The sequence below is a fragment of the Azospirillum sp. genome, from assembly GCF_035628975.1.
Classification (GTDB): domain Bacteria; phylum Pseudomonadota; class Alphaproteobacteria; order Azospirillales; family Azospirillaceae; genus Azospirillum.
On sequence record NZ_DASPIS010000002.1, the window covers coordinates 1 to 57,671 of the forward strand.

A 57,671-nucleotide genomic window follows, 5' to 3' on the forward strand; every position below is an offset into this window, starting at 1 on the left:
AAACTGTCGCTCCAGTAATGGAGCGGGCGAAGGGATTCGAACCCTCGACCCCAACCTTGGCAAGGTTGTGCTCTACCCCTGAGCTACGCCCGCAAAGTGGCGCGAGTGACGGGACTTGAACCCGCGGCCTCCGGCGTGACAGGCCGGCGCTCTAACCAACTGAGCTACACCCGCGCTGAGGAGCGGCGCCTTTTACAAGACATCACCCCGATAGACAAGACCTAAACTCTACCCAAACCTTCAGAAGTGGTGGAGCCAAGGAGGATCGAACTCCTGACCTCTACAATGCCATTGTAGCGCTCTCCCAGCTGAGCTATGGCCCCACTATACTTCTGCTACCCCTCACCAACACTTGGAGTGTTGGTGCGCTTGGAGGGAGTCGAACCCCCACGGCCTTTCAGCCACTAGGACCTGAACCTAGCGCGTCTACCAGTTCCGCCACAAGCGCTTTCCCCGCACCGCGTTGTGCGCCGCGGGGAGCGCCTATGTAGCGGGATGGACCGCGGCCCGCAAGCACAGAATTCACTCTCCGCGAAAATTTTTCCCAAGCCCTTTCCGAACCCCTTTTCGGCCGGCCCAGACGGCAAGCCCGATCCCGATCGCGGCACCCGCGGCAACCCCGGCGGCGATGCGCAGCGTGGTGCGGTTCACGTCGCCGAACACCGTCGCGCCGCGCAGGATGATCTTCGCCATCGGCTCCGGCCGATCGGGATCGAGCAGCCGCTCGTCGACCAGGGCCACCTCCGCCTCGCTCAGCGGTTCGGGCTCCAGCGGCCGGAGCGACCGGCCGGCGGGGTGCATCAGCCGGTCGACGGTGGCGACCAGCGAGCCGCACCCCTCCTCCGTCCGCTCGACCTCCTCCACCGCCACGCCCAGATGCTCCGCCATCAGCCGCGTGCGGACGGAGCGAATGGCGCGGCAGTTCTCCGACTCCTCCTGCCCATCGCCGGGCGGGCATTCGATGGCGAGGTCGCATTCGGTGTCCAGCCCCTGGGACCGGTTGTTGATGTTGGACGATCCCACCCGCAGGAAGCGGTCGTCCACCACCAGAACCTTGGCATGGACATAGATGCCCTGCCCGCCCTCCGTCACCGGGGCCAGGATGCGGAAGCGGCCGTGGGGATCGGCCTCCCGCAGCCGCCGGACCAGCAGCGAGCGGGCGCTGCCCATCGCCTCCTCCTCCACCCAGCCGGGGGCGCGTTCCGGGTTGACGACCACCACCTCCGGCCCATCCGGCTCCGACAGACGGGCGGCGATGGCGCCGACGATCCGTTGCGAGGCGAAATACTGGCTTTCCAGATAGATGAACCGCCGTGCCGCGGCGATGGCGGCCAGATACAGCGCCTCGATCTCGCGCACGCCGCGCTTGCCGGTCTTCCCGCGGTCCTCGTCATCGGCCATCGGGTCGGTGCGGGCGATGGCGACGGGGATGTCGCGGAAGTCGGGCTCCAGGTCCTCCGGCCAATGGGCCTCGGTCGGCGGCGGCGGGAGCAGCGCATCGCCGGTGGCACGGCGCCAGCGCTCCCGCGCCAGCTCGCCCAGCGCCCGCGCCGCCTCGCCGTCGACGGCGGTGGTCACGTCGTGGAAGGGACCATAGGCTATGCCGCTGGGCCGTACGCGGCGGGGATCGTCGTCGCGATGCTCGGGGGTGTCCCAGCGGTCGGTGGTCATGTCGATGCCGCCGCAGAAGGCCAGCGCATCGTCGATGATGGCGATCTTCTGGTGATGGCAGGCGCCGGGCGGATGGGCGGAATCCAGGCGGAAGCGCAGGCGCCGGCTGCTCAGCCAGTCCAGCAGGACCAGAGGCGTCCGGCCGCGGAACGGCATCTTCAGGACCGCCAGATCCCATTTCAGCACGTTGATGGTCAGTTCCGGCCGCACCCGGACGATCCAGGACAGGAAGTCGCCCAGTTCGTTCGGCACGTCCGGGATCGGGTCTTCCGGCTCCAGCTTGATCCGGGTGTCGAAATCCCAGCCGATCAGCATCACCGTGTGGCGGGCGCCGAGGATCGCCGCCTTCAGCCGGGCGAAATAGGCGGCGGCGTCGATGATGACGGCCATCCGGTCCGCTTTCGCCACGCGCCAGCAGGTCCGGCCGGGCACCAGGATCGGTCCAGCCGGGATTTGGTCGGTCCGATAAACGGGACTGGGGCGGGCGGCGTCCGGCGTCGCGGCCATGTCGACCTTTCCTTCCGGCATGGTGGGGTTTCGCAATGGCAGCAGCGGAACCGCTGCCGTGCCTTCGATGAACCCCGCAAACCGGTGGACGGTTCCCCGCTTTCCGCTCAGCCCGCCCGGAATCGCAGCTGCATGCGGTGCCGGTATGTCCCGCCGGGGTCCAGCCGCGCCGACGGGAAATGGCCGATGTTGGGGCTGCCGGGAAAACGCTGGCTTTCCAGCGCCAGCCCGGCGAAGCGGCAATAACGCTGTCCGCCCTTTCCCATCACCTGCTCGCTGAGATAGCCGCCGGTGTAGACCTGCAGTCCCGGCTGGTCGGTCGCCAGTTCCATCCGCCGGCCCGATGCCGGATGCTCCAGCACCGCCACAGGGCGCAGTTCCCCCGCCGGCCCCTCCAGGCACCAGTTGTGGTCGAAGCCGAAGCCGCCGACCGCGTCCAGGGCCTCGCCTAGCGCCACCCCACCGCGCAGGTCGAAGGGGGTGCCGTCCACCGGCCGCACCTCCCCCGTCGGGATCAGGTCGTCGCCGACCGGCGTGGTGAAGCCGCCGCGCACCGCCAGCCGGTGGTCGCGCAGGTCGCCGGAAGCATGCCCTCCAAGGTTCCAATAGCTATGATGGACGAGGTTGACGATGGTCGGCCGGTCGGTGGTCGCGGTCATTCGGATGTCCAGCACGCCGTCGTCGGTCAGCCGGTAGCGCGTCGTCGCCGTCAGCGTGCCGGGATAGCCCTGGTCGCCGTCCGGCGAGACAAGCGTGAAGGTGACGGCGTTCTCCGCCTCCTCCACCTCGGCGTCCCAGATGCGCCGGTCGAAGCCGTCCGGCCCGCCATGCAGCTGGTTCGGCGGCTCGTTGGCGCTCAATTCATGGCGCACGCCGTCCAGCGTGAAGGCCGCCCCGCCGATGCGGTTGCCGTAGCGCCCGCAGGTGGCGCCGAAATAGGCGTCGCTCGCCAAATAGTCGGCCACCCGGTCGAAGCCCAGCACCACGTCGGTCGTGTTTTCATCACGGCCGGGCACCGACATCCGCACCAGCCGGGCGCCATGGGCGATCACGGTCGCCTCCAGCCCGCCGGCGGAGAGGGTGAAGCCCTCCACCGGACGGCCTTCGACGGTATCGAACAGGAAACTCCCGATGGGCATCATGCCTCCGCCGGTTCGCCGCCGCGGCCGGCCCAGACCGTCAGCAGGCCCTTCTGCAACAGGATGAAGACGAACAGCAGCACGCCGATGGCGATCTTGGTCCACCAGCTGCTGAGCGTGCCGTCGAAGGTGATGTAGGTCTGGATCAGCCCCTGGATCAGCACGCCGACGAAGGTGCCGACGACATAGCCGTAGCCGCCGGTCAGCTGGGTGCCGCCGATCACCACGGCGGTGATGGTGTCCAGCTCCACCCCCGTCGCCGCCAGCGAATAGCCGGCACCGGTGTAGAGCGAGAAGACGATCCCCGCCAGCCCGGCCAGCAGCCCGGACAGGGCATAGACCGCCACCGTCGTCCGCCCCACCGGCACGCCCATCAGCTCCGCCGACTGCCGGTTGCCGCCCAGCGCATAGAGGTTGGCGCCGAAGCGGGTCCAGTGCGCCAGCACCACCGCGGCGACCACCACCCCCAGCATCAGCAGCGCCGGCAGGCTCAGCTTCAGCCCGAAGTCGAAGCGCAGCGCCATGTCGTTCAGCTCGCCATAGAGCGGGTGGTTGATCGGCACCGAATCGGTGGTCAGGACGAAACCCAGGCCGCGGGCGATGAACATGCCGGCCAGCGTGACGATGAAGGGCGGCATTTGGAAGACATGGATCACCCCGCCCATCGCCGCGCCGAAGCCGCCGGCGGCGATCAGCGCCACGGCGAAGGCGGGAATGGGGTGCCAGCCGCCATGTTCGATCAGCACGGCCAGCAGCACGGTGGTGAAGCCGATCACCGCTCCCACCGACAGGTCGATCCCGCCCGACAGGATGACGAAGGTCATGCCGACCGCGGTAATGCCCAGAAAAGCGTTGTCGGTCAGCAGGTTTGCCACCACCCGCCAGGAGGCGAAATTGGGGAACTGCGCCGCGCAGATCAGGAATCCGACCACCAGCACCGCAGTGGTGACGATCAGGGGAAGGAAGCGCTGGATCGCTGCGTTGGTCATGGTTTTGCACCCCCGCTCGACGGCGCCACCGGCGGCTTGACCGTGCCCATCGGCCGCGCCCCCTTCGGGCGCGGCAGGAACAGGGTCAGCGTCGGCGATTGCAGCAGCAGGACGACCATCAGGACGCCCGCCTTGACGATCAGGTTGAATTCCGGCTTGAAGCCGCTCAGCAGAATGCCGGTGTTCATCGCCTGGATGATCAGCGCCCCCACCACCGACAGCACCAGCCCGAAGCGCCCGCCGAGCAGCGAGGTGCCGCCGACCACCACCGCCAGGATGGCGTCCAGCTCCAGCCACAGCCCGGCATTGTTGGCGTCGGCGCCGCGGATGTCGGCGGTGACGATCAGCCCGGCCACCGCCGCGCACAGCCCGCACCAGACATAGACGGCGACCAGAACCACCGGCGTGTTGACGCCGGCCCCGGCGCTGGACAGCCGGTTGATGCCGACCGCCTCGATCATCAGCCCCAGCGCCGTCGCCCGCACCAGCAGGGCCGTGACCGCCAGCAGCGCGATGGTGATGACCACCGGCATCGGCACGGTCAGGAAGGACCCGCCGCCGATGAAGGCCAGCGCCGGGCTGGTGAAGGTGACGATCTGCCCCTCGGTGATCAGCTGGGCGATGCCGCGGCCGGCGACCATCAGGATCAGCGTGGCGATGATCGGCTGGATGCGCAGAACCGCCACCAGCAGCCCGTTCCACAGCCCGCACAGCAGCCCGGCGGCCAGCGACGCCGCCAGCACCGCCGGCAGGCTCCACCCCGCCCCGGTCATGGTGGCGGCGACCGCGCCGGAAATCGCCATCACCGCACCGACCGACAGGTCGACGCCGCGGGTGGCGATGACCATCGTCATGCCGATGGCGAGCAGCGCCACCGGGGCGCCGCGGTTCAGAACGTCGATCAGGCTGCCGAACAGCCGGCCGTCCTGCAGGCGGATGGCGAAGAAATCGGGAAACAGCAGCCAGTTGGCCAGCAGGACGGCGATCAGCGCGCCATATTGCGGCAGGTTGCGCGCCGGACCGGGAGCGGACAGCGTCATTGCCGCACCTCTCCAACTGGCGTCTCGGACGCGATGGCGGCGACGATGCGCTCCACGCTGACCTCTCCTCCCCTCAGTTCCGCCACATGGCGGCGGTCGCGCAGCACGACGACGCGGCGGCTGTAGGCGACGATCTCCTCCAGTTCCGACGACACCACCAGCAGCGCCATGCCGTCGGCGCACAGCCGCTCGATCAGGCGGATGATCTCTGCGTGCGCCCCGACGTCGATGCCGCGCGTCGGCTCGTCGAGGATCAGCAGCCGCGGCTCGGTCGCCAGCCAGCGCGCCAGCAGCGCCTTCTGCTGGTTGCCGCCGGACAGAAGCTGGATCGGCCGTTCGGCGTCCGGCGTGCGGATGTCGAGCAGGCGGATGAAGCGGTCGGCGATCTCCTCCTGCCGGCGGCGCGGGATCGGCTTCAGCCAGCCCTGGCGCGCCTGGAGCGCCAGGATGATGTTCTCCCGCACCGACAGCTCGCCGACGATGCCCTCCTTCTTGCGGTCCTCCGGACAGAAGCCGAAGCCGAGCCGCACGGCGTCGCGTGGCCCCTTCAGCCGCACCGCACGGTCGTCCACCGTCGCCTCGCCCCGGTCGGCGCGGTCCATGCCGAAGACCAGCCGGACCGTCTCCGTCCGGCCGGAGCCCAGCAATCCCGCCAGCGCCACCACCTCGCCCGGACGGATGTCGAGGTCGAAGGGCTCCACGCTGCGCGACTTGCCGAATCCCTTGAAACTGGCCAGCGGCGGACGGGTGTCGATCTCCTCCGGGCCGAGGTCGATGCGGTGGGCCGCCGCCTCCAGTTCCCGCCCCAGCATCATGGCGACGAGATCGAGGCGCGGCAGGTCGGCCGTGCGCCGCTCGCCCACCAGCCGGCCGTTGCGCAGCACGGTGATGCTGTCGCAGACCTCATAGACCTGATCGAGGAAATGGGTGACGAAGACGATGCCGATCCCGCGCGACCGCAGGGTCCGCATCACCTTGAACAGCACCGCCACCTCCTGCGCGTCCAGGCTGGCGGTGGGCTCATCCAGGATCAGCACCTTGGCCGACATGTCCACCGCGCGGGCGATGGCGATGATCTGCTGCGTCGCCACCGAGAAGCGCCCGAGCGGGGCCGTCACGTCGATCGACAGGCCGTAGGGCATCAGAATGGCACGCGCCCGCCGCCGCATGGCGCCGCGGTCGACCAGCCCCCAGCGCATCGGCTGTCGTCCCAGGAACAGGTTTTCCGCCACCGACAGGTTGGGCAGCAGGTTCACCTCCTGATAGACGGTGCCGATGTGCAGACGCTGCGCCTCCTCCACGCCGCGCGGTGCGATCTCCCGCCCCTCCAGCGCCACGGTGCCGCCGTCCCGCTGATAGACGCCGGTCAGCGTCTTGATGAGGGTCGATTTGCCGGCGCCGTTCTCGCCCAGCAGGGCATGGATCTCGCCATGGCGCAGGGTGAAATCGACGCCGTCGAGCGCCTGGACACCGAGAAAGGCCTTCGACAGCCCGCGGATCGCCAGCAACGGCGCGGAGGGGGGAGCGGTGGACGCCGTCATGACGGACCTCGCCGGATGCGCGGAAAAACAAGTGGATAATCCCCTCTCCCCCCGGGGAGAGGGTTAGGGTGAGGGGGTGGCGCGGCGAGGATTCTCGAGAATCCAACCTTGTGCATCCCCCTCACCCCGGCCCTCTCCCCAGGGGGGAGAGGGGGATTTCTGCAAACCTTACCCCAAGTCAGTAGGCGTCCTTGCGGCGCTCGTACTCGGCCTTGGCGGTCTCGGGCGTGAACAGGGCCGATTCCGTCTGGATCCACTTCGGCGGCGCCTTGCCGTCCTTCTTGAAGGCGATCAATGCGTCATAAGCAGGACCCGCCATGTTCGGCGTCAGCTCCACCGTGGCGTTCGCCTCGCCTTCGGCCATCGCCTTGAAGATGTCCGGCACGCCGTCGATGGAGACGACCAGGATGTCCTTGCCCGGCTTCAGCCCGGCTTCCTTGATCGCCTGGATGGCCCCGACCGCCATGTCGTCGTTGTGGGCGTAGACGGCGCAGATGCCCTTGCCGCCGTTCTCCGCCTTGATGAAGCTCTCCATCACCTCCTTGCCCTTGGCGCGGGTGAAGTCGCCGGACTGGGTGCGGACGATCTTCATCCCCGGATTCTTGGCGACGATCTCGTCGAAGCCCTTCTTGCGGTTGATGGCGGGGGAGGAGCCGACGGTGCCCTGCAGTTCCACCACCGCGCATTTGCCGCCGGTCTGCTTGGCCAGCCATTCGCCGGCCACCCGGCCCTCATGCACGGTGTCGGAGGTGACGGCGGTCATGTAGAGGCTGGAGTCCTTGGTCTCGATCTGGCGGTCGAGCAGCACCACCGGGATCTTCGCCTCCTTGGCTTCCTTCAGCACCGAATCCCAGCCGGTCGCCACCACCGGCGCGATGAAGATCGCGTCCACGCCCTGGGCGACGAAGGAGCGCACGGCCTTGATCTGGTTCTCCTGCTTCTGCTGGGCGTCGGAGATCTTCAGGTCGATGCCGCGCTTCTCGGCTTCCGCCTTGGCGGTCTTGGTCTCGGCCGCGCGCCAGCCCGATTCCGATCCGATCTGCGAGAAGCCGACCACCAGCTTCTTGTCGGCGGCCTGCACCGCGCCAAGCCCGATAAAGAGCGCCGCAGCGGCGGTGGCGGCGGAGATCACCCATTTCCTGGACATCTGTTTCACTCCCTGAGGTTTTATTGCCGTGCTTTCGGATGGGGGCAGGCGGCGGAATGGCGCGCTGAAAGTTCGTGATCCCAGCCCGGTCAAATTTGTTCGCCATGCCCACTTTAAGTACGCAGAACCATAACTGTCCAATACGATTCTTGACCGATGCGATGCTGAAAAGGATATGTCCGGTCAAAAGAACGGCCGGGCAGCGCAAGGCCGCCCGGCCGCAAGGTGACACCGGTCCATGAAAAACAACTTCATGAGAAACCGGGGCCGACGCACCCGAGGGAGAGCGCGCATATCGTCGGACGGTCGGCTCGCCTATCCCCGTCCCAATTCGCCATCCACCCGCCGCCACAGTCCCAGCGGGTTGCCGTCGCGCACAGCCTCCGGCAGCAGGTCGGCCGGCAGATCCTGATAGCAGACCGGGCGCAGGAAACGGCGGATCGCCAGCGTGCCGACCGAGGTGCTGCGGGCGTCCGAGGTCGCCGGGAAGGGGCCGCCATGCACCATCGCGTGGCAGACCTCCACCCCCGTCGGCCAGCCGTTCGCCAGGATGCGGCCGGCCTTGCGCTCCAGCGTCGGGATCAGCGCCGCCACGGCGGCCTTGTCCTCCGCATCCATCTGCACCGTCGCGGTCAGCTGCCCTTCCAGCTTTTCCGCCACCGCCTTCATCGCAGCGACGTCGGGGCAGCGGATCAGCAGCGACGCGGCGCCGAACACCTCCTCCTGCAACTCAGTGTCGGCCAGGAAGGCGTCCGCCGTCGTTGTGAAGAAGGCCGCCTGCGCCTGGTTCGGCCCGCTGCAGGCCATGCCGCGCGCCAGAATCGTCACCTCGCCGCTGCCGGCCAGCTTGGCGACACCGGAATCATAGGCGGCATGGATGCCCGGCGTCAGCATGGTGGACGCCGCACTGCCGCCGATGGCCTCCACCGCCGCCGCGACGAAGCGGTCGAGATCCGGGCCCTCGACGCCCAGCAGGATGCCGGGGTTGGTGCAGAACTGCCCCGCCCCCATGGTCAGCGAGGCGACGAAGCCCTTGCCCAGCGCCTCGGCGCGCGAGGCCAGCGCCGCCGGCATCAGGAAGACCGGGTTGATGCTGCTCATCTCGGCATAGACCGGGATCGGCTCCGGCCGCCTGGACGCCACCTCCATCAGCGCCAGCCCGCCGCGGCGCGAACCGGTGAAGCCCACCGCCTTGATGCGCGGATCGGCGACCAGCGCCGTGCCGATCTCGTTGCCGGTGCCGAACAGCAGGGAGAACACCCCCTCCGGCAGCCCGCAGGAGGCGACCGCCGCCCGGATGGCGCGGCCGACCAGTTCCGACGTGCCGGGGTGGGCGCCATGGCCCTTCACCACCACCGGACAGCCGGCGGCGAAGGCCGACGCGGTGTCGCCGCCGGCCACCGAGAAGGCGAGCGGGAAGTTCGAGGCGCCGAACACCGCGACCGGCCCCAGCGGGATGTGGCGCTGGCGGATGTCGGGGCGGGGCAGCGGCGTGCGCGCGGGCATGGCCGGGTCGATGCGCGCCTCGATCCAGCTTCCTTCGCGCACCACCTGGGCGAACAGGCGCAGTTGCCCGACGGTGCGGCCGCGCTCGCCCTCCAACCGCGCACGCGGCAGACCGCTTTCCGCCATGGCGCGGGCGATCAGGTCGTCGCCGATATCGAGGATGTTCTGGGCGACCGCCTCCAGGAAGGTGGCGCGCTGCTCCAGGCCGGTTTCGCGGAAGGCGTCTAAGGCGGCCCAGGCCAGCGCGCAGGCGCGCTCCACCTCCGCCGTCCCGCCGCCGCCGAAGGCGGGCTCCAGCGCCTCGCCGGTTGCGGGGTCGACGGCGCGGAACTCGCCCTCGCTGCCGCGGTGGGTCTCGGCGCCGATCAGCATCTCGCCGGTGATGGTCATGATGGGTCTCCTTGTTGGGAGCGTTTTGCCCCCTCCCTAACCCTCCCCCTCTTCGAGGGAGAGGGGACTGCCGCCGGTTCTGCATTTAAGCCACGCTGCCAAGCATCTCACCCCCTCTCCCGCGATCGGACCGGCCTTCGCCCGGCCGAGGGCGGGGGAGGGATGGGGAGGGGGCACCACCGGGACCACTCACCGCCCCCAGCGCAGCACCAGCGGATCGAGCCGCCGCGCGGCATCCAGCAACCCCTCGCGGCTGATCGGGTGCGGGCTGGACATCGGGTGACGCATCGCGTCGGACCTGATGACACCGCCCTCCTTCATCAGGATCTTCGCGGTGGCGATGCCGCACTGGCGGTTCTCGTGGTTGATCAGCGGCAGCCAGCGCCCATAGGCCGCCACCGCCGCCTCGCGGTCGCCGGCCAGATAGGGATCGATGATCTGCCGGATGCCGTCGGGATAGCCGCCGCCGGTCATCGCCCCGGTCGCCCCGGCGTCGAGGTCGGCCAGCAGCGTGATCGCCTCCTCGCCGTCCCACGGTCCTTCGATGGCGTCGCCGCCCAGTTCGATCAGCGTGCGCAGCTTGGCCGCCGCCTGCGGCACCTCGATCTTGAAGTAGGAGACCTGCGCGATCTCCCGCGCCATCCGCGCCAGCAGCGGAGCCGGCAGCGGGGTGCCGCTCACCGGCGCGTCCTGGATCATGATCGGGATGTCGATGGCGTCGGACACGCGCTGGAAGAACTCGACGATGCCGGCCTCCGGCACGCGGATGGTGGCGCCGTGGTAGGGCGGCATCACCATTACCATCGCGGCCCCCATATCCTGGGCGCGGCGGCTGCGCTCGGCGCAGGCGCGGGTGCTGAAATGGGTGGTGGTGACGATCACCGGCACCCGGCCGGCGACATGGGCCAGCATCGTCTCCATCAGCACCGCGCGCTCGTCGTCGGTCAGCACGAACTGTTCGGAGAAGTTGGCGAGGATGCACAGGCCGGTGGAGCCGGCGTCGATCATGAAGTCGACGCAGCGCTTCTGGCCGTCGAGATCCAACTCCCCCGTTTCGGTGAAGATGGTGGGGACGACGGGGAAGACTCCGCGGTAAGGGCGGGCGCTGGACGGCATGGCGGTGGGGTCCTTCATCGAAATCGGATCGGCAGTCAGTGCGACGGGGAACCGAAGCGGCCGGGCGGCAGGCCGCGGACGCCAGGGTCGCACTCGAACAGCGCTCCGGCCAGCGGCTCCTCGGGCCGGCCGTGCGCCGCGGTGGTGACGAACAGCCGGTCGAGGTTCGGACCGGCGAAGACGCAGGAGGTGACGCGGGAGACCGGCAGGGTGATGGCGCGGTCCAGCCTGCCGTCGGGACGGAAGCGGCTGACGCGCGCACCATCCCAATGGGCGATCCACAGCCCGCCCTCGGCATCGCAGGTCATGCCGTCGGGATAGCCGTCGGCCTCGGTGAAGCGGATGTGGACCCGCTTGCCGGACAGGCTGCCGTCGGCGCCGATGTCGAAGGCATAAACCGTCCGCGCCGCACTGTCGGTGTGATAGATCGTCCGCCCGTCCGGCGACAGCGCCGGCCCGTTGGCGACGGTGTAGCCCTCGTCGACCCTGGTGACGGCGCCGTCGGGATCGATGCGATAGAAGCTGCCGGCCGGCGCCTCCTCCGCATCGTCCATGCTGCCGACCCACAGCCGGCCCTGCGCATCGGCCTTGCCGTCGTTCAGCCGGTTGCCCGGCCGGTCCGGCTCGATCCGCGCCAACTCCTCGGCGATCATCGCCTCGCCCGGCTCCAGCAGCAGGCGGACAACGCTGCGGGAGCGCAGCCCGGCTATGAAGCCGTTGCCGTCGGCGCGCTCCACCAGCCAGCAGGCGGCGTCGTCAAGCTCCCACCCCGCCTGCGCCCCGTCGGACAGGCCGTGGCGCAGGATGCGGGAGCCGCGGATGTCGACGAAGTAAACGGCATCCTGCCGTGGGGACCAGAGCGGGCCCTCCCCCAGCAGCGCCCCGGCCTGCCAGACGCAACGCACTTCCTGCGCCATGCCGCTTCACTCCCCCTCGCACCCTGAGGCTGTCGTTGCCGCCAGCCATTTGAAAAATTGTTGACGACCCGAACGATAAGAGGCCTCTTGATAATCGTCCAATACGAAGATGGGCATCTGCGATATCAATTGTCGTATACCGGCATTCCGCAACCCGGTGCCGGCGCCCGACCGGAGGCAACCACCCGTGACCCCCCAGCGCTTCCCCCCGAACTGGTTCCAGAAGGCCCGGCTGAAGCTGCGCCATCTCCAGCTGTTCGCAGCGCTCGACGAACACCGCAACCTGCACCGGGCCGCCGCCAGCCTGAACATGTCGCAGCCGGCGGCCTCCAAATTGTTGGGCGACCTGGAGGAAACGCTGGGGATCGAGCTGTTCGACCGCCATGGCCGCGGGATCGAGCCGAACTGGTACGGCAGCCTGATGATCCGCCACGCCAGGATGATCCTCAGCGAGTTGCAGGAAACGGGGGAGGAACTGAACGCGCTGCTGGCCGGGCACAGCGGCCGGGTGTCGGTCGGCACGGTGATGGCCCCGGCGGTGGAACTGGTGGTTCCCGTCATCAGCAGCCTGACCCGCGAGCATCCCAACCTGAAGATCGCCGTGGCGGTGGAGACCAGCGACGTGCTGGCCGAGCGGGTGCATCAGGGGGTGATGGATTTCGCCATCGGCCGCCTGCCGGGCCATTTCGACCCCACCGCCTTCGAGTATCAGGAGATCAGCAGCGAGGAACTCTGCTTCATCTGCCGCGCGGGCAACCCGCTGCTGCGGCTCGGCCGCCCGCTGACCGCCGCCGACCTGTCTGATGCCACCTGGATCCTGCAGCCGGTCGGCACGCTGCTGCGCGACCGGGTGGAGGCGCTGTTCCGCGCCGAGGGCGCCCGGCTGCCGCACAAGGTGATCGAAAGCGCGTCGCCGGTCATCTCGATGGCGATGGTGGCGGAGACGGAGTCGATCACCGTCTTCGCCCGCGCGCTCGCCCAGGTGTTCACGCCCGGCGGCTGCTACACCATCATGCCTTTCCACAAGCGCTTCAGCGTGGAGCCCTACGGCATCTTCTGGCTGAAGGACCGGCCGCTGTCGCCGGGGGCCCGCACCGTTCTGTCGGCGGTGCGCGCGGCGTCGGAACGCAAGATGCGCCAGTTGGCGGAACCGTCATCCGATATCGAAATGCATATCGGATTGCCGAATAATCATATTTGACAGTTATGGGGAAACGGAGGATTGCTAGGGGTACAAACCATCGCGTCCCATGCCGTCCGCGACACCGAACGTGGGGGCTGCGAAGCGCGTGCCGTAGAAACGGGGAGGATTCCGGTCCATGTCGTCTCCTATGCGTTCTTCCTTCGGTTCAAAACTGGCTGGCAAACTTGGCGGCCTCACCATCGGCCTGCTGATCGCCACCGGCACCGCAGCCGCCCCGGCGATGGCGCAGGACAAGCCGACCATCGGTATCGCCATGCCGACCAAGTCGTCGGCGCGCTGGATCGACGACGGCAACAACATGGTCAAGTATTTCCAGGAAAAGGGATACAAGACCGACCTGCAATATGCCGAGGACGACATCCCCAACCAGCTCGCCCAGATCGAGAACATGGTCACCAAGAACGACAAGGTTCTGGTGATCGCCGCCATCGACGGGACGACGCTGACCGACGTGCTGCAGAAGGCGGCGGAACAGGGCGTGAAGGTCATCGCCTACGACCGGCTGATCCGCGGTTCCGCCAACGTCGATTACTACGCCACCTTCGACAACTTCCAGGTCGGCGTGCTCCAGGCCGCCTACATCGAGAAGGCTCTCGGCTTGAAGGAGGGCAAGGGTCCGTTCAACATCGAGCTGTTCGGCGGCTCCCCCGACGACAACAACGCCTATTTCTTCTACAACGGCGCCATGTCGGTGCTGCAGCCCTACATCGACGGCGGCAAGCTGAAGGTGCAGAGCGGGCAGATCGGCATGGACAAGGTGTCCACCCTGCGCTGGGACGGCGCCGCCGCCCAATCCCGCATGGACAATCTGCTGAGCGCCTATTACGGCAACAAGACGCTGGACGCCGTGCTGTCGCCCTATGACGGCATCAGCATCGGCATCATCTCCTCGCTGAAGGGTGTCGGTTACGGCTCGGCCTCGCAGCCGATGCCGGTCGTCACCGGCCAGGACGCCGAAGTGCCGTCGGTGAAGTCGATCCTGGCGGGCGAGCAGCGCTCCACCGTCTTCAAGGACACCCGCGAACTGGCGAAGGTCACGGTGGGCATGGTCGACGACCTGCTGGCCGGCCGCACCCCGCAGGTCAACGACACCAAGACCTACGACAACGGCAAGAAGGTCGTCCCCTCCTATCTGCTGAAGCCGGTCAGCGTCGACTCCATGAACTGGAAGCAGGTCCTGGTCGACGGCGGCTACTACAAGGAATCGCAGATCAAGTGAGTGAGCGGCGTTGGAGCGGATGCCGCCCGGCATTCCGCTCCAGCGCTCCGCCGGACCATGCAGGCGGACGACCGGGGGTCATCCATGGACAGCATTCTTGAGATGCGCGGCATCACCAAGACGTTTCCGGGCGTCAAGGCGCTCGACGACGTCAACCTCTCGGTCCGCGAGGGGGAGATCCACGCGCTGATCGGCGAGAACGGCGCCGGCAAATCGACGCTGATGAAGGTGCTGAGCGGCGTCTATCCGCATGGGACCTATGACGGCGAGATCCGATTCCGCGGCCAGCCCGTCGCCTTCCGCGGCATCGCCGACAGCGAGAAGCTGGGCATCATCATCATCCACCAGGAACTGGCGCTGGTCCCGCTGCTGTCGATCACCGAGAACCTGTTCCTCGGCAACGAGCAGGCGAAACGGGGCGTCATCGACTGGATGGCCGCCACTGCGCGGGCGCGCGAACTCCTGCGCATGGTCGGGCTGACGGATTCGCCGGAGACGCTGATCACCGACATCGGCGTCGGCAAGCAGCAGTTGGTGGAGATCGCCAAGGCCCTGTCCAAGCAGGTCAAGCTGCTGATCCTGGACGAGCCGACGGCCAGCCTGAACGAAAGCGACAGCGACGCGCTTCTTGCCCTGCTGCTGCGCTTCAAGGAACAGGGCATCTCCTCTATCCTGATCTCGCACAAGCTGAACGAGATCGCCAAGGTCGCCGACCGCGTCACCATCCTGCGCGACGGCACCACGGTGGAGACGCTGGACTGCCACCACGGCCCGATCAGCCAGGACCGCATCATCAAGGGCATGGTCGGCCGCGACCTTGCCGACCGCTATCCCCGCCGCGCCGGCAACCCCGGCGACATCCTCTTCCAGGTGAAGGGCTGGAGCGCCGACCATCCCATCCATCCCGGCCGCCGCGTCGTCAAGGACATCGACCTGCATGTCCGCCGGGGCGAGGTGGTCGGCATCGCCGGCCTGATGGGCGCCGGCCGCACCGAATTCGCCATGAGCCTGTTCGGCCGGTCCTATGGCCGCAACATCCGTGGCCAGGCCTTCCTCGGCGGGCGCGAGATCGACGTGTCCACCATCAGCAAAGCCATGGGCAACGGGCTGGCCTATGCCACCGAGGACCGCAAGCATTACGGCCTCGTGCTGGACAACGACATCCGCCACAACGTGACGCTGGCCAATCTGGACGGGGTCGCCAGGCGCGGCGTCATCCATCACGAGCGCGAGATCGAGGTCGCCAACGACTTCCGCCGCCGCCTGCGCATCCGCTGTTCCGACGTGTTCCAGCAGACGGTCAACCTGTCCGGCGGCAACCAGCAGAAGGTCGTGCTCAGCAAATGGCTGTTCGCCGACCCGCAGGTGCTGATCCTGGACGAGCCGACCCGCGGCATCGACGTCGGCGCCAAATATGAAATCTACACCATCGTCAACCAGCTGGTGGCCGAAGGCCGCGGCGTCATCCTGATCTCGTCGGAACTGCCCGAATTGCTGGGTGTCGCCGACCGCATCTACGTGATGAACGAAGGGGCGCTGGTCGCCGAGATGCCGGCGGCCGAGGCCAGCCAGGAAAAGATCATGCACGCCATCATGTCCTCGTCCGTGAAGGCTCCGGCGGTCACGCAGAGCATGGTTGCCCGGGAGTCCCTGCAATGAGCGCCGAACTGAATCTTCCGGCCGCCCCGCCGCGCCAGGCCTCCATGGCCAGGTTCCTGAAGAGCCACATGCGCGATTACGGCATGCTGATCTCGCTGCTGGCGATCGTGGCCTTCTTCCAGTACATGACCAACGGCACGCTGCTGCAGCCGTTGAACCTCACCAACCTCGTCCTGCAGAACAGCTACATCGTCATCATGGCGCTGGGCATGCTGCTGGTGATCGTCGCCGGGCACATCGATCTGTCGGTGGGCTCCATCGTCGGCTTCATCGGCGCGCTGGCCGCCATCCTGATGGTGCAGTTCCAGCTGCATTTCATCCCGACCGCCATCCTCTGCCTGCTGGCCGGCGCCGCCATCGGCGCTGCACAGGGATATTGGGTCGCCTATTTCCGTATCCCCTCCTTCATCGTGACGCTGGCGGGCATGCTGGTCTTCCGCGGCCTGAGCCTCGCGCTGCTGGCCGGCCAATCCGTCGGTCCCTTCCCGGTGGAGTTCCAGCGCCTCAGTTCCGGCTTCATCCCCGACGTCTTCGGCACGGCCGGCTTCCACACCACCACGCTTCTGCTGTGCCTGGTGACGCCGGCGATCATCATCGGCCTCAGCGTCGCCGCCCGCATCCGCCGCCACCGCTTCGCCATCGAACAGGAGCCGCTGCCGCTGTTCCTGCTGAAGAGCGCCGGGCTGTTCGCGGTGGTCGCCTATATCGGCATGCTGCTGGCCTCGTACAAAGGGCTGCCGAACGTCCTGATCATCATGGCGCTGCTGATCGGCATCTACGCCTTCGTCACCCGCGACACCACCATCGGCCGGCGCATCTACGCGCTGGGCGGCAACGAGAAGGCCGCCAAGCTGTCGGGCATCGACACCCGCCGCCTGTCCTTCTACACCTTCGTGAACATGGGCGTGCTGGCTGCGCTCGCCGGCCTGATCTTCGCCGCGCGGCTCAACACCGCCACGCCGAAGGCCGGCGTGTCGTTCGAGCTGGATGTAATCGCCGCCTGCTTCATCGGCGGCGCGTCGGCCTCCGGCGGTGTCGGCCGGGTGACCGGTGCGGTGATCGGCGCCTTCATCATGGGTGTGATGAACAACGGCATGTCGATCCTCGGCATCGGCATCGACTGGCAGCAGGTGATCAAGGGTCTGGTGCTGCTCGCCGCCGTCTGCTTCGACGTCTACAACAAGGGCAAGGCCTGAGGCCTTCCGCCCCGACCGGACAATCACCATGACGCTCCCCACCCTCGGCCTCGTCGGTCTGGGAAAGATCGCCCGCGACCAGCATATCCCGGCCATTGCCGCCACCGGCCTGTTCGAATTGGCCGCCGTGGTCAGCCCGGACGGCGCCTCTGCCGACAACGTTCCGACCTTCCGCTCCCAGGCGGAGGTGCTCGCGGCCCTGCCCGGCCTCGACGCCGTGGCGCTCTGCACCCCGCCCGCCGTTCGTCACGGCCTGACGGTCGAGGCGCTGCGCGCCGGCTGCCATGTGCTGATCGAGAAGCCGCCCGCCGCCACCCTGTCGGAGCTTCACGATCTGGTGGCGGAGGCCGAGGCCGCGCGGCGTACCCTGTTCACCGCCTGGCATTCGCAGTTCAACCCGGCGGTGGAGGAAACCCGCCGCCGGCTGGCGGATGCCGAGATCCGCAGCGTCGCCATCACCTGGAAGGAGGATGTGCGGCGCTGGCATCCGGGCCAGGACTGGATCTTCGCGGCCGGCGGTTTCGGCGTCTTCGACCCCGGCATCAACGCCCTGTCGATCCTGACCGACATCCTGCCGGCCCCGGTCTTCGTCCGCTCCGCCGACCTGCATGTGCCGGCCAACCGCGACACCCCCATCGCCGCGACGCTGGAGATGTCGGCCGCTCCCGGTTCCCGCATCGGCCGCGTCACCGCCGATTTCGACTTCCTCCAGCAGGGCGAGCAGACCTGGTCCATCGTCATCGAGACCGATGGGGAAACCGATGGCGGCCGCCTCGAGCTCACCCATGGCGGGACCCGCCTGATGGTGGACGGCACGCATGTGCTGGCCGAGCCGGACACCGAATACCAGCGCATCTATCGCCACTTCCACCGGTTGATAGGCGATGGGGCGAGCGACGTCGACGCCCGCCCGCTGTCCCTGGTCGCCGACGCCTGCATGGTCGGGCGCTGGCACCGCACCGACGCCTTCGACTGGTAACGCCGCCGCAGCGACGCACCCCCAACTCCGGCGCCGCCGATCCGGCCCGCGCCCCAACCTGAAACCGGTGTCGATATGACCGATACGAAGCCCCCCTTCCCTCCCAACTCCTCCGATAAAGGGCGTCGGCTGCGGTCGCGCGCGTGGTTCGACAACCCCGCCAATCCCGACATGACCGCGCTCTACCTGGAGCGCTACCTGAACTTCGGCCTGACGCGGGAGGAGCTGCAGTCCGGCGCCCCCATCATCGGCATCGCCCAGACCGGTTCCGACCTCAGCCCCTGCAACCGCCACCATCTGGTCCTGGCCGAACGGCTGCGCGAGGGCATCCGCACCGCCGGCGGCATCGCCATCGAGTTCCCGGTCCACCCGATCCAGGAGACCGGCAAGCGGCCGACCGCCTCCATCGACCGCAACCTCGCCTATCTCGGCCTCGTCGAGGTGCTGCACGGCTATCCGCTGGATGGCGTGGTGCTGACCATCGGCTGCGACAAGACCACCCCGGCCTGCCTGATGGCGGCGGCGACCGTCAACATCCCGGCCATCGCGCTGTCGGTCGGCCCGATGCTCAACGGCTGGTTCCGCGGCGAGCGCACCGGTTCGGGCACCATCGTGTGGAAGGCCCGCCAGTTGATGGCGGCCGGCGAGATCGACTATCAGGGCTTCATCGAGCTGGTGGCCTCGTCCGCCCCCTCGACCGGCTACTGCAACACGATGGGCACCGCCTCCACCATGAATTCGCTGGCGGAGGTGCTGGGCATGCAGCTCCCCGGTTCCGCCGCCATCCCCGCCCCCTACCGCGAGCGCCAGCAGGCCGCCTACGAGACCGGCAAGCGCATCGTCGAGATGGTGCGCCAGGACATCAAGCCGTCCGACATCCTGACCCGCGACGCCTTCCTCAATGCCATCGTCGTCAACTCCGCCATCGGCGGCTCGACCAACGCGCCGATCCACATCAACGCCATCGCCAAGCACATCGGCGTGCCGCTGACCGTGGACGACTGGCAGACCCACGGGCTGGGCGTGCCGCTGCTGGTCAACCTCCAGCCGGCCGGCGAGTATCTGGGCGAGGACTTCCACCGCGCCGGCGGCGTGCCGGCGGTGGTGTCGCAGCTGATGCGCCAGGGCCTGATCCGCGAGGACGCGCCCAACGTCAATGGCCGGACCATCGGCGAGAACTGCCGCAACACCGAGATCCTCGACACCCGCGTCATCCATCCGATCGACGACCCGCTGAAGATCAACGCCGGCTTCGTCGTGCTGCGCGGCACCCTGTTCAACGCCGCCATCATGAAGACCAGCGTGATCTCCGACGAGTTCCGCGAGCGCTACCTGTCCAACCCCCAGGACCCGGAGGCGTTCGAGGGCAAGGTCGTCGTCTTCGACGGCCCGGAGGACTACCATCACCGCATCGACGACCCTTCGCTGGGCATCGACGCCTACACCATCCTGGTCATCCGCGGCACCGGCCCCATCGGCTATCCGGGTGCTGCGGAGGTGGTGAACATGCGGCCCCCCGCCGACCTCATCCGCCGAGGCATCCATTCCCTGCCCTGCATCGGCGACGGGCGGCAGTCGGGCACGTCGGGCTCCCCATCCATCCTCAACGCCTCGCCGGAGGCGGCGGCCGGCGGCAATCTCGGCCTGCTGCGCAGCGGCGACCGCGTGCGCATCGACCTGCGCCGCGGCAGCGCCGACATCCTGATCTCCGAAGCGGAGTTGGCCGACCGCAAGGCCACGCTGGAGGCCGCCGGCGGCTACCCCGCCCCGCCGTCGCAGACTCCGTGGCAGGAGATCCAGCGCGGCATCGTCGACCAGTTGGACGAGGGCATGGTCCTGAAGCCGGCGGTCAAGTACCAGCGCGTGGCGCAGACGATGGGGATTCCGCGGGATAACCACTGAGGCCGTGAGGCTTCGGGTCGGCGACCGCCCTCCTGCGTTGTAGGAGGGCGGCGGTCCTCTTCCCGAACGGAAGTGATGTCGTTCCCGGGTTGCGACGCTCTCTACATGTCGATGACGACTCCCGCCCCGGGCAACCGCGGCGGTTCACCCCCGTAGCGTAGGTGGAGGGTCTCGGCCTCCCTCGCCCAGTCACGCATTGCGCCATTGCGTTCTGCAGCCTCAATGAACGCGTTGCGCAACGCTTCGAACAGCGCATGCATCGCTTCGATCTGGGGGAAATAGGTCGACATGAAGTCGGGAGAGTCGATGTGCGTGAGAAGGTTGGAGCGTTGGTCCTCCAAATCCTTCACGATTTCCCGGCGATCTTCCTCGAATTTTTCAACCCTTTGCGACTCCCGCCACATCGACCAGATTTCCAGCGCGATACCTATCCCTGCCAGAGCACCATTGGCGAAGCGCGCCGCCTTGATGGCACCATACGGCTTGAACTTGAATGCGGGCATCACCCAGTCGCGAGCTTTCAGGATCATCGTGTTGCTGATCGTAGCGCTGCCCCCGAACTTGCCGGCCATTTTGCCGAGCGTGTTTGTCAACGCAGTCTCGCCGGAACCGTCGGCAACGAAATTCGCACTCATTGTGACGATCTGCTGACTGATCGGACCGAGTTCCCGTGTGAAGGCGTTCTTGATCGCTGCCGTCACGGCAACCCCATCCCGCCCGATCTTGCGGTTGAAGAATTCCTCGAAACCGTCCATACCGGTGTGCTTGGCTTCGGTGATCAGATCGGCGAAATAATCGTCCACTTCCCGACGGAGCGCCATCTGAGCCTCTGCGGCCTCCCGCTTGTAGCGGGCAAGGCGCGGCTCTTCCTCCTTGGCTTTCCCATCGGCGATGGCGGCCGACTGCTCGGCCTCTTCCGCCGCTTGACGCGCCGGCAGCAGCAGACGCTCCGTTACATCCCGAAGGATCGAGAGGCAGGTCTGGCGCTTTGCCTCCTCCGCTCCGCCTACGGCATCGACCTTCTCCGCGGTGGCTGTGCGCAAATCGTCGATATGGGACAGCCGAACGTATTCGTCGGGACGCTCCAGCCAGTTTGCGATGCCTTCATCGAACGGATTGGCCGCAACGCCGACGATGGACAGGCTTGCTTCCTCATCGGCCGTTAGTTCGATCAAATCCCGCAGGCGGGATCTGATGTTCGCTTTCTTGATTTCCAGATTGCGCTCGTAATCTGCATCGTCCTCGACATCGGCAACCATGTCGAAGCGGCCGATGACGAAGACAGTACGCGAGAGCAGGGCAAGCTCACGGAAAAGCCAGTTCAGTTCGTCCCGATGACTGTCCTTCAGCGGATTGGATGGATTCAGGACATAGAGGACGAGATTGGCCTCGCTCACATATTTCCGACTCAACTCCTTGTATTTTTCCGCTATACCATCGCCAATGTTCTTTTCCTTGAAGCCGAACAGGCCGGGCGTGTCGATCAGCTCAACCTCGTCGCTGGCGTCATAGACCGTGACCGCGTTCGATGACTCGCTCTGGCTGATCTTCATGTCGTCGGGCACCATGCCGAGCCAAGCGGCCGCAAGCGACGTCTTGCCCTCGGAGAAACCGCCAACCAGCGCAACCTTCAGCTTCCCTGCCCCGGCGACGCTGAGCTTGTCGAGCTTCTCTCTCAGATGCCTAGGAAGCGTAATCCCCAGCTTCTCGCCGGTTTCAAGAAAAGTCAGAATATCGCTCACGTCATGGGTCTGGTGGGAGGCCATCATGATCATTCCTGGAGGGTGAAATGGATTGGACTGACTGCCGGTCTCGGATGCCTGCGACATCTCTCTCAGCCAGTCGACGAATACACCTCGGCATAGCGGTAAAGGTAGGAAGGGTCTTCAGCAAGCTGCCTCAGTTCACCAACTGCCTCTCTCATCGAATTGTCTGCCGCCCGAAAATTCTGTTCCACGGCTTGCAAGGGAAGCGTCATATCAAGAACGTGTTTCCTAAGATCGCTCTCAACCTGTCGCAGTGTTTCATTCACATCTTTGCGCAATTTTGGTTTTATCATGTCGATGTTCTTATTTAGGGAAAGCTTCTGCTGATCCTTGTGATAATCGCTGCTGAAGAAATTCCAGAAGCTGCGAAAAATGCCCATAACCGCAGTAATTCCAGCAATTATCGGCCCGCCGGCCAGCAAAGCCACTGCCGTGTTTACGGCGGTCCCAACAACCCCACCCCAGTCGATGCCGCTATTCGTGCTAACCTCTGCAGCATGAGAGAAGGAAGAGACAAAATCCTTACTGTCAAATGCATGGTTATCATTGAGGTATTTCTCGACGAGCTGAAGCGCTTCCTTACACGAGTTTTGGGCATTACGAACGGTACTCCCTACCCTGCTATTGACAGTCTCCGGAAGTCGATCGCGCTCATCATCAAGAACCTGCTCAAGCTTCCTCTTCAGCTCGTCATCCCCGCTCAGCCCTTTTTCAATCGCCTGCAACATCTCCTTCCGCACGCGCAAGACGCACCCATTCGTCACCTCATCGGTGAGGCGTTTCACGGCTTTCGACGCATCTTCGGCGATCAGTTCGAGTTCCGGCCCCAGCCTCTTAAGCTGCTTCCCCAACTCTCTGGCAGGTTTGGCGAAGTGGTGCTCAGCTTTCTTTTCCAAGGAATCGACAGCCGCCGTGATGGGTGGAAGCAGCTTGTCGAGATTGGTTTGAGCGATTTCACTCCGGGTCGGAACATTGTTTCTCAACAATCTTCCAAACTCTTCGACGTTGCTGAACGCCAGCAGGTCAGTGGAACTCACTCTCGTGAGAAATTTCTCTCGCTGGCTGGCGAAGCGGCTGTCGGACGGCAGGTTATCGGCCAGTGCCAGAAAGCCGGGCAAGGCGCTTAGAACAACATGCCCTTGATAATGAGAACCCAGCACTTCGCGCATCTTCCCATCGAGCGAATTCACGCCGTCGGCAAGGCTCTGATTCTCATCGTCGCTGGCAAGCGAAGTACCGATTTGCCGTGGGTTGTTCAGCTTCTTATTATAGACCGCCCAGACCTTTGCCTGCGGCTTAAGTTGCCGCTTGATCTTTTCCAGCGTCCCGTCCCGCCCATCGTCGCCGCCCTGCGGCGGCCGGGCATCGGCGGTAACGTAAAAGACCACATGGGCACGGTGGAGAGCGTTCTCTATTTCAATAGCGACTTTCGCCTCGTCGCCCTCGATACCCGGTACGTCGACAAGGTTGAAACCGGTACCGTCATACAGGCAGGGATAGGCGCTGGCTTTGCGCGTGTAATCCGGAGAGCCATCCCCGATCGCGTCGCCGGGTTTGTCTCCGGCAGAGCGGAACAGAAGCAGCAGGGCCTCGATCAAAGTTGACTTACCGGCGTTCGTCTCACCATAAAACGCCACGCTCGGATCCGTCCAATCGAGGCGCTTCCATATCTTTGCAATTTCTTGATGCAATTCGATTTCAGCATCGGCAACAATCCTCTGCGCTGCGATCACCGGATCGTCAAAGGATTGTGTTCTGCGCTTTTTGCTCATTTTTCAATATCACTTAACCAGAATGACATTTCTCAAATAGAGAGTTTTATGGATTTTAATGGAACTTGGAATTTATATCAAGCGGCCAGTCTGCAGAATATGCATTCTCAGCCACTGAAACACACTGTTGAGTGGTGAGTTTGGCTGGCGCACAGCGAAATAAGAGCTTTAACAACCACGCGAACGTTCGACGCCACGCCGCCACGCCTACTGAACAATCATCCAGAGCGTACTGTCAGATGAGCTCTGCGCTCAATCCCTGACCCCCATCTCCCCCCACGCATCCCAGCAATGCCCCACCATTTCGTGTGACCTTTCACGCGCGCCCTTGACGTCCGCCTCCCTTTGCCCACATAAGCCCTTACGAAACATTCGCACCCCAGCCGTACCGATGGCCGCCGCATGGCGCCTCCGGCCGGGTCCCTCCACACCGAGATCCGCATCGACGAGCGATGCACGCCCGTCCGGCAGCGTCGAATGCCGGCCTAAGTGAGACGTACGACAGAGGCATGACGTTTGATTCAAGGCGGCGCCGGATGGCGCCGAACAACCGCGCACGCAACCAACGTCCGCGTGATGACTTCGACGGCTCCCGCCCGACGGCCAACACGGTCCATGGCGGCGGCCCCACCGGCCCGGTTCCGGGCAAGGACGAGATCCTGTTCCTTCCGCTGGGCGGCTGTTCCCGCATCGGCATGAACATGGCGCTCTACGGCCATGCCGGAAAGTGGCTGATCGTGGACGCCGGCGTCGCCTTCATGGGCGACGAGGCGCCGGGCATCGACAGCCTGATGGCCGATCCGACCTTCATCGAAGAGCGGATGCAGGACGTCGTCGGTCTGGTGGTGACCCACGCGCACGAGGACCATATCGGTGCGATCCACCATCTGTGGCCGCGTCTGCGCTGCCCGATCTATGCCAGCCCCTTCGCCTCGCACATCATCCGCGACCGGCTGAAGGAAAAGGGCGCGCATCGGGCCGCCAAGGTGCAGACCTTCGACATCGGCGACACGCTGACCATCGGTCCGTTCCGGGTCGAGACCATCGCCGTCACCCATTCGATCCCCGAACCGATGTCGCTGGCGATCCGCACGGCGGCCGGCACAGTGCTGCACACCGGCGATTGGAAGTTCGATCCCGATCCGCTGATCGGCCGGACCACCGATGTCGCCGCGCTGAAGCGCTTGGGCGACGAGGGGCTGCTCGCCATGATGTGCGACAGCACCAACGCCGACGTGCCCGGTGCGACGGGATCGGAGGCCGACGCCCGCGCCGGCCTGATCGGCGCCTTCGCCAACCGTCCGGGCGCCATCGCGGTGACCGGCTTCGCCTCCAACGTCGCCCGCATGACCGCGGTGGCGGAAGCGGCGGCGGCGGTCGGGCGCAAGGTGGTGCTGGTCGGCCGCTCCATGCTGCGCATGGAAAAGGCGGCGCAGGCCTGCGGCTATCTCGACCATGTGCCGGACTTCATGGATGTCCGCGAGGCCTCCTGGACGCCGCGCGAGAACCTCGTGTTCCTGTGCACCGGCAGCCAGGGCGAGGAACGGGCGGCGCTCAGCCGTCTGGCCCGCAACGAGCACCGCGAGCTGTGGCTGGAAGAGGGCGACACCGTCATCTTCTCCGCCCGCACCATCCCCGGCAACGAGGAGGCGCTGGCCGAAATCCACGAGCATCTGCGTGGCATGGGGGTGGAGATCGTCACCCCGGCCGATGCGCCGGTCCACGTCTCCGGCCACCCCAAGCGCGACGACCTCGCCCGCATGTATGGGCTGGTCCGCCCGCGCTTCGCGGTTCCGGTCCACGGCACCATCGAGCATATGGAAGCCCACGCCCGCCTCGCCCGCGCCTGCGGTGTCGAGCGTGCCCTGGTTCCGGAGGATGGCGACATCCTGCGCATCGCCAAGGAAGGCACCCGCGTGATCGGCCGCATTGAGCCCAGGCGCCTCGCCAACACCGGCCGGGAGTTGATCCCCTGGGTGCCACCGGTGACGGTGGACGCGGAGGAAGAGCGCGTCGCGGCCTGACCGCCTGTCCAGTTTGGAAAAACGCCCTGCACCGCCCGGTGCGGGGCGTTTTCCGTTTTTATACGAACGAAACGGACGGGCATGGCTCGGGCATTGCATACTCCCGTGCGTCTTTGTCCCACGGAGTGAAAGTTCGATGCCGTTGCTCTCCTGCTGCCGCAGCGCCGCCCTGTCGGCCCTGCTCCTGTTCGGGCTGAACGGATCTCTTCAGGCCGCCGAACCGGTCAAGGTCAAGGTGTTCGTCGGGTCGATGTTCGAGATCGGCAAGAACACCGGCGACCGGGCGGGCGAGTTCCAGCACTGGTACGATCGCTATTGGCAGACTGCCGAGCCGATCACGGTGAAGGGCGCGCTGAACCCGGTCTACTGCAACGCCGACGGCGTGTGCGGGTCGGTGCTGGGCATGGGCAAGGTCAGTTCCTCCGCCTCGATGCAGGCGATCCTGCTGAACCCGCAGCTCGACCTGTCGCAAGCCTATTTCCTGGTCACCGGCGTGGCCGGCACGCCGCCGTCGCGCGGCACCATCGGCGAGGTCAGTTGGGCGACCTGGGTGGTCGACTATGACCTGGGCCACCGCTGGGCGCCGGAGGAAGGCAAGCCGGGCGAGCCGACCTTCATGCCGCGCAAGGGCTATGAAGCGGTGCGCCTGTTCCCGATGAACCCGGCGCTGGTCTCCTGGGCGATGCGGCTGACCGCCGACACGCCGCTGAAGGACAGCGAGTCCGCCCGTGCCTATCGCAAGCGCTATCCGCAGGAGACCGCGCAACGTGCTCCTTTCGTGGGCACCGGCACGCACATGACCGGCGACACCTTCTTCCACGGCCCCGGCATGTCGGAGCAGGCGCAGTACATCGCCAAGCTCTATGGCGCCGACGATTACGTCATCACCGAGATGGAGGCGGCGGCGATCACTCTGGTGATCAAGCGGCTGCAGGGCTCCGACCGGGTGATGAGCCTGCGCGGCGCCGTCAATTTCGACCAGGGCAACCCCAACGAGACCACCCTGCAGCATCTCGACCCGAAGCCGGGCGAAACCGCCGGCGGATTCGCCGAGACGGTGGAGAATGTGGAACTGGTCGGCTCCCGCATGGTCGACCACATCGTCGGCCACTGGGACCAGTGGAAGGACGGCGTCCCGGCTCTGCCGGCCCAATAAAGCCTGAAACGTAGAGGACGCGTCTCTTCCGACGCCGCATGGCCCACAAGCGCCCCCCTCCTTTCGTGGGACGTCCCACGATCGAAGGGAGGTAGGCGGATTGAACGGATGGGGCGGACCTGTTCCACGGTGTTCCATCCTGCCGCCCAAGAAAAAGCGCCGGGCCCACGAGGGACCCGGCGCTTTCCGTTGATCCGGCCGAACGGCCTGCCCGCTCAGTCCCCTGCCGCCGGCTGCGGCATGGCGCCCTGGCCGGGGCGCCGGCGGGCGAACAGGCGGTAGACCGCGACGAAGAAGACCGGTACGAACAGGATCGCCAACACGGTGGCGGAGATCATGCCGCCCATCACGCCGACGCCGATGGCGTTCTGGCTCTCCGACCCCGCGCCGGTGGCGATAGCCAGCGGCAGCACGCCGAGGACGAAGGCCAGCGACGTCATGATGATCGGCCGCAGACGCTGGCGGCAGGCCTCGATCGCGGCCTCCTTCAGCTCCATGCCCTCGTCGTAGAGCGACTTGGCGAACTCCACGATCAGGATGGCGTTCTTCGCCGACAGGCCGATGGTGGTCAACAGGCCGACCTGGAAATAGACGTCGCTCGGCAGGCCGCGCAGCGTCGCGGCGATGACCGCGCCGATGACGCCCAGCGGCACCACCATGATCACCGACACCGGCACCGACCAGCTCTCATAGAGCGCCGCCAGGCAGAGGAAGACGATGATCATCGACAGGGCGTAGAGCGCCGGGGCCTGCGAGCCGCTGAGCCGTTCCTCGTAGGACAGGCCGGTCCATTCGAAGCCGATGCCCGGCGGCAGCTTCTGCATCATCGCCTCCATCTCGGCCATTGCCTCGCCCGAGCTGATGCCCGGCGCGGCCGATCCCTGGATGTTCAGCGAGGAGGCGCCGTTGTAGCGCTCCAGCTTCGGCGAACCGTAGATCCACTGCGCCGTCGTGAAGGCGGAGAAGGGGACCATCTGGTTGCTGGAATTGCGCACGTACCAGCGGTCGATGTCGCTCGGCTGCATGCGGTAGGGCGCGTCGGCCTGCAGATAGACCTTCTTCACCCGGCCCTGGTCGATGAAGTCGTTGACGTAGGAGGAACCCCAGGCCACCGACAGCGTCGTGTTGATGTCGCTGAGCGCAAGGCCGAGCGCGCTCGCCTTCTCGCGGTCGACGTCCAGCTTGAACTGCGGCGTGTCCTCCAGGCCGTTGGGACGGACGCCGACCAGCTTCGGGTTCTGCGCCGCCATGCCCAGCAGCTGGTTGCGCGCCTGCATCAGCCGGTCATGGCCCAGCCCGCCACGGTCGACCAGCTGCAGGTCGAAGCCGGTGGCGTTGCCGAGGCCGGGAACCGACGGCGGCAGGAAGGCGAAGACCACCGCATCCTTCAGCCGAGACAGCGCCCCCATCGCCCGCCCTGCGATGGCCTGCGGCTTCTGCGCCGGGGATTCGCGCTCGCTCCAGTCCTTCAGCCGGACGAAGGCCATGCCGGCATTCTGGCCGCGGCCGGAGAAGTTGAAGCCGACGATGGTGAACAGGCCTTCGACGCTGTCCTTCTCCTTTTCCAGGAAATGGGTGGTGACGGCCTTGGCGGTCTCGGCCGTGCGCTCGGCGCTGGCATTCGGCGGGGCCGACCACAGCACGAACAGCTGGCCGCGGTCCTCCGTCGGCAGGAAGGAGGACGGCATCTGCAGGAACAGGTAGCCCAGCCCGCCGAGGATCAGCAGATAGGCGATGAAATAGCGGCCCAGACGGTTCACCGCGCCGCGCACGCCGCGGACATAGACCCGGCTGCTGGCGTCGAAGCCGCGGTTGAACAGGCCGAAGAAGCCCCTCTTCGAATGGCCGTGGCCGACGGTCACAGGCTTCAGGATGGTGGCGCAGAGCGCCGGGGTCAGCACCAGGGCGACCACCACCGACAGCGCCATCGCCGACACGATGGTCAGCGAGAACTGGCGGTAGATGGCGCCGGCCGAACCGCCGAAGAAGGCCATCGGCACGAACACCGCCGACAGCACCAACGCGATACCGACCAGCGCGCCGGTGATCTGGTCCATCGATTTGCGCGTCGCCTCGCGCGGGGGCAGCCCCTCCTCGCTCATCACGCGTTCGACATTCTCGACCACGACGATGGCGTCGTCCACCAGCAGGCCGATGGCCAGCACCATGCCGAACATCGTCAGCACATTGACCGAGAAGCCGAAGGCCGACAGCACGCCGAATGTGCCGAGCAGCACCACCGGCACCGCGATGGTCGGGATCAGCGTCGCGCGGAAATTCTGCAGGAACAGGTACATCACGACGAAGACGAGGATGATGGCCTCGAACAGCGTCTTGATCACCTCATGGATCGACAGCTCGACGAAGGGCGTCGTGTCGTAGGGGTAGATGACCTCGATGCCCGCCGGGAAGAAGGGCTGCAGCTCCGCCACGCGCGCCTTGACCGCGGCGGCGGTGTCCAGCGCGTTGGCGCCGGTCGCCAGCTTGATGCCGACGCCCGCCGCCGGCTTGCCGTTGTAGGCGGCGCTGATCTCGTAGGTCTCGGATCCGATCTCGATCCGCGCCACGTCGCGCAGCCGCACCTGGGATCCGTCGGGGTTCACGCGCAGCAGGATGGCGCCGAACTGCTCCGGCGTCTGCAGCCGCGACTGGGCGGTGATGGTGGCGTTGATCTGCTGGCCTGCAACGGCCGGCGCGCCGCCGAGCTGGCCGGCGGAGACCTGTGCGTTCTGGGTCTTGACCGCGTTGGAGACGTCGGTCGTGGTCAGTGCGAAGTTGTTCAGCGCATCGGGGTCGAGCCAGATGCGCATGGCATGCTGCGGGCCGAAGACGGTGACGTCGCCGACACCCTCCACGCGGCTCATGGTGTCCTGCAGGTTGGAGGTGACGTAGTCGGCAATGTCGCCCTGGCTGAGGCGCCCGTCGCTCGACACGAAACCGACCACCAGCAGGAAGTCGTTGCCGGCCTTCGACACCTGCAGGCCGCGCTGCTGGACCTCCTGCGGCAGCAGGGGAACCGCCAGTTGCAGCTTGTTCTGCACCTGGACCTGGGCGATGTCGGGGTTGGCCTCCGGCTCGAAGGTCAGCGTGATGGTGACGTTGCCGGAGGAGTCGCTGTTGGAGGACATATAGCGGAAATGGTCGAGCCCGGTCATCTTCTGTTCGATGACCTGGGTGACCGTGTCCTCCAGCGTCTTTGCCGAGGCGCCGGGATAGCTGGCTGTGATCGACACCGTCGGCGGCGCGATCTTCGGATACTGCTCGACGGGCAGCCGCAGGATCGCCAGGGCGCCCGCCATCATGATGACGATGGCGATGACCCAGGCGAAGACCGGCCGGTCGATGAAGAATTTTGACATGGGAGCGGTTCCTGGGGACGGTATCCTGGATCAGCGGGCCGACGCGGCCTTTTCAGGCAGCGCAGCGAGGGCATTCTGGGCCGGCACCGGCTTCACCTCGGCACCTGGCTTGACCTTCTGCAGGCCTTCGACGACCACCCGCTCGCCGGCGGCCAGCCCGTCCGACACCAGCCAGACATTGCCGACCGCGCGTTCGGTCTTGATGGTGCGCTGGGCCGCCTTGTTGTCGGCGCCCACCACCCAGACGCGGGCGCTGCCGTCCGGTCCGCGGCTGACCGCCGCCTGCGGGACGGTAATGGCATTCTCGGCGACGCCCTGCTCCACGCGGGCGCGGACGAACAGACCGGGCAGCAGATCCTTGTTCGGGTTGGGGAAGACGGCGCGCAGCTGGACCGAACTGGTGCCGGCATCCACCGTCACGTCGGAGAACTGGAGTTCGCCCTTCGCCGGATAGGGGGTGTCGTCGCCGTTGCTGTTGAGGAACAGCGTCACCGGGATCTTGCCGGGCTCCGCCGGGCGGATGCGGCCGGTCGCCATGTCCTCGCGCAGCTTCATCAGCTGCGAGGCGGTCTGCGTCACGTCGACATAGATCGGGTCGAACTGCTGGATGGTCGCCAGCGCCGTCGCCTGACTGGCCGTGACCAGCGCGCCTTCGGTGACCGCCGATTTGCCGATGCGGCCGGAGATCGGCGCGAACACCTTGGTGTAGTTGAGGTTGATGCTGGCAAGGTTGTAGGCGGCCTTGGCCGCGGCCACCTGCGCCTCGTTCTGCTTCAGCGTGGCCTGGACGTCGTCGAAGTCCTGCTTGCTGACCACGCTATTCTTGACGAGGTCACCATAGCGCGCCGCCTTGTTGCGCGCGGCCTGCAGGTTGGCTTCCGCCTTCTGCACGTCGGCCTGGGCGCTCGCCAGCGACGCCTCGTAGGTGGCGGGGTCGATCTGGTAGAGCTGGTCGCCGGCCTTGACGTCGCTGCCCTCGCGGAACAGGCGCTTCAGCACGATGCCGCTGACCTGCGGGCGGATTTCAGCCACCCGGTAGGCGGCGGTGCGGCCCGGCAGCTCGGTCGTCACGGTCAGGCGCTGCGGCCCGATGGTGATGACCGACACCTCCGGCGGACCGCCGGCCTGGGGCTGGCCGGCCGCCTGCTTCTGCTGGTTGCAGCCGGCGAGCACCGCGATCAGCGCAGCCGCCGCGGCCAGCGTCATGAATGAGTTGGATCTGAACATCTCTTTCCTCGTCTCGGCGCCGCGCGTCTGCGGTCCCGTCTCCCTGCTACGGCCGGGCTTTGGGCCGGCCTTCGGTCCGGGCTGCGGGTGGACCGGCACATCCCCGTTGCTTAGTACTGTCTCATACAGTACACTGTACTAGACGATACATTCAGAATGCTGCAGCGCGCAAGGGGGTTCCGCAATGCCCGATACGGGGCTGGATGCAAGGGGGGTGGATAACGGCGCCGGAACGGTCACCCGCGGCCATGCGCGCTGCCGAGCCCTGCTGGATGCCGCGGCGGCGCTATTCGTCGAGAAGGGCTATGCCGGTACGTCGCTCAGCGATGTGCTGCGGCTCGCCGGCGGGTCGCGCACGACGCTCTATGCCCATTTCGGCGACAAGGACGGCCTGTTCCGCGCCATGATGGAGGAACATTGCGCCCGGGTGCTGGACGGCATGGCACCGGACGCCCTCGCCTTGGATGCCCCCGCCGGCAGCGTTTCGGAGCAGGTTGCCGATCCGGAGGAGCGGCTGGTCCGCATCGCGCTGCATATCATGCATGCGCTGACGGAGCCGCAGACGACGGCGATCCTGCGCACGCTGATTTCGGAAGGCGCCCGCATTCCCGACCTTGTCGAGACCTTCGTCCGCGTCGGGCCGGAGCGTACGCGCGAGCGGATGGCCGGCTGCCTGCGCGAACTGGCCGAGGCAGGACGGATCCGCGTTGCCGACACCGATGCGGCGGCACAGGCCTTCTGCGGCATGGTGACCGGCAACCTCCTGATGGAGCGGCTGATCCTGCCCGACCGGCCGGTCGATATGCCGGCGGTGGAGGCGTATGTGCGCGCCTGCGTCCGCCTGTTCCTTCGCGGCGCCGCCCCGCCCCCGCCGGTCTCCTGACGGCGCTCCGCCCCGACCAAGTTCCCGAACGAATTGCCAAGTAAGAGGCCCGTAGAATGCGCCCCGGAATACCCCCCGGAATGCCGAAAGACATCGTCGTTTTCATCGAGGCGGACGAGGAGCGGGCGGGCCGGCTCGCCTATGCCGCCGCCCTGGCGCAAAGCTGGCAGGCGCACCTGATCGCCACCTTCGTCGTCAACCGGCTGGAACTGACCCCCGGCAGCGGCTTCGCCCGCGGCGGCGGACTGGAAGCCATGCTGCGCCAGCATCATACCGCCTCCCGCAACGCGGCGGCGGAGGCGCGGACGCTGTTCGAGCGCATCGTCGCCGACACCGGCATCAGCGGCGAATGGCGCCTGTCCGACCATGAGGATGGCGAAGCGCTGATGCTCCACGCCCGCCATGCCAGCCTCGCCATCGTCGGCCCGCCGTTGCGGCCGACCCGGCCGGCGCGGATGCTCAGCCTGTCGGAGGATGTGATCTTCGCCTCCGGCCGTCCCACCCTGCTTCTGCCGGCAGGCTGGCCGTCGCACCGCATCGGCCGGCGCATCGTCGTCGGCTGGAACGGCAGCCGCGAGGCGGCGACCGCCATCGCGCTCGCCATGCCATTGTTTAGCGCGGCGGACATCGTGCATCTGGTCGTGGTGCCGGAAGCGCGCCCGAATGGCCTGCTCGGCGGCGATCCGGGGGCCGACATGTCCCGCCATCTGGCGCGCAACGGGGTAGAGGTGGTGCTGGAACAGCGCCCAGGCACCGATGCCGGCACCGTGCTGCTGGAGCATGCGCGCACGGTGGATGCCGACCTGCTGGTGATGGGCGCCTATGGCCGGCCGCGGATCAGCGAGTTCGTCTTCGGCGGGACGACCCGGACGGTTCTGGCGAAGGCGAACACCCCGATCCTTTTGTCGCGATGACCTTGCCGGAGAAGGGGCCCCTGCGTCTTTTTTACAACTCGCGCCGGTCCCCCTTCCCGGTGCAGACGTTCACCATTGGCGCACGCGCATCGGCGTGGAACGGATAATCAGACCGGACGCGGGCGCCGCCGCGCCGGAGGAAAGCGCACCATGACGAGCAGCAGCCACAAGGCCGAAGTCGCCGCCGGAGCCACTGCCGGACCGCCGGCGGCCGGACCCGCCACCTGCGGGCCGCGGGGATTGGCGCGCCGGCAGGCCATCCTGACCGCCGCCCGTCGGCTGTTCATCGAAAAAGGGTTCGAGAAGACGACGCTCAGCGACATCATCGCCGTTGCCGGCGGCTCCCGCGCCACGCTGTACGAGCATTTCGGCGACAAGGAAGGCCTGTTCCGCGCGATCATGGAAGAGGACAACGCCATGATCCTCTCCGGCCTCGCCCCGGCCCAGGCCGACGACCGCGTCACGCCGGAGGCGGGGCTGACCGCCTTCGCCCTGCATCTGGTCAAGGCCCTGCTGAACGAGGAGACGACCGGCACGGTCCGCATCCTGATCTCCGAAGGCGACCGCGTGCCGGACATCGCCGAGGCCTTCTTCCGCATCGGCCCGGAAAACGCCATCCGCCGCCTTGCCGAATATCTGCAACGCCTGTCGGACAGCGGGACCTTGAAGATCGAGGATCCGGCCGTGGCCGCCCAGGCCTTCCTCGGCATGGTCACCGGCAACCTGCTGATACGCCGCCTGATCCTACCGCAGAGCGCACCGGCCATCCCCGACCTCGACCGCTATGTCCGGCAGGCGGTGCGGCTGTTCCTGAGCGGCGCCCGCGTGTCCGGCACCGCCATTCCCGGATGAGACCCGGCGACGGTCAGATCGTCTCCGTCGCCTCCTCCCCCACCCCGCGGTCGCGGTTGGCCTTGGTCAGCGGTTCGGCGATCTCCTCCAGCCCCTTGCCTTCGGCATCGACGCCGTAGATCAGGGCGACCACGCCGCCGAACATCATCACCACCGACCCCAGAACATAGCCCCAGAACAGCGGGTCGCGCTCCGTTCCCTCCCCCACCAGCCAGCCGAACAGCAGCGGCCCGGTGGAGCCCACCACCTGGGCGACGGCGAAGAAATAGGAGATGGCTTGCGCCCGGACCTCCAGCGGGAAGATTTCGCTGACCGTCAGGTAGGCCGACGACGCGCCCGCCGAGGCGAAGAAGAAGGACACGCACCAGAACACGGTGTGCGTGTCCGCCGTCAGCACCCCCTGCCGGAACAGGATGGCCGAGGCCAACAGAACGGTTCCCGCCAGCACATAGGTGCCGAAGATCATCCGCCGCCGCCCCACCGTGTCGAACAGCGGCCCCAGCAGCAGCGGACCGATCAGGTTGCCCGCGGCGAAGGGGAAGAAATAGAGCGCCGTCTGCGATGGGTCGAGGTGATAGAAATTCTGCAGGACCAGGGCATAGGTGAAGAAGATCGCATTGTAGAGGAAGGATTGCGTGACCATCATCGTCACGCCCAGGAAGGTGCGTGACGGATATTGCCGGAAGAAGACGTCCACCAACTGGGGATAGGACACGGAGTCCTCGGGAATGATGGTCATCGCCCGCCGCGGATCGACCGGCGGCAACGTCTTTCCCTGGTCGCGAACGCTGGCCTCGATGCCGTCGACGATGCGCTCGGCCTCCTCCTCCATCCCATGGGTGACCATCCAGCGCGGGCTCTCCGGGATGAACCGGCGCAGATAGATGATGGCCAGCCCCAGAATCGGGCCGATAAAGAAGGCGATGCGCCAGCCGAGATCCTCCGGGACCAGGGAGTGGTCGAGAAGGAAGACGCTGCCGACGGCGCCGATCATCGCACCGCCCCAATAGGTGCCGTTGATGGCGATATCGACACGGCCGCGGTAGCGGGCGGGGATCAGCTCGTCGATGGCGGAATTGATGGCGGCATATTCGCCGCCGATCCCCATCCCGGCGACGAAACGCCAGAGATAGAGGAACCACGGAGTCCAGGCGAATCCGGCGATGCCGGAGGCGATCAGGTAGATGGCCAGCGTGGTGATGAACAGCCGCTTGCGCCCCCAGCGGTCGGTCAGCCGCCCGAAGACGAGTGCCCCGACCACCTGCCCCATGAGATAGATGGTGCCGGCAAGCCCGACCTCCGCGCTCGACATGCCCAGGCTTTCCTTGTAGCCGGAGGCCGAGATCAGCTGGATTTCGATTCCGTCCAGGATCCAACTGACGCCCAGCCCCACCACGACCATCCAATGGAAGCGGGCCCAGGGCAACCGGTCCATCCGGGCGGGCACGAGGCTGCTCACCGCGGCATTCCGCGACACGCGGTCCGGAGCAGCACTTTGTCTGGCGGTCATGGCGGACGGCACTCCTCGTGCTGATGGATGGACCGGGTGAGGCGTTCCGGCTGCGGATGAAACGTCCCGTCGCAATGGAAGGTTTCGCCAGCGCTCCGTCCGAGCACCCGCCGAACATCTGGTACACGAATTGTCACGACTCTCCTCATTTTCCGTTGCACATTTAGATCGATCCAATTAGCCTGTCCAAAGACTGAGGGCATCGGGACGATGGCTGCGAAGCCGCGAGAGCCCGGCATGACTTCCGGGTGCCGATCCCGGATGGACGCCCGACGGACAAAGGCGATCCGCGCGACGCCGGCCCCTGGAAAAGCCGGTGCGACGCGGGTGCGGAGGAACGCCCGTGACCTACGACTTTCAATTCGACGCGGTGTTCGCGTCGTGGGACATGCTGCTGGGCGGAGCCTGGCTGACGATCAAGCTGTCGTTCGGCGCCATGGCCATCGGGCTGGTGGTCGCCATCCTCTGCGCGCTGGGCAAGACCTCCGGTCCGAAGCCGGTGCGCTGGCTGATCAACGCCTATATCGAGGTCATCCGCAACACGCCCTTCCTGGTCCAGATCTTCCTGATCTTCTTCGGGCTGCCGACCGTCGGCCTCAGGCTGTCGCCGGACGTGGCGGCGCTGATCGCGATGGTCGTCAATGTCGGCGCCTATGCGACCGAGATCATCCGCGCCGGAATCGAATCCATCCACAAGGGCCAGATCGAAGCCGGGTTGGCGCTGGGGCTGCGCCCGCTGCAGGTCTTCCGCTACATCGTGCTGAAGCCGGCGCTGCGCACGGTCTATCCGGCGCTGACCAGCCAGTTCATCCTGCTGATGCTGAGTTCCAGCATCGTGTCCGCCATCTCCGCGGACGAGCTGACGTCGGTTGCCAACAACATCCAGTCGCAGACCTTCCGCAGCTTCGAGATCTACATCGTCGTGACCGGCATCTATCTGGTGCTGGCGCTGATGTTCTCGGCCCTGTTCGCCGGCATCTACCGGCTGGCCTTCGCCTATTCCGTCGACCGGCGCTGAAGGAGGCCGCAAGATGATCCGCGCCTTCGGATACAACGAATTCCTGTTCCTGCTGAGCGCCGTGCAGTGGACGCTGCTGCTGTCGGCCATCGCCTTCATCGGCGGCGGCATCGTCGGCCTGTTCGTGGCGCTCGGCCGCACGTCCGACGTGAAGCCGCTGCGCTGGCTGGCGACCGGCTACATCCAGGTCTTCCAGGGCACGCCGCTGCTGATGCAGCTGTTCCTGGTCTTCTTCGGCGCCACCGTGATGGGCATCGACATGAGCCCGTGGGTGGCCGCGGCACTTGGCCTGACGCTGAACACCAGCGCCTTCCTGGGCGAGATCTGGCGCGGCTGCATCCAGTCGGTGCCGCGTGGGCAATGGGAGGCGGCGTCCGCGCTCGGCCTGCGCTATCCCGGCCTGATGCGCTACGTGATCCTGCCGCAGGCGGTGAAGGTCGCGGTGCCGCCCACCGTCGGCTATCTGGTCCAGGTCATCAAGGGCACCTCGCTGGCCGCCATCATCGGCTTCGTCGAGCTGACCCGCGCCGGCCAGATCGTCAACAACGCCACCTTCCAGCCCTTCCTGGTCTTCGGCATCGTCGCTGCGATCTATTTCGCGCTGTGCTGGCCGCTGTCGCTGCTGAGCCAGCGGCTGGAAGCCCGCTACGCCGCGCCTTCTCGGTAAAACCCTAAAAAACTCCCGCACTTGGAGGAAACAACCATGGCCTTCTCCGTCACCCGCCGCCTGATCGTCGCCGGCGCCCTGATGACCGCCGCAATCGGCCTCACCGCCACGGCGAACGCCCAGAGCGTCGAGGACATCAAGGGTAAGGGCAAGCTGACCGTCGGCATGCTGGTCGACTTCCCGCCCTTCGGCATCACCAGCGCCGACGGCAAGCCGGACGGTTACGACGCCGACGTCGCCAAGCTGATGGCCAAGCACATGGGCGTGCCGGTGGACATCGTGCCGGTCACCGGGCCGAACCGCATCCCCTACCTGCTGACCGGCAAGGTGGACGTGCTGGTCGCCTCGCTCGGCATCACGCCGGAACGGGCCAAGCAGGTCGCCTTCTCCGATCCCTATGCAGCCATCGAGATCGGGCTGCTCGCCCCGCAGAAATCGCCGATCGCCAAGGCCGAGGATCTGTCGGGCAAGAGTGCCGGCGTCGCCCGCGCCAGCACCCAGGACCAGTCGCTGACCGCGGTGGCGCCGAAGGATGCCCGCATCATGCGCTTCGACGACGACGCCAGCGCCGTGCAGGCCCTGCTGTCCGGTCAGGTCGATGCGCTGGGCGTCAGCAACGTGGTGGCGCAGCAGATCAAGACGATGGCGCCGCAGGCCAACTACGAGATGAAGTTCGTGCTGAAGAGCCAGGTACAGGGCGTCGCCATGCGCCAGGGCCAGGACAAGCTGCAGAGCTGGGTCAACGGCTTCCTCGACACGGTGAAGAAGAACGGGGAGCTGAACGCCATCCATCAGAAGTGGCTGGGCACCGATCTGCCGGCGGCGGTCACGTCCGGCAAGTCCTGAGCTTGAGACAACCGCATTTCCCCGGTGGAGGGTAAGACCATGGCAGTGGTGTCCGAACCGATGAGCGCGGATGTCGTCATCCGCATGGAAGGCGTCCAGAAATGGTACGATCATTTCCAAGTGCTGAAGGACATCGACCTGGAGGTCCACCGGGGCGAGCGGATCGTCATCTGCGGCCCGTCCGGGTCGGGGAAATCCACCCTGATCCGCTGCATCAACCAGCTGGAACGCCACCAGAAGGGCCGCATCACCGTCAACGGCGTCGAGCTCGGCCCCCATCACCGCCAGCTCGACACCGTGCGGCGGGAGGTCGGCATGGTGTTCCAGAGCTTCAACCTGTTCCCGCACCTGACCGTGCTGGAGAACTGCATGCTGGCGCCGTTGAAGGTGCGCGGCGTGACGAAGGACGAGGCGAAGGCCACCGCCATCCGCTATCTGGAGCGGGTGCGCATTCCCGAACAGGCCGACAAGTATCCCGGCCAGCTTTCGGGTGGACAGCAGCAGCGCGTCGCCATCGCCCGGTCGCTGTGCATGAACCCGAAGGTGATGCTGTTCGACGAGCCGACCTCGGCGCTCGACCCCGAAATGGTCAAGGAGGTGCTGGACACCATGATCGGATTGGCGGAAGACGGCATGACCATGCTGTGCGTGACGCACGAGATGGGATTCGCCAAGTCGGTCGCCCACCGCGTGATCTTCATGGACCGCGGCGAGATCGTCGAGCAGAACACGCCGGAGGAGTTCTTCACCGCCCCGAAATCGGAGCGGACGCGGAGCTTCCTCGGCCAGATTCTGGCGCACTAAGGATCTTTCGTTCCACCAAGGACAGTCGTGATGAAGCCCGAAATCCTCCTCGTCGAACCCATGATGCCCGCCATCGAGCAGGCGCTCGACGCGGCCTACACCGTCCACCGCCTGTCCGCGGCCCCCGACCGCGACCGGCTGATCGCCGAGGTGGCGGATCGGGTGCGCGCCGTCGTCACCGGCGGCGGGACCGGCGTGAAGAACGCGGTGGTCGACGCCCTGCCGAAGCTTGGGATCGTCGCCATCAACGGGGTCGGCACCGATGCGGTCGATCTGGAGCATGCCCGCGGCCGCGGCGTGCGCGTCACCAACACGCCGGATGTGCTGACCGACGACGTGGCGGACCTTGCCATGGGTCTGCTGATCGCAACGTCGCGCCGCATGGCGGTGGGCGACCGCTTCGTCCGCGCCGGGCAGTGGCCGACGGGCAAGCTGCCGCTCGCCCGCAAGGTCAGCGGCAAGCGGCTGGGCGTGCTGGGTCTGGGCCGCATCGGCGAGGCCATCGCCAAGCGCGCGGAGGCTTTCGGCATGACCGTCGCCTACACCAACCGCAAGCCGCGCGACGGCGTGTCCTACCGCTTCGTCGCCTCGCCGGTCGATCTGGCGCGGGAAAGCGACATCCTGGTGGTCGCGGCGTCGGCCGGGCCGGACTCGCGCAACATGGTGGGCCGCGACCTGCTGGATGCGCTGGGCCCCGACGGCATCCTGGTCAATGTCGCCCGCGGCAGCGTGGTGGACGAACCGGAGCTGCTGGCGGCATTGACAGAAGGCCGGATCGGCGGGGCCGGGCTGGACGTTTTCGCCGACGAGCCCAACGTGCCGGAAGGCTTCTACGGCCTCGACAACGTCGTCCTGCAGCCGCATCAGGCCAGCGCCACGGTGGAGACGCGCATGGCGATGGGCCAGCTGGTGCTGGACAATCTGGAAGCCTTCTTCGCCGGCCGGCCCTTGCCGACCGCCGTGGTGTGAGGCTCCGCCATCGTGGCCCCGCCGCCGGATAGCAGCAAACCGGGGAACGACCGCATCACCCTGACGGAGGTCGCCGGCCATGCCGGGGTGTCGCGGTCGACGGTGTCGCTGGTGCTGCGCGGCAGCCCGCTGGTGGCGGCGGAAACGCGGGAGCGGGTCCAGGCCGCCATGGCGGCGCTGGGATACATCTACAACCGCGGCGCCGCCACCCTGCGCGCCGCCCGCACCCAGACGATCGGGCTGCTGGTCTGCGAACTGAACAACCCCTTCTATGCCGAGTTGACGGCGGGGGTGGACGATGTGCTGGACGCCGAAGGCTTCGTCGCCTTCATCGCCAACACCGCCGAGCAGCCGGAGCGGCAGGAGCGGTTCCTGCAGCGGATGCGGGAACACAATGTCGACGGGGTGATCCTCTGCCCCGCCGCCGGAACGCAAGGCGAGCTTCTGGACCGGCTGGACCGCTGGCGGTTGCCCTGCGTGCAGGCCCTGCGCTTCGTCTCCGATCGGGGCCGCGACTATGCCGGGGTGGATTACCAGGCGGGTGTGGAGACGCTCGTCGACCATCTGGTCTCCCTCGGGCACAGCCGGATCGCCTTCGTCGGCGGCACGCTGGACCATTCCGCCTATGCGGCGCGCCATACCGGTTTCACCGCGGCGATGCGGCGGCATGGGCTGGCGGACGATCTGGTCCTGCGCTGTCCGTTGACCCGGCGGTCGGGTGCTGAGGTGGCGGATGATCTGCTCAATCGGCCGCAGGCCCCGACGGCGGCCCTGTGCTACAACGACGTGGTGGCGCTGGGGCTGATGCTGGGGCTGGAGGCGCGCGGCCTCAGGGCCGGGCGCGATCTGGCCGTCACCGGCTTCGACGACGTGCCGGAGGCCGCACTCAGCCGCCCGGCGCTCACCACCGTCGCCACCTCCGCGAGGCAGATCGGGCAGGAAGCCGCCCGGCTGCTGCTGCGCCGCATCGCCGACCCGCAGGGCCCGCCCGAGCGGATCATCCTGCCGAGCCGGCTGGTCGTCCGCCAATCCTGCGGCGCCCCTACCCCTTCCATCCACCATAGAGACCTGTCATGACCGATACCGTCGAGGCCCTGATCGCGGCACGCGAGACCCGCAAGTGGCTGACCGGGCTGGACAGCCGCCCCGCCGACGAGGCGGAGGCCTACGCGATCCAGGACGCCGTCGCCCGCCGCCTGGGCCCCGTCACCGCCTGGAAGGTCGGCGCCGCCACGCCGGAGGCCGAGCCCTTCCGCGCGCCGATCAACGCCGCCACCGTGTTCGAGGGCACTGACCATCTGCCGGCCAACCTGTTCCAGGTCATCGGGGTGGAGGCGGAGATCGCCTACCGCTTCGGCCGCGACCTGCCGGCGCGCGAGCAGCCCTATACGCGCGACGAGGTTCTGGACGCGGTGGCGTCCGTCCATCCGGCCTGGGAGATCGTCGACACCCGCTACACCGGCTTCGGCAGCCAGGACAGGCTCAGCCATATGGCGGACCAGTTCAACCACGGCGCGCTGATCGTCGGCCCGGCCATCGCCGACTGGCGCGCCCTCGACCCGCTCAAGGAGTCGGTGACGCTGGAGGTCGACGGCGAGACCAAGGTGGATGTCGTCGGCGGCAACAGCGCCGGCGACCCGGTGCGGCTGCTGGTGTGGATGGCCAATGTCGGCGCCCGCAGCTTCGGCGGCCTGCATGCGGGCGAGGTGGTCACCACCGGCTCCTGCACCGGCACCGTCTTCGTCCAGCCGGGCAGCCGGTCGGTCGCCCGCTACGGCACCATGGGCACGCTGACGCTGAAGGTCGATTGAGCGCCTGAGGAGGTGCCGCCGGGCCGCGTTCCTCAGGACGGATCCAGAAGGCGCGGTCCGGCGCCGCCATCCCCCAGCTCGTCCCACGGGTTGCGCAGCGGGCAGTCGCGAATCGACAGGCAGCCGCAGCCGATGCAGCCGTCCAGATTGTCGCGCAGCTTCGTCAGTTTGGTGATGCGCTCGTCCAGTTCCTGCCGCCAGCGCTCCGACATGCGTTGCCAGTCGGCGGTGGTGGGGGTGCGGTCCTCCGGCAGGGCGTTCAGCGCGTCGGCGATGGAGGCGAGCGAGATGCCCAGCCGCTGCGCCACCTTGATCACCGCAACCCGCCGCAGCACGTCGCGGGTGAAGCGGCGCTGGTTGCCGGAATTGCGCCAGCTGCGGATCAGCCCCTGCGCCTCGTAAAAGTGGATGGTCGAGACCGCCACGCCGGACCGGCGCGCCACCTCGCCCACCGTCAGGTCCTTGTCATACTCCTCCGGCGACAGCATCCCGGCCCTCCCCTCCGCCGCAACCCACCGTCCCGCCAGTGTGCAGCCATTTCCGCTTGACCTCAAGTTCTGTTGAGGTTTTAGCCTGCCCCGACTTTGCCGACCAAACGGGCAGAGTGCCGATTGCGTAATCAGGGGGATGGGGACCGTATGACGAGGGGAAAGCTTGCCGCCCTGCGTGACCGTCTGGCGGGATGGGGGGAGTTCGTGTTCCGGCCGATCTTGCCCGGTGCCACGCTGCGCGACCGCCTGATCGCCTGCTGCGGCGCCCTGCTGGGCATCGCCGCGACCGGGCTGCTCTGCCGCAACATGCTGACCTATATGTCCAGCGCGCCGGTGCTGGTTGCGCCGATGGGAGCGTCGGCGGTGCTGCTGTTCGCCGTGCCGGCCAGCCCGCTGGCCCAGCCCTGGTCGATCGTCGGCGGCAACACGCTGTCGGCCGTCGTCGGGGTGCTGGTTGCCGCCGTCATTCCCGACCCGATGCTGGCGGGGGCCGCCGCGGTGGCGCTGGCCATCGCAACCATGTCGCTGACCCGCTGCCTTCATCCGCCGGGCGGGGCCGCCGCCCTGACTGCGGTGCTGGGCGGGCCGGCGGTGACGGAGATGGGGATCAAGTTCGCCTTCTTCCCCGTCGCGGTGAACTCCATCCTGCTGCTGACGGCCGGGCTGATGTTCCACCGGCTGTCCGGCCATCGCTATCCGCACAAGGCGGTCAACACCCACCGCACCAGCGATCCGCCGCCGCAGCTGCGCCCCGGCCTGACCCAGGGCGACGTGGACGTCGCGCTACGCAGGCTGGCCGAGACGCTGGACGTCAGCCGCGAGGATCTCGGCGCGCTGCTGGTCAATGCCGAGCTTCATGCGCTGGAACGCCTGCATGCCGACATCAGCTGCCGGGACATCATGTCCCGCGATGTCGTCTCGGTCACGCTGGACACCCATCCGCAGGTGGCCCGCGCCCGCCTGCTGGAACATGGCTTCCGCACGCTGCCGGTGGTGGATGCCCAGAACGCCGTGGTCGGCATCGTCGGACACGAGCAGCTGTCGCATGGAGATATCGGCCGCAGCGGCGCCCGCGTCGCCAGCGTCATGGCCCCGGCGACGGTCGAACTGCCGGATACCCCCGTCTTCCGCCTGCTGGGCCGCCTGTCGGACGGGCGCACCCATGACGTGGTCATCGTCGACCAGAACCGTCGCGTCCTCGGCATGGTCACCCAGACCGACCTGCTGGTGGTGCTGGCCCGCACCGCGCTTGCCCGTGCGGTTCAGACCGGCATCGACGGGCTGAACGGGACGCTGCCGCGCAACCCTCTGCGGGATGTTTCCGGCGGCCGGGCCTAGCGCTCCGCCTCCGCGCCGCTCCCCCTTCGCCTCCCCTTTCGTCTCCCCCGGGGCGGAGGGGGAATGGAACATTTGAAACAGCATGAAACAGGAATTTGGACCTGTTTCACTGTTCAACTCGTGAGCGGGAGCGTCGTATGGTGACGGGAATCGCGACGATGCAACCCGGCTGGCCACGCTCTCTCTCCCAAACTCCGCGACAGGTAATCGTTCCTATCACAAGACCGGACAGAGTGGTAGGCGTGGGGTCGAAATTCCCGGCTGCGGTTGGTCCGGGACGCGGTTGGCTGACTCTCGGCGTGCTGAACTCTGGTGACGGGTGTCCGGGAGGCTGAAGCGTCACCAGAGTTCAAGAGCGGGCACGCACCCCGTCACCAAAGTTCAGCCCTGCAATCAGGCGATGCGCGCCATCACACGCTCGTTGATCGGCGGGCGCGAGGGGTAGAGGATCAGCCCCTCGCCCGATTCCTCGACGCGGGCGTCGGGATAGGCGGCCATGGCGTATTTCAGATTCGGGATGAACTTTGTCTTGAACTGGCGGACCAGGGCGTAGCCGGCGCCGAACTGGCCGTGCAGGGCGGCCCAGGTGATGGGAGTCGGCTTTTCCAGCGAATGCAGGCGGTAGGCGAGCCAGATATAGACGTCGAGCGCCATCGACTTGCCGCTGATCGCCTTCAGCGCCTCTTCCGCCACCGGAACCGGATGTTCACGCAGGGCCTTGAAGAAGCTGTCGCTGAGCCGCACCGTCTCGGTGAACAGGGTTCCCTGACGGTCGTCGGGCCGGCGCAGCTGGATGGCGTCGGCGACGATCGATTCCTTGCTCTGGCGCCGGCCGCCGTCGGCGTCGGTGAAGAAGGTGAGATGGCAGGCGGAGAGACGCGCGGCCTGATCCTCGACGTCGCGATAGGCCTTGCCGCAGATCGGGATGTCCATCCGCTTCAGCCAGTCATGCATGGAGCCGCCAAGCTCCACCTCCGGATTGCCGGTCTGGATGGCGCGGGTCTGAAGATAGAGCAGGATCATCCGTGCCCGGCTGCCATAGGGCACGCCGATTCGGCGGGTGACGCCGTTGCGGTCCTCGATCACGCCGGGCTGGATGACCAGCTTGACCTTGTGGCCCGGCCGTTCCCAATGCTGATCGTCGGGAAGCTGGCGATGGGGCAGTGCCGTCTGGCAGAATCCGGCATAGGTGATGCCGAGTTTGCCGTTTTCCGCGGCCTGGACTGCGGCGGCGATGTCGATCAGCGGCCGCTCTTCGTCCGAAACGAGGGCCAACGCGCCGTCACGGCCGTGAGTCTCGATCAACCGATGAATGCTGCCCATGCCGCTCTCCCGTTCCTGGCCGCCCGCTTTGGGTCACCCGCTTTTGGCCTCCATGACCGTCCTGTGACCGCCGGATGACCGAACCTGCCAGATACAACACCCCGGATCGCGCCGAAGGCAATTTGAACCTTGGTGACGCAGGCTAATTGGAAGCTATTTGGAACCTGCTATTAGATTCGTCACCAAGGTTCAGGGGATAAGTCCGAGTCGCGTCACCACAGTTCAAGGATGGCGTCACCAGAGTTCATGGGGAAAAGCGGTGCCTCTGTGGACGAATCGCGGCGTCGGGAGCCTTGTGGGTTTGAACCTTGGTGACGCCCGGGCAGGCGAGTCGGGGTCGGTCGGGCCGGCCGAGACATGGTGGGCGTCACCAAAGTTCAAGGGTTCCAGCAGGTAAAGGAACCGGCTTTGCGGGGGTGTGGCGGGGAGCCTGTGGGCGGGCTGGTGTCCGCTCCTGCCTTCTGACCGAGGTTGCAAATGTGGAATTATACATGAAATCAATGGATTATGGGTCATCCCCGCGAAGGCGGGGATCCAGTGTTTTCCCAAGCAGAACCGATAGGTAAGCCTGGATCCCCGCCTTCGCGGGGATGACGCCGAAAGAGGTGCCTGACCATCGGAAAATGAGCAAAGCCCTCTAAGTCAGCGCCTCCGCTGGGATGACGCCGATAGACGTTGATGCGGATTTTCCGGGTTCTGCGGCCCTTCACCGGCCCCGCCGTCGTCGGGGCGTCACCAAAGTTCAAACGGCTGGTCGAGTCGATTCCGGACCCTCGGCGTCACCAAAGTTCAAAGCCACAGGCCCCCGGCGTCACCAAAGTTCAGGAGTCATGCCGAGTCGGTCCGGATGGGAGCGTCACCAAAGTTCAAACTCCGGAGGCTCGCAACCCCGTCGGAAACCATCGGGGCGTCATTGGGGCGTCACCAAGGTTCAGGTGCTCCTGTTCCGCGGAACCGGGCGGCAACGGCGGAGTTGTTTGCCCACGGGGGCTTAATTGGCGGGGGAACATGGCGCAGGATGCGATGACCACTTCGGTGGGAGGGTCGGAGGCGGAGTCCGGCAAGGTGGTGGTCGCGGCCATCGCGGCCAATCTGGCGATCACCGTCACCAAATTCGTGGCGGCGTTCCTGACCGGCAGCTCGTCGATGCTGAGCGAAGCGGTCCATTCCCTGGTCGATAGCGGGAACGAGGCGCTGATGCTGGTCGGGCTGAAGCGGTCGCGGAAGCCGCCCGACGAGCGCCACCCCTTCGGCTACGCGCGCGAGCTGTATTTCTGGACCTTCGTCGTGGCGCTGGTGATCTTCGCCGGCGGGGCCGTGGTGTCCATCTATGAAGGGGTGGAGAAGATCCTGCACCCGCAACCGGTCGAGTCGCCCTGGATCAACTTCGTCGTGCTGGGCATCGCCGTGGTGATGGAGGGGGTCAGCTGGCTGGTGGCGCTACGCGCCTTCAACGCCCGGCGCGGAAGGGCCGGCGTGTTCGAGACCGTCCGGGCCAGCAAGGACCCCACCATCTTCATGGTGCTGTTCGAGGACAGCGCCGCGCTGGTCGGCCTGATCATCGCCGCCGCCTGCCTGTCCGCCGACCTGCTGCTGGACCAGCCGGTGTTCGACGGCATCGGGTCGGTGCTGATCGGGCTGGTGCTGGCGGCCACCGCCGGCTTCCTCGCCTATGAGACGAAGAGCCTGCTGATCGGCGAATCGGCCCGTCCCGATCTGGTGCGCGGGGTGCGCGCCCTGCTGAGGGAGGAGCCCGCCATCGAGCGCGTCAACGAGGTCCTGACCACCCATCTCGGCCCCGAGGTGGTGATCGTCAATCTCAGCCTCGATTTGCGGGACGAGGTGAGCGCGGGCGAGGTGGAGAAGGCGCTGGCCCGTATCGACCGCAGGGTGAAGGAGCGCTTTCCCGAGATCCGCCGCGTCTTCACCGAACTGCGGGCGGGACCGGCCCTGCCGGGGTGATTGTTGTGGCAACTCGCCGCGCCCTCCATTGACAAAGTTCCGGCAACTTGCTCAGACTCCGCCCACCGATGTGGCCGTCCACACCGGGACCGGAGTCGAGGGGGAATGACGGGAATGCTGTCGATTGGGGGCGACGAGATGCGCCAGCTGCGCGAGCGTCGCGGGGAGAACCAGACGCAGTTCGCCGAATGGCTGAACGCGCAGCTTGGCCGCAGCTACACCAAGGCGCGGATCAGCCGCTGGGAAAGCGGGGCGGAGCGGATCCCGCAGCAGCTGGTCGATTTCCTGACCCGCCACAAGGCGGACGAGCGTCCCCGCGCAGCAACCTATCTGGCGGTCGCCAACCAGAAGGGCGGCGTCGGCAAGACCGCGACCGCCGTCAACCTCGCCTATGCCCTGACGGAGGGCGGGGCGCGGGTGCTGCTGATCGACTGCGATTCGCAGAGCAACGCCACCGTCCATGTCGGCATCGGCAACGCCGCCATCGTCGCTTTGGAGCAGCAGCGCAAGACACTCTATTATGTGCTGCGCTCGGAAGAGCCGCTGACCTCGGTCATCATGCCGACGGCGGAGCGCGGGCTGGATTTGGCGCCCGCCGGTCTGTCGCTGGCCGACGCCGATGTGGAACTGGCGGCGGATTCCACCGGCGGGCTGATCCTGCGGGAGAAGCTGGACGAGGTGCGCCACGCCTATGATTTCGTGGTGATGGACTGTGCGCCGAACCTGGGGCTGGTGACTGCCAACGCGCTGTCGGCGGCGGAGCTGGTGGTGGTGCCGGTGCAGACGGAGGCGCTGGCCCTGCTGGGCGTCAAGCGGCTGGTCGACACCATCGGCCGCATCCGCCGCCGGGTGAATCCCGGCCTGCGCATCGCCGGCATCATCCCGACCATGTACAACGACCGGCTGACCCAGGACCGCGCCACGCTGCAGGAGCTGCACGAATCCTACGCCGATCAGGTGCCGGTCTTCGCGCCCATCCCGCGCGCCACCGTCTATGGCAAGGCGGCGGCGGCCGGCATGATCACGCTGGCCGGCGATCCGAAGGCGCCGGGGGCCGAGACCTTCCGCGAGGTGGCGCGCCAGATCCGCGCCTATGCCCAGAACCGGGAGTTGCCGCATGTCGCGTAAGTTCGAACGCAAGACCCGCGAGCTTCTGGGCGGCGCAGGCGAGCCGGGCGGCGTGGCGGGGGGCGCCATGACGGGCGGGCTGACGGTGGGCAGCGACCGGCTGTTCGGCACCTCGGCCGGTTTCCCGCATGTGGTGGAGCTGGACCTTGCCCGCGTCCACCGCAACCCCGACCAGCCGCGCCGCCATTTCGACGAGGCGGAACTGCACAGCCTCGCGTCCTCCATCGAGCGGCACGGGCTGCAGAACCCGATCCTGGTGCGCCCGCTGCCCCAGGGCGAATATCTGCTGATCGGCGGCGAGCGCCGGGTGCGTGCGCACGAGATGCTGGGCCGCAAGACGGTCTTCGCCATCCTGACCTCCGGCGATCCGGACGAGATCGGCCTGATCGACAATGTCCAGCGCGTCGACCTGAATGCGGTGGAATATGCGGCGGCGCTGGCCCGGCTGATCGACAAGCACGGCTACACCCATGACGAGCTGGCCGCCGTGGTCGGGCGCGACCGCACCGACGTGACCAAGCTGCTGGCGATCATGGGCCTGCCGGCGGAGATGCGGGAGGAGTATGCGACCGCCTTCGCCCATGTCTCGCGCTCCGTCATGATCGAGATCGCCGCCGCCCCGGCTGACCTGCGCGCCGGGCTGTGGGAGCGTGCCAAGGAGGGGGCGAGCGTCAAGGCGGTCCGGCAGGCCAAGCGCGAGCATGCCCAAGGGACTATTGCGGGGGCCGCTGCAGAAGCCGCTCCGCCGGATCCCGGCCCGAAGGAGGCGATGCGCTCCCTGCAGGCCAGCGTGAAGCGGATCATGCGCGATGTCGCCGTGGTGCGCGAGCAGCGCCGCCACCTCGACCCTGACAACCGCGAGCGGCTGATGCGGCTGCGTGCGGAGATCGACGCGATCCTTGGCGGGGCGGATGACGGGGTGGAAAGCGGGGCCTGACCGCTCAGGCCGCCAGCCGGCGGCTCCAGAACGGGCGGTCCCGCCAGCGGCGCTCCAGCCCATACCAGGCGTGCAGATGGGCGCGGTAGGCGTCGCGGATCGGCGTCAGGCCGGCGGCATAACCGGAGAGTGCGTTCGCATCGCCGGACAGATGGCGGTCGGCGGCCTCCGCCGCGGCGAGGCCGGTGTAGAGCGCGTTGAAGATGCCCTGGGACGACAGCGGGTCGAAGCCCAGGGCGGCGTCGCCGACCGCCAGCCAGCCCTCGCCCGAGGCGGGTGACAGCGAGCTGCTGTGGGCGGCGCAGAAGCCTCCCCTCCCCTCCCCCTCCGCTTCGAAGCCGCAGGCGCGCACCGAGTCCGAAAGCACGGAGCAGCCGGACAGCCGGCGCAGCAGCGATGAGGTGTCGCGGGCATCCGCCGCGGCGGGCAGGTCGGCGTCGGTGTGGAAGGCGACGACCCGGCGGCCCCCGGGCAGCGGGGCGCTGTACCACCAGCCGTCCGGTTCCGCCTCGATCCAGGTCAGGCCGGACTGCCGGCCGGGGGCATCGAAGCCATGGACCCAGCCGCAGACCAGCCGGTCCGACACCGTCCGCCGGGCGCCGAAGCGTTTCGTCAGCGGCGAACCGCGCCCGCCGGCATCGACCAGCAGGCGGGCGTGGACGGGAAGGCGGCGGCCGGCGGTTTCCACCTCCAGCAGCCAGCCCTCCCCTGCCCTGTTCACCGACAGCGGCTGGGCGGGGACCAGCAGGGCGGCGCCGCGAGAGGCCGCCACCCGGCGCAGCCAGCCGTCGAAGCGGCCACGGTCGAGGTGCCAGCCCGGCCCGTCGAGGTCGCGCAGGTTGTCGGCTTCGACCGGCTGCGGGCCGCCCCAGACCGACCGGCCGCCATGGCAGGGGGAATGGCCTTCCGCCAGGAAGGCATCCCACAGCCCCATGTCGGCCAGCAGGCGGCGGGCCGCCGGAGCCAGCGATTCGCCGATGCGGAGGGCGGAGCCGTCCCGCCGGTCCAGCACCAGCACCCGGTGCAGCGGCGCGAGGTTGAGGGCGAAGGCGGCCCCGGCGGGGCCTGCCCCCACCACGACCACGTCCGCTTCGATCGCGCCTGTCCGGATCACCGCAGCCCGCGCGGGAAGCGGCGGACCTTGTCGATCCGGCTGAGATCGACCGGCTGGGTCGCCCGCAGCCCGGCCCCGCCGCCGGTCGCGGCCGGCGCCTTGGTGGACAGGGTGCGGTGGGCGGTGCGGACCGCCTTGGTGTCCACCGTGTCGTCCACGTCGGGGATCGGGATGTGCTGGTCCTCCACCTCGATCAGCGGCGGGAACAGCTTGGCGCCTTCCGGATCGGTCGGGCCGGGATTGACCTCGACCACGCCGAGATGGTCGAAGTGATGGATCATGTTGTTGATCTGGTCGGTGTAGCTGGTGCTGCCCAGAGGCGCCACCCAGGCGGCGCGGTTGGCGAAGGCGGCCAGACGCACCTGGGCCGGCTGCTCGGCATCCATCACGATCCGGTAGTTCTCGCGGGTCAGCACCTCGTTGGGCACGCGGGCCGGCCAGAAGGTGGGGACGTTGGGATCGTAGCCGGAGTCGTAGCCGGAGCGGCAGCTGCCGGTGTCGGTCTGCCACGGCACCGCCATCCAGCGGGTGATGCCGCCGGGAAGCTGGCCATAGAGCGGGCCGTTGGGGATGGTGACGGTGTCGCTGGACAGTATGGCGCCCATGCCCGGCTCCACCCAGCCCTTGGGCGCATGGGCGAAGCGGAACGGCTCCATATACATGGTGGCGGCGCGGACCGGCCACGTCATCTCGCAGCCGGGATGGAAGGCGTCGGCCAGGCAGAAATCCAGCGCCGCGCGGGTCAGCACCTCGCCCTGCTCGTCCAGCGGGACCTGATCGAACTCGGTGTAGACCGGGACCTTGCCCCAGTCGTCGTCGAAGTCGCCGGCGACCCATTGGTCGAGGAATTCCAACTGGGTCTTTGTCAGCGAGGTGTATTGGCGCGGCGTCTGGGCCGGCGGGATGCTCATCGCGTCGCCATAGACCCAGGGCCAGGGCATCGGCGACCAGCTGTCCACCGCGTCATGCCGGAAGGAGTTCTTCAGCACCCGCCGGGTTTCCTGGTTGGCGAGGCTGCGGTCGCCGAGCCGCGCGATCCATTCCGGCTTGGTGAAGTCGTTGGCGGAGTTCCAGCCGAACCCGGCGGCGAAGCCGGCATTGACCCATTGCAGCCCGGTCATCCGTTCGAACACCGGGTAGATGTCGTGGGTGAAGGACGGGCGGGCGGGCTTCGGCAGCGTGCCGGCCTGGATCGCCACGTCGCGCATCAGGTCCCACATGGTGCGCACCGACTTGCGCTGCGGCCCGTAGTTCGGCGGGGCGACGACGATCCAGGCGGGGGTGACCGGCAGTTCCATGCCGTTCAGCGTGACCACCGCATCGACCGGCCCGTCGGAGGTGTCGTCGTGCCAGCCCTCGTTGTTGCCGAAGGTGATCGCCTTGGTGCCGTTGTAGGACGAGGAGAAGCCGCGGCCGCCGGTGACCAGCAGGCGATGGTCGCCCTCCTCGCACCACATGCGGCCGAGATGGACCGGCTCGCCCTGGTGCATGAACTTGCCGGCGACCAGCTTGCGGCTCTGCTTGCCGTGGCCGGCGTGGATCTTGTGCTCGCCGGCATCCAGCACCAGCGCCTCGCGGTCGGTGACCGTCGGGTTGCGCAGCGTCGACGGATCGGCCGAGGCCGCTTCGGGAATGTCGAGCGCCAGCTGGAAGCCGTACCAAGCCGACTTCTTGTTGGCGAGATGGACCTTCCAGGTGATGTCGGCGCCGCTGTCGGCTGCGGTCAGCTCGCGGACGATCCGGCCCATGGCGTTGACGCCATAGATGCGGAATCGCGCGGCCTGCGGCAGCAGCCGGCCTTCGGCGTCACGATAGGGGTTCTGCGCCGGATCGTCGCCGGCCATCAGCGGCTTCGGGTTGGGCACCTCGGGACCGACGACATAGCCCTGCGGCGCATTGCCGATGCGGGCGATGCCGATGGGCGGGTAGATCACCGCCTTGACGATGCAGTCGTCCTTGGGGAGCGGTGGCGCTTCGCCGCGCGGCTGCGCCGGCTGTTCCAGCGGCTGGCCGTTGGCCTGATGGCGGACATCGGCGCCGTGGTTGTAGACGACCTTGCGCACCGCGGCGATGCTGCCCTGCGGCGCCTGCTTCTCCGGTGTGCGCCAGATGTTGAAGGCCAGCTCCTGCCCATACTCCGCCTGGCCACGGGCGCAGACATCCTGTTTCGGCAGGATCAGCGTCGCCACCGGCTGGTAGGGGTACTGGTCGGTCGGCCATTCCTCCGTCGCCTTGTCCAGCGGATAGCCGGCGCTTTTGGGAACCACCTGCACCTTGAAGGTGAAGCGGTATTCGGCGTCCAGCAGCCGGTTGGCGAGGTCGGTGGCGAGATAGTTCTTGTCGTCGGTCGGCACGTTGACCGCCGGATGCCCCGGCGGCGGCGCTTCCGGCACCAGCGAGTATTTGGCGTAGTTGTCGGGGCCGAAATCGAAGGGCAGGATCGCCCAGTACCGGGTGGTCAGCACGCTGCCGTCCACCTGCGCCGACATGGCGTTGAGGATGCCGTCGGTCTTCGGGTGCTTCTTGAGATATCCCGGATAATCCTTCAGGACCGTGCCGGCATAGGTGAACTCGCACATCTCCTCCGCATTATCGACGAAGAAGACGGGAAAGTTCTGCATGATGAAGTCGGCGACGTCGCCCGTCTCGCCCAGCGCGTTGACCCCATCGACGCCCCAGACCTTCAGCCCGATGCCGAGCGTCGAGCCCAGATCGGGCGAGGTCGGGCCGGTGTCGCTGGAAAAGCGCACCCAGGCCGGCAGCTCGTCCCTGGCGAAGACGCCGACGCGCAAGGACTCCGGCCGGTTCGGGTCCATCACCAGCCGGCCATGGGCGGCGCCGTGGAGCTTGCGGAACACCGCGCGTTCCGCCGGCGTCTGGCCCAGCGCGATGCGCTTCATCTGGCCCATGGCGATGAACATCTCGTCCAGCCGCTGGGTGGCGTTGGTCGCGCAGTCGAAGCACGGGGGAATCGGGGAGGAATCTTTGGCCGTCATACGCTCCGTCTCCTGAATCGTCCGGCAGGGGTGCCGGGAAGGGTGGATACGCGGATGGAAAAGTTGTTTTGATGAATGGATTTTCCCGCAACGTAAGTCGTGCTTACGCGAGCACTCCAGGGGTTTCCACTGGAAATAATCAGTTGCTCACACATTTTTGCTGTATCGGAGAATGATCGGTGAGCAGCGCCGTTTCGGTTGAGTGAAAGAACAGATGTTCTCCTCATTGTCCGGAGGCGCCGATGTGGGGCGTCCCACAGTCATGCGTTGCGTGGGTGTGGCCTCTCTCCCCCCCTCTCAGGGAGGAGAGGGGATTCCGCCTGCCCTGCGCCGGTGTATGATGGGCGATCCGTTCCGCAGGGGGCCGACCGAGAATGACCGACAACTTCTTCGACATCGCCGCCGCGCGCTTCCCCGCCGATGCCGACGCCCCGTTCATCGAGCTGGAGTCCGGACGACGCTACGGCTATCGCGACCTGATGGAGATCAGCGGACGCTATGCCCGGTTGCTGGTGGGGCTGGGTGTGGCCAAGGGCGACCGCGTGGCGGTGCAGGTGGAGAAGTCGGCGGAGGCGGTCTTCCTCTATCTCGCCTGCCTGCGCGCCGGGGCGGCCTATCTGCCGCTGAACACCGCCTATACCAAGGCCGAGCTTGGCTATTTCCTGGGCGATGCGGAGCCGAGGGTCTTCGTCTGCACGCCGGGCAATGCGGCGGCGCTGGCCGACACCGCGAAGGGCGCCGGGGTGGGGACCCTGCTGACGCTGGGGACCGATGGTGACGGCAGCCTTCCGGAGCGGGCGGCGGGGCTGGATGCGGACTTCGCGACGGTGCCTTGCGCGGCGGACGATCTGGCGGCGATCCTCTACACCTCCGGCACCACGGGGCGGTCGAAGGGGGCGATGATGAGCCACCGCAACCTGTCCTCCAACGCCGCCACCCTGCACCGCATCTGGGGGTTCCGGCCGGACGACGTGCTGCTGCACGCCCTGCCGATCTTCCACACCCACGGGCTGTTCGTCGCCACCAACTGCGTGCTGATGAACGGCACCGGCATGCTGTTCCTGCCCAAGTTCGACGCCGACGCCGTTTTCCGCCTGCTGCCGCGGGCCACCGTGATGATGGGGGTGCCGACCTTCTACACCCGCCTGCTGGCCGACCCGCGCCTGACGCCGGAGGCGGCGGCCCATATGCGGCTGTTCATCAGCGGCTCCGCCCCGCTGCTGGCCGACACCCATCGGGAGTTCCGCGAGCGCACCGGCCACGCCATCCTGGAGCGCTATGGCATGACCGAGACCGGAATGCTCACCTCCAACCCGCTGGACGGCGACCGCATTCCCGGCACCGTCGGCTCCCCCCTGCCCGAGGTGTCGGTGCGGGTGGTGGACGAGAAGACGGGGGAGCCGGTCGCGGATGACGGGATCGGCGTGCTGGAGGTGAAGGGGCCGAACGTCTTTTCCGGCTATTGGCGCATGCCCGAGAAGACGGCGCAGGAGTTCCGCCCCGGCGGCTGGTTCATCACCGGCGATGTCGGGCGGATCGACGAACGCGGCTATGTCCACATCATCGGCCGTGCCAAGGATCTGGTGATCTCCGGCGGCTTCAACGTCTACCCCAAGGAGGTGGAGACGGTGATCGACGCCATCGACGGCGTGGTGGAGTCGGCGGTGATCGGCGTCCCGCACCCGGACTTCGGCGAGGCGGTGATGGCGGTGGTGATGCGCCGGGCGGGCGCCGGAACGGTGGACGAGGCGGCGGTGATCCGCGCCTGCCGGGAGCAGCTCGCCAACTTCAAGGTGCCGAAGGCGGTGGCCTTCATGGAGGAGCTTCCGCGCAACGCCATGGGCAAGGTGCAGAAGAACCTGCTGCGGGAGACGTGCAAGGGGCTGTTCGGCTGAGCGCGGGGGGGCTGGCCGAAGCCCCCGAGAAATCGCTTGTCCATCATCGCCGCCGGGAGCAAAGCTCGCGCACCCAGCCCGCCCTACCCCTTTATAAGGTGTAGAGGGGCGCCGACCTTCCCTTGCGTGCCTTGCGATGATGACCCTTCTCCGCCGCGCCGTCCTTCTGCTGGGGCTGGTGGTGGCCTTGCCCGTCTCCACCTTGGCCTCCTCCGCCATGGCCGGACAGCGCAGCTATGCCGCCACCCATGGCGCCGCTCCCTTCGAGACGGAGCATCTGATTCCGGGGTCCGACCTCGACCTCGAACAGGTCGATCTGACGCTGCCGGGGACCAATGTCGTGGCGCTGACCATCGACGACGGGCCGGACGCCAACGACCCGCGCATTCTCGACATCCTGCGGGCCCATGGGGCGAGGGCGACCTTCTTCTACATCGGCGCCAAGATCCCCGCCCACCAGGACATCGCCCGGCTAGTCGCGGCATCGGGCAACGAGGTCGGCAGCCACACCCAGACCCACCCGATGACCACCGACCTGAAGCCGGCCCGGCGCGAATGGAATCTGGCGCAGGCGGAGGCGGCGCTGGCGTCCGTCGGCGTGCAGGCGACGTGGTTCCGGCCGCCCTACGGCGATGTCGACGATGCGCTGGCGGCGCTGGCGCGCAGGCATGGCATGGCGACGGTGCTGTGGACCGCCGACAGCCAGGATTGGAAGGACACCGGCCCCGAAATCATCAGCCGCCGCGTTGTCGAGCGGCTGGCGCCGGGCGCCGTCGTGCTGATGCACAGCACCAAGGCCGCTTCCGTCGCGGCGCTGCCGGCGATCCTGGAGGAGGGGGAGCGGCGGGGATACCGCTTCGTCACCATGACGGAATGGGAGGCGGCGATGCGCGATGCGGCCACCCCGTCGCTGGCGCTGCTGCATCCGGTTCCGCATCGGCGGTAACCGCCGCCGGCTATCGCCAGAGATGCAAGGATGTCCCATCGGCGGCGATGGCATGCTGATGTAGGATGGCGGCCGAGCAGCGCCCGATGTCCGCGGCGGCTGCCGGGAATGCCGCCATGCCTGTCGAACCCTTCACCCTGATCCTCTCCCTGCTTCAGCAGATGTGCGTCTATCTGGTGATCGCCTATCTGCTGAGCCGGACGCCGCTGTTCCTGCCGCTGACCCATGTGACGGTGCGCTGGCCGCACAAGCTGGCCTGCTACGTGATCTTCTCGATCTTCTGCATCATGGGCACCTATTTCGGCCTGCACATCGACGACAGCATCGCCAACACCCGCGCCATCGGCGCGGTGCTGGGCGGCATCTTCGGCGGGCCGTCGGTGGGGCTGGCGGTCGGGCTGACCGGGGGCATGCACCGCTATTCGCTGGGCGGCATGTCGGCGGTTGCCTGCGCCATCTCCACCATGGCGGAGGGGCTGATCGGCGGGCTGGTCCATCGCCACATGGTGCGCCACGGCCGGATCGAGCCGCTGTTCAACCCCTTGCGCGTCGGCGCCGTCACCTTCGTCGCCGAACTGGTGCAGATGCTGATCATCCTGGCGGTGGCGCGGCCCTTCGAGGCGGCTGTGCATCTGGTGGAGGTGGTGGCGGCGCCGATGATCGTCGCCAACACGCTGGGCGCGGCGCTGTTCATGCGCATCCTGCTGGAGCGGCGCGTCCTGGACGAGAAGCAGTCCAGCGCCTTTTCCGCCAAGGCGCTGAAGATCGCCGCGCGCTGCGACGGCGTGCTGCGCGGCGGCTTCAACAGCGAGAACAGCACCCGCGTCGCCCGCATCATCTATGAGGAGACCGGCGTCGGCGCCGTCGCCATCACCGACCGGGAAAAGCTGCTGGCCTTCATCGGCATCGGCGACGACCACCATCTGCCCGGCACGCCGATCAGCTCGCGCCAGACTCATCAGGCCATCGCCAACAACCAGGTGATCTATGCCGACGGCAACGAGGTGGCCTATCGCTGCTCGATCAGTCCGGCCTGCCGGCTGGGGGCGGCGCTGGTGATCCCGCTGGTGGGCGAGGATGGCGGGGTGATCGGCACCATCAAGCTGTACGAGCCGAAGACGAAGATCTTCTCCACCATCAACCGGACGCTCGGCGAAGGCGTGGCCCGGCTGCTGTCCAACCAGATCCTGGCCGGCCGCTACGAGCAGCAGAAGGCCCTGCTGGCCCAGTCGGAGATCAAGCTGCTGCATGCGCAGGTGAACCCGCATTTCCTGTTCAATGCGCTGAACACGATCTCCGCCGTCATCCGCAACGATCCGGAACGGGCGCGCCAGCTGGTGCAGAACCTGTCCACCTTCTTCCGCAAGAACCTGAAGCGCCCCAGCGAGACGGCGACCCTGGCCGACGAGGTCGAGCATGTCAGCGCCTATCTGCAGATCGAGCTGGCGCGCTTCACCGGCCGGCTGGCGGTGGAGATCGACGTGCCGGACGACCTGCGCCATGCGGCGCTGCCGGCCTTCTCGCTCCAGCCGCTGGTGGAGAATGCGATCAAGCACGGCACGGCGCAGCTTCTCGGCGACGGCCATGTCCGGATCGCCGCGAAGCGGGAGGGCGGCGACCTGCTGCTGTCGGTGGAGGACAATGCCGGGCTTTACGAGGCCAAGCCGGGCGGCGACGGGTTGGGGATGACCATCGTCGACCGCCGCATCCGCAACCGCTACGGTGAGGCGTACGGCGTCTCGATCGCCTGCGATCCCGACGTCTTCACCCGGGTCACCCTGCGCCTGCCCCTGCCTGTCGAAGAAACGGTTCCCGCGTGATGGCCCTCTCCCTGATGGTCT

General features: G+C 67.2%; 43 protein-coding genes and 4 tRNA genes. 25 read left to right on the top strand and 22 right to left on the bottom strand.

Going from position 1 to position 57,671, the window contains the following annotated elements:
* Positions 1 to 18: 18 nt before the first annotated feature.
* The 13 genes from VD964_RS00140 to VD964_RS00200 form a co-directional block, all read right to left on the bottom strand.
* Positions 19 to 93: transfer RNA gene (locus VD964_RS00140), tRNA-Gly, on the bottom strand.
* A gap of 4 nt (positions 94 to 97) precedes the next feature.
* A tRNA-Asp gene (locus VD964_RS00145) sits at positions 98 to 174 on the bottom strand.
* Between the two features lie 73 nt (positions 175 to 247).
* Positions 248 to 323 (bottom strand) — tRNA-Ala (locus VD964_RS00150).
* A gap of 38 nt (positions 324 to 361) precedes the next feature.
* A tRNA-Leu gene (locus VD964_RS00155) sits at positions 362 to 448 on the bottom strand.
* A 74-nt stretch (positions 449 to 522) separates the two neighbouring features.
* Positions 523 to 2,178, bottom strand: coding sequence for a phospholipase D-like domain-containing protein (locus tag VD964_RS00160; protein WP_324864297.1), 1,656 nt, complete (start codon positions 2,176 to 2,178; stop codon positions 523 to 525).
* Between the two features lie 107 nt (positions 2,179 to 2,285).
* Positions 2,286 to 3,320, bottom strand: a complete 1,035-nt coding sequence (locus tag VD964_RS00165) for an aldose epimerase family protein (protein ID WP_324864299.1) — start codon at positions 3,318 to 3,320, stop codon at positions 2,286 to 2,288.
* Positions 3,317 to 4,306, bottom strand: coding sequence for a galactofuranose ABC transporter, permease protein YjfF (gene yjfF / locus VD964_RS00170; RefSeq protein ID WP_324864301.1), 990 nt, complete (start codon positions 4,304 to 4,306; stop codon positions 3,317 to 3,319). Before yjfF ends, VD964_RS00165 begins: the two co-directional genes overlap by 4 nt.
* Positions 4,303 to 5,346, bottom strand: a complete 1,044-nt coding sequence (locus tag VD964_RS00175; protein WP_324864303.1) for an ABC transporter permease — start codon at positions 5,344 to 5,346, stop codon at positions 4,303 to 4,305. Before VD964_RS00175 ends, yjfF begins: the two co-directional genes overlap by 4 nt.
* Positions 5,343 to 6,887 carry a galactofuranose ABC transporter, ATP-binding protein YtfR gene (ytfR, locus tag VD964_RS00180; RefSeq protein WP_324864305.1) on the bottom strand — a complete coding sequence of 515 codons (1,545 nt, stop codon included), beginning with the start codon at positions 6,885 to 6,887 and terminating at the stop codon, positions 5,343 to 5,345. The genes VD964_RS00175 and ytfR overlap by 4 nt, the downstream gene beginning before the upstream one ends.
* Before the next feature lie 178 nt (positions 6,888 to 7,065).
* The gene (gene ytfQ / locus VD964_RS00185; protein ID WP_324864307.1) at positions 7,066 to 8,034 is read right to left on the bottom strand and encodes a galactofuranose ABC transporter, galactofuranose-binding protein YtfQ; all 969 of its coding nucleotides are present in this window, start codon (positions 8,032 to 8,034) and stop codon (positions 7,066 to 7,068) included.
* A gap of 315 nt (positions 8,035 to 8,349) precedes the next feature.
* Positions 8,350 to 9,930, bottom strand: a complete 1,581-nt coding sequence (locus VD964_RS00190; protein ID WP_324864309.1) for an aldehyde dehydrogenase (NADP(+)) — start codon at positions 9,928 to 9,930, stop codon at positions 8,350 to 8,352.
* Positions 9,931 to 10,119: 189 nt separating this feature from the next.
* Positions 10,120 to 11,064 carry a dihydrodipicolinate synthase family protein gene (locus tag VD964_RS00195; protein ID WP_324864311.1) on the bottom strand — a complete coding sequence of 315 codons (945 nt, stop codon included), beginning with the start codon at positions 11,062 to 11,064 and terminating at the stop codon, positions 10,120 to 10,122.
* 17 nt (positions 11,065 to 11,081) lie between these two features.
* Positions 11,082 to 11,963: an SMP-30/gluconolactonase/LRE family protein gene (locus tag VD964_RS00200; protein ID WP_324864313.1), complete on the bottom strand. Its 882-nt coding sequence runs from the start codon at positions 11,961 to 11,963 to the stop codon at positions 11,082 to 11,084.
* Positions 11,964 to 12,150: 187 nt separating this feature from the next.
* Here VD964_RS00200 and VD964_RS00205 point away from each other — a divergent pair, with 187 nt between their 5' ends.
* From VD964_RS00205 to VD964_RS00230, 6 genes are all read left to right on the top strand, one after another.
* Complete coding sequence (locus VD964_RS00205; protein WP_324864315.1) at positions 12,151 to 13,164, top strand: LysR family transcriptional regulator; 1,014 nt, start codon at positions 12,151 to 12,153, stop codon at positions 13,162 to 13,164.
* 118 nt (positions 13,165 to 13,282) lie between these two features.
* Entirely contained in the window at positions 13,283 to 14,386 is a 1,104-nt protein-coding gene (gene chvE / locus VD964_RS00210) for a multiple monosaccharide ABC transporter substrate-binding protein (RefSeq protein WP_324864317.1), read from the top strand.
* An 84-nt stretch (positions 14,387 to 14,470) separates the two neighbouring features.
* Entirely contained in the window at positions 14,471 to 16,045 is a 1,575-nt protein-coding gene (gene mmsA / locus VD964_RS00215) for a multiple monosaccharide ABC transporter ATP-binding protein (RefSeq protein ID WP_324864319.1), read from the top strand.
* The gene (mmsB, locus tag VD964_RS00220) at positions 16,042 to 17,241 is read left to right on the top strand and encodes a multiple monosaccharide ABC transporter permease (protein WP_310116379.1); all 1,200 of its coding nucleotides are present in this window, start codon (positions 16,042 to 16,044) and stop codon (positions 17,239 to 17,241) included. The genes mmsA and mmsB overlap by 4 nt, the downstream gene beginning before the upstream one ends.
* A 28-nt stretch (positions 17,242 to 17,269) precedes the next feature.
* Positions 17,270 to 18,220: a Gfo/Idh/MocA family oxidoreductase gene (locus VD964_RS00225; RefSeq protein WP_324864323.1), complete on the top strand. Its 951-nt coding sequence runs from the start codon at positions 17,270 to 17,272 to the stop codon at positions 18,218 to 18,220.
* Positions 18,221 to 18,295: 75 nt separating this feature from the next.
* On the top strand, positions 18,296 to 20,122 hold the full coding sequence (locus VD964_RS00230; protein ID WP_324864326.1) for an IlvD/Edd family dehydratase: 1,827 nt from the start codon (positions 18,296 to 18,298) through the stop codon (positions 20,120 to 20,122).
* A 101-nt stretch (positions 20,123 to 20,223) separates the two neighbouring features.
* On the opposite strand, the gene VD964_RS00235 is transcribed toward VD964_RS00230, so the two are convergent.
* Both VD964_RS00235 and VD964_RS00240 read right to left on the bottom strand, forming a co-directional pair.
* Complete coding sequence (locus VD964_RS00235) at positions 20,224 to 21,891, bottom strand: LeoA/HP0731 family dynamin-like GTPase (protein WP_324864328.1); 1,668 nt, start codon at positions 21,889 to 21,891, stop codon at positions 20,224 to 20,226.
* Between the two features lie 65 nt (positions 21,892 to 21,956).
* Positions 21,957 to 23,660 (bottom strand): GTPase domain-containing protein, encoded by a 1,704-nt coding sequence (locus VD964_RS00240; RefSeq protein ID WP_324864330.1) that lies wholly within the window; start codon positions 23,658 to 23,660, stop codon positions 21,957 to 21,959.
* A 536-nt stretch (positions 23,661 to 24,196) separates the two neighbouring features.
* On the opposite strand from VD964_RS00240, the gene VD964_RS00245 reads away from it, so the two are divergent.
* A complete protein-coding gene (locus VD964_RS00245) occupies positions 24,197 to 25,684 on the top strand; it encodes a ribonuclease J (protein ID WP_324864332.1) in 1,488 nt (495 codons plus the stop codon).
* A 136-nt stretch (positions 25,685 to 25,820) separates the two neighbouring features.
* Positions 25,821 to 26,840 carry a purine nucleoside permease gene (locus tag VD964_RS00250; protein ID WP_324864334.1) on the top strand — a complete coding sequence of 340 codons (1,020 nt, stop codon included), beginning with the start codon at positions 25,821 to 25,823 and terminating at the stop codon, positions 26,838 to 26,840.
* Positions 26,841 to 27,055: 215 nt separating this feature from the next.
* Here the strand turns inward: VD964_RS00250 and VD964_RS00255 are convergent, their stop codons facing one another.
* Positions 27,056 to 30,199, bottom strand: a complete 3,144-nt coding sequence (locus VD964_RS00255) for an efflux RND transporter permease subunit (RefSeq protein ID WP_324864336.1) — start codon at positions 30,197 to 30,199, stop codon at positions 27,056 to 27,058.
* Positions 30,200 to 30,229: 30 nt separating this feature from the next.
* A complete protein-coding gene (locus VD964_RS00260) occupies positions 30,230 to 31,426 on the bottom strand; it encodes an efflux RND transporter periplasmic adaptor subunit (protein ID WP_149222505.1) in 1,197 nt (398 codons plus the stop codon).
* 214 nt (positions 31,427 to 31,640) lie between these two features.
* On the opposite strand from VD964_RS00260, the gene VD964_RS00265 reads away from it, so the two are divergent.
* The 3 genes from VD964_RS00265 to VD964_RS00275 all read left to right on the top strand — a co-directional run bounded on the left by VD964_RS00265 (position 31,641) and on the right by VD964_RS00275 (position 34,075).
* Positions 31,641 to 32,309 (top strand): TetR/AcrR family transcriptional regulator, encoded by a 669-nt coding sequence (locus VD964_RS00265; RefSeq protein WP_324864339.1) that lies wholly within the window; start codon positions 31,641 to 31,643, stop codon positions 32,307 to 32,309.
* An 80-nt stretch (positions 32,310 to 32,389) separates the two neighbouring features.
* A complete protein-coding gene (locus tag VD964_RS00270) occupies positions 32,390 to 33,223 on the top strand; it encodes a universal stress protein (RefSeq protein WP_324864341.1) in 834 nt (277 codons plus the stop codon).
* 150 nt (positions 33,224 to 33,373) lie between these two features.
* Positions 33,374 to 34,075 carry a TetR/AcrR family transcriptional regulator gene (locus VD964_RS00275; protein WP_324864343.1) on the top strand — a complete coding sequence of 234 codons (702 nt, stop codon included), beginning with the start codon at positions 33,374 to 33,376 and terminating at the stop codon, positions 34,073 to 34,075.
* A 13-nt stretch (positions 34,076 to 34,088) separates the two neighbouring features.
* Here VD964_RS00275 and VD964_RS00280 read toward each other — a convergent pair whose 3' ends face one another.
* A complete protein-coding gene (locus VD964_RS00280; RefSeq protein WP_324864345.1) occupies positions 34,089 to 35,585 on the bottom strand; it encodes an MFS transporter in 1,497 nt (498 codons plus the stop codon).
* Between the two features lie 343 nt (positions 35,586 to 35,928).
* Here VD964_RS00280 and VD964_RS00285 point away from each other — a divergent pair, with 343 nt between their 5' ends.
* The 7 genes from VD964_RS00285 to VD964_RS00315 are packed head-to-tail and all read left to right on the top strand — an operon-like array spanning position 35,929 to position 41,700.
* Positions 35,929 to 36,603: an amino acid ABC transporter permease gene (locus VD964_RS00285; RefSeq protein WP_324864347.1), complete on the top strand. Its 675-nt coding sequence runs from the start codon at positions 35,929 to 35,931 to the stop codon at positions 36,601 to 36,603.
* A 13-nt stretch (positions 36,604 to 36,616) separates the two neighbouring features.
* Positions 36,617 to 37,270: an amino acid ABC transporter permease gene (locus VD964_RS00290; RefSeq protein WP_324864349.1), complete on the top strand. Its 654-nt coding sequence runs from the start codon at positions 36,617 to 36,619 to the stop codon at positions 37,268 to 37,270.
* 36 nt (positions 37,271 to 37,306) lie between these two features.
* Positions 37,307 to 38,116 (top strand): transporter substrate-binding domain-containing protein, encoded by an 810-nt coding sequence (locus VD964_RS00295; RefSeq protein ID WP_324864351.1) that lies wholly within the window; start codon positions 37,307 to 37,309, stop codon positions 38,114 to 38,116.
* Between the two features lie 39 nt (positions 38,117 to 38,155).
* Complete coding sequence (locus VD964_RS00300; RefSeq protein ID WP_324864353.1) at positions 38,156 to 38,920, top strand: amino acid ABC transporter ATP-binding protein; 765 nt, start codon at positions 38,156 to 38,158, stop codon at positions 38,918 to 38,920.
* Between the two features lie 30 nt (positions 38,921 to 38,950).
* Complete coding sequence (locus VD964_RS00305; RefSeq protein ID WP_324864355.1) at positions 38,951 to 39,889, top strand: 2-hydroxyacid dehydrogenase; 939 nt, start codon at positions 38,951 to 38,953, stop codon at positions 39,887 to 39,889.
* 12 nt (positions 39,890 to 39,901) lie between these two features.
* Complete coding sequence (locus tag VD964_RS00310; RefSeq protein ID WP_324864358.1) at positions 39,902 to 40,966, top strand: LacI family DNA-binding transcriptional regulator; 1,065 nt, start codon at positions 39,902 to 39,904, stop codon at positions 40,964 to 40,966.
* Complete coding sequence (locus tag VD964_RS00315) at positions 40,963 to 41,700, top strand: 2-keto-4-pentenoate hydratase (RefSeq protein ID WP_324864360.1); 738 nt, start codon at positions 40,963 to 40,965, stop codon at positions 41,698 to 41,700. The genes VD964_RS00310 and VD964_RS00315 overlap by 4 nt, the downstream gene beginning before the upstream one ends.
* Before the next feature lie 32 nt (positions 41,701 to 41,732).
* Here the strand turns inward: VD964_RS00315 and soxR are convergent, their stop codons facing one another.
* The gene (soxR, locus tag VD964_RS00320) at positions 41,733 to 42,188 is read right to left on the bottom strand and encodes a redox-sensitive transcriptional activator SoxR (protein ID WP_324864361.1); all 456 of its coding nucleotides are present in this window, start codon (positions 42,186 to 42,188) and stop codon (positions 41,733 to 41,735) included.
* 150 nt (positions 42,189 to 42,338) lie between these two features.
* On the opposite strand from soxR, the gene VD964_RS00325 reads away from it, so the two are divergent.
* Positions 42,339 to 43,529 (top strand): HPP family protein, encoded by a 1,191-nt coding sequence (locus VD964_RS00325; RefSeq protein WP_324864363.1) that lies wholly within the window; start codon positions 42,339 to 42,341, stop codon positions 43,527 to 43,529.
* 393 nt (positions 43,530 to 43,922) lie between these two features.
* Here the strand turns inward: VD964_RS00325 and VD964_RS00330 are convergent, their stop codons facing one another.
* A complete protein-coding gene (locus tag VD964_RS00330; protein WP_063635994.1) occupies positions 43,923 to 44,852 on the bottom strand; it encodes a replication protein RepA in 930 nt (309 codons plus the stop codon).
* Positions 44,853 to 45,875: 1,023 nt separating this feature from the next.
* On the opposite strand from VD964_RS00330, the gene VD964_RS00335 reads away from it, so the two are divergent.
* From VD964_RS00335 to VD964_RS00345, 3 genes are all read left to right on the top strand, one after another.
* The gene (locus tag VD964_RS00335; RefSeq protein ID WP_324864366.1) at positions 45,876 to 46,814 is read left to right on the top strand and encodes a cation diffusion facilitator family transporter; all 939 of its coding nucleotides are present in this window, start codon (positions 45,876 to 45,878) and stop codon (positions 46,812 to 46,814) included.
* Between the two features lie 114 nt (positions 46,815 to 46,928).
* Positions 46,929 to 47,942 (top strand): AAA family ATPase, encoded by a 1,014-nt coding sequence (locus VD964_RS00340; RefSeq protein ID WP_324864368.1) that lies wholly within the window; start codon positions 46,929 to 46,931, stop codon positions 47,940 to 47,942.
* Positions 47,932 to 48,879 carry a ParB/RepB/Spo0J family partition protein gene (locus VD964_RS00345; protein ID WP_324864370.1) on the top strand — a complete coding sequence of 316 codons (948 nt, stop codon included), beginning with the start codon at positions 47,932 to 47,934 and terminating at the stop codon, positions 48,877 to 48,879. The genes VD964_RS00340 and VD964_RS00345 overlap by 11 nt, the downstream gene beginning before the upstream one ends.
* 4 nt (positions 48,880 to 48,883) lie before the next feature.
* Here VD964_RS00345 and VD964_RS00350 read toward each other — a convergent pair whose 3' ends face one another.
* Positions 48,884 to 49,993: an NAD(P)/FAD-dependent oxidoreductase gene (locus VD964_RS00350; protein WP_324864372.1), complete on the bottom strand. Its 1,110-nt coding sequence runs from the start codon at positions 49,991 to 49,993 to the stop codon at positions 48,884 to 48,886.
* On the bottom strand, positions 49,990 to 52,989 hold the full coding sequence (locus tag VD964_RS00355; RefSeq protein ID WP_324864374.1) for a LodA/GoxA family CTQ-dependent oxidase: 3,000 nt from the start codon (positions 52,987 to 52,989) through the stop codon (positions 49,990 to 49,992). Before VD964_RS00355 ends, VD964_RS00350 begins: the two co-directional genes overlap by 4 nt.
* A 374-nt stretch (positions 52,990 to 53,363) precedes the next feature.
* Here VD964_RS00355 and VD964_RS00360 point away from each other — a divergent pair, with 374 nt between their 5' ends.
* The 3 genes from VD964_RS00360 to VD964_RS00370 all read left to right on the top strand — a co-directional run bounded on the left by VD964_RS00360 (position 53,364) and on the right by VD964_RS00370 (position 57,650).
* On the top strand, positions 53,364 to 54,884 hold the full coding sequence (locus VD964_RS00360) for a malonyl-CoA synthase (RefSeq protein WP_324864376.1): 1,521 nt from the start codon (positions 53,364 to 53,366) through the stop codon (positions 54,882 to 54,884).
* 136 nt (positions 54,885 to 55,020) lie between these two features.
* Positions 55,021 to 55,830 (top strand): polysaccharide deacetylase family protein, encoded by an 810-nt coding sequence (locus tag VD964_RS00365; RefSeq protein ID WP_324864378.1) that lies wholly within the window; start codon positions 55,021 to 55,023, stop codon positions 55,828 to 55,830.
* 116 nt (positions 55,831 to 55,946) lie between these two features.
* Positions 55,947 to 57,650 carry a sensor histidine kinase gene (locus tag VD964_RS00370; RefSeq protein ID WP_324864380.1) on the top strand — a complete coding sequence of 568 codons (1,704 nt, stop codon included), beginning with the start codon at positions 55,947 to 55,949 and terminating at the stop codon, positions 57,648 to 57,650.
* Positions 57,651 to 57,671: the final 21 nt, after the last annotated feature.

Bases quoted from the DNA above. Each gene is read 5' to 3' on its own strand.
- VD964_RS00365 (WP_324864378.1), top strand. From the start codon at position 55,021: ATGATGACCCTTCTCCGCCGCGCCGTCCTTCTGCTGGGGCTGGTGGTG.
- VD964_RS00370 (WP_324864380.1), top strand. From the start codon at position 55,947: ATGCCTGTCGAACCCTTCACCCTGATCCTCTCCCTGCTTCAGCAGATG.
- VD964_RS00340 (WP_324864368.1), top strand. From the start codon at position 46,929: ATGCTGTCGATTGGGGGCGACGAGATGCGCCAGCTGCGCGAGCGTCGC.
- soxR (WP_324864361.1), bottom strand. From the start codon at position 42,188: ATGCTGTCGCCGGAGGAGTATGACAAGGACCTGACGGTGGGCGAGGTG.
- VD964_RS00330 (WP_063635994.1), bottom strand. From the start codon at position 44,852: ATGGGCAGCATTCATCGGTTGATCGAGACTCACGGCCGTGACGGCGCG.
- VD964_RS00305 (WP_324864355.1), top strand. From the start codon at position 38,951: ATGAAGCCCGAAATCCTCCTCGTCGAACCCATGATGCCCGCCATCGAG.
- VD964_RS00235 (WP_324864328.1), bottom strand. From the start codon at position 21,891: ATGATGGCCTCCCACCAGACCCATGACGTGAGCGATATTCTGACTTTT.
- yjfF (WP_324864301.1), bottom strand. From the start codon at position 4,306: ATGACCAACGCAGCGATCCAGCGCTTCCTTCCCCTGATCGTCACCACT.
- VD964_RS00290 (WP_324864349.1), top strand. From the start codon at position 36,617: ATGATCCGCGCCTTCGGATACAACGAATTCCTGTTCCTGCTGAGCGCC.
- VD964_RS00160 (WP_324864297.1), bottom strand. From the start codon at position 2,178: ATGGCCGCGACGCCGGACGCCGCCCGCCCCAGTCCCGTTTATCGGACC.
- VD964_RS00335 (WP_324864366.1), top strand. From the start codon at position 45,876: ATGACCACTTCGGTGGGAGGGTCGGAGGCGGAGTCCGGCAAGGTGGTG.
- VD964_RS00315 (WP_324864360.1), top strand. From the start codon at position 40,963: ATGACCGATACCGTCGAGGCCCTGATCGCGGCACGCGAGACCCGCAAG.
- VD964_RS00300 (WP_324864353.1), top strand. From the start codon at position 38,156: ATGGCAGTGGTGTCCGAACCGATGAGCGCGGATGTCGTCATCCGCATG.
- VD964_RS00280 (WP_324864345.1), bottom strand. From the start codon at position 35,585: ATGACCGCCAGACAAAGTGCTGCTCCGGACCGCGTGTCGCGGAATGCC.
- mmsA (WP_324864319.1), top strand. From the start codon at position 14,471: ATGGACAGCATTCTTGAGATGCGCGGCATCACCAAGACGTTTCCGGGC.
- VD964_RS00360 (WP_324864376.1), top strand. From the start codon at position 53,364: ATGACCGACAACTTCTTCGACATCGCCGCCGCGCGCTTCCCCGCCGAT.
- mmsB (WP_310116379.1), top strand. From the start codon at position 16,042: ATGAGCGCCGAACTGAATCTTCCGGCCGCCCCGCCGCGCCAGGCCTCC.
- VD964_RS00230 (WP_324864326.1), top strand. From the start codon at position 18,296: ATGACCGATACGAAGCCCCCCTTCCCTCCCAACTCCTCCGATAAAGGG.
- VD964_RS00200 (WP_324864313.1), bottom strand. From the start codon at position 11,963: ATGGCGCAGGAAGTGCGTTGCGTCTGGCAGGCCGGGGCGCTGCTGGGG.
- VD964_RS00225 (WP_324864323.1), top strand. From the start codon at position 17,270: ATGACGCTCCCCACCCTCGGCCTCGTCGGTCTGGGAAAGATCGCCCGC.
- VD964_RS00345 (WP_324864370.1), top strand. From the start codon at position 47,932: ATGTCGCGTAAGTTCGAACGCAAGACCCGCGAGCTTCTGGGCGGCGCA.
- VD964_RS00195 (WP_324864311.1), bottom strand. From the start codon at position 11,064: ATGAAGGACCCCACCGCCATGCCGTCCAGCGCCCGCCCTTACCGCGGA.
- VD964_RS00175 (WP_324864303.1), bottom strand. From the start codon at position 5,346: ATGACGCTGTCCGCTCCCGGTCCGGCGCGCAACCTGCCGCAATATGGC.
- VD964_RS00255 (WP_324864336.1), bottom strand. From the start codon at position 30,199: ATGTCAAAATTCTTCATCGACCGGCCGGTCTTCGCCTGGGTCATCGCC.
- VD964_RS00250 (WP_324864334.1), top strand. From the start codon at position 25,821: ATGCCGTTGCTCTCCTGCTGCCGCAGCGCCGCCCTGTCGGCCCTGCTC.
- VD964_RS00325 (WP_324864363.1), top strand. From the start codon at position 42,339: ATGACGAGGGGAAAGCTTGCCGCCCTGCGTGACCGTCTGGCGGGATGG.
- chvE (WP_324864317.1), top strand. From the start codon at position 13,283: ATGTCGTCTCCTATGCGTTCTTCCTTCGGTTCAAAACTGGCTGGCAAA.
- VD964_RS00165 (WP_324864299.1), bottom strand. From the start codon at position 3,320: ATGATGCCCATCGGGAGTTTCCTGTTCGATACCGTCGAAGGCCGTCCG.
- VD964_RS00275 (WP_324864343.1), top strand. From the start codon at position 33,374: ATGACGAGCAGCAGCCACAAGGCCGAAGTCGCCGCCGGAGCCACTGCC.
- VD964_RS00260 (WP_149222505.1), bottom strand. From the start codon at position 31,426: ATGTTCAGATCCAACTCATTCATGACGCTGGCCGCGGCGGCTGCGCTG.
- VD964_RS00295 (WP_324864351.1), top strand. From the start codon at position 37,307: ATGGCCTTCTCCGTCACCCGCCGCCTGATCGTCGCCGGCGCCCTGATG.
- VD964_RS00270 (WP_324864341.1), top strand. From the start codon at position 32,390: ATGCCGAAAGACATCGTCGTTTTCATCGAGGCGGACGAGGAGCGGGCG.
- VD964_RS00240 (WP_324864330.1), bottom strand. From the start codon at position 23,660: ATGAGCAAAAAGCGCAGAACACAATCCTTTGACGATCCGGTGATCGCA.
- VD964_RS00190 (WP_324864309.1), bottom strand. From the start codon at position 9,930: ATGACCATCACCGGCGAGATGCTGATCGGCGCCGAGACCCACCGCGGC.
- ytfQ (WP_324864307.1), bottom strand. From the start codon at position 8,034: ATGTCCAGGAAATGGGTGATCTCCGCCGCCACCGCCGCTGCGGCGCTC.
- VD964_RS00355 (WP_324864374.1), bottom strand. From the start codon at position 52,989: ATGACGGCCAAAGATTCCTCCCCGATTCCCCCGTGCTTCGACTGCGCG.
- VD964_RS00245 (WP_324864332.1), top strand. From the start codon at position 24,197: ATGGCGCCGAACAACCGCGCACGCAACCAACGTCCGCGTGATGACTTC.
- ytfR (WP_324864305.1), bottom strand. From the start codon at position 6,887: ATGACGGCGTCCACCGCTCCCCCCTCCGCGCCGTTGCTGGCGATCCGC.